The organism is Olleya sp. KKT75 (genome assembly GCF_055635485.1).
In genome coordinates this window covers 165,172-222,842 of sequence record NZ_CM145759.1, presented here as the reverse complement: position 1 = coordinate 222,842, position 57,671 = coordinate 165,172, and the positions used below count along the sequence as shown (strand labels likewise).

General features: G+C 31.7%; 58 protein-coding genes and 1 tRNA gene (2 of these 59 only partly in view). 42 read left to right on the top strand and 17 right to left on the bottom strand.

Annotated features, from left to right (window positions below; genetic code table 11):
* The 26 genes from ACZ2G2_RS01030 to ACZ2G2_RS00905 all read left to right on the top strand — a co-directional run.
* Window positions 1-1,612, top strand: partial view of an exopolysaccharide transport family protein gene (locus ACZ2G2_RS01030; protein WP_470393511.1) — the 3' portion only. Its footprint begins 839 nt before the window's first position; only the last 1,612 of its 2,451 coding nucleotides appear in the window; its start codon lies off the left edge, out of view; the stop codon is at window positions 1,610-1,612.
* Window positions 1,613-1,930: 318 nt separating this feature from the next.
* Window positions 1,931-2,809, top strand: coding sequence for an ABC transporter permease (locus ACZ2G2_RS01025; protein WP_470393510.1), 879 nt, complete (start codon window positions 1,931-1,933; stop codon window positions 2,807-2,809).
* Between the two features lie 18 nt (window positions 2,810-2,827).
* Window positions 2,828-3,943 carry a non-hydrolyzing UDP-N-acetylglucosamine 2-epimerase gene (gene wecB, locus ACZ2G2_RS01020; protein ID WP_470393509.1) on the top strand — a complete coding sequence of 372 codons (1,116 nt, stop codon included), beginning with the start codon at window positions 2,828-2,830 and terminating at the stop codon, window positions 3,941-3,943.
* Entirely contained in the window at window positions 3,937-5,241 is a 1,305-nt protein-coding gene (locus ACZ2G2_RS01015; RefSeq protein WP_470393507.1) for an ABC transporter ATP-binding protein, read from the top strand. The genes wecB and ACZ2G2_RS01015 overlap by 7 nt, the downstream gene beginning before the upstream one ends.
* An 80-nt stretch (window positions 5,242-5,321) precedes the next feature.
* Window positions 5,322-6,503 carry a glycosyltransferase gene (locus tag ACZ2G2_RS01010; RefSeq protein WP_470393505.1) on the top strand — a complete coding sequence of 394 codons (1,182 nt, stop codon included), beginning with the start codon at window positions 5,322-5,324 and terminating at the stop codon, window positions 6,501-6,503.
* Between the two features lie 4 nt (window positions 6,504-6,507).
* Window positions 6,508-7,431 (top strand): glycosyltransferase, encoded by a 924-nt coding sequence (locus ACZ2G2_RS01005; protein WP_470393503.1) that lies wholly within the window; start codon window positions 6,508-6,510, stop codon window positions 7,429-7,431.
* Window positions 7,428-8,267, top strand: a complete 840-nt coding sequence (locus ACZ2G2_RS01000; RefSeq protein WP_470393501.1) for a glycosyltransferase family 2 protein — start codon at window positions 7,428-7,430, stop codon at window positions 8,265-8,267. The genes ACZ2G2_RS01005 and ACZ2G2_RS01000 overlap by 4 nt, the downstream gene beginning before the upstream one ends.
* Window positions 8,268-8,271: 4 nt before the next feature.
* A complete protein-coding gene (locus tag ACZ2G2_RS00995) occupies window positions 8,272-9,186 on the top strand; it encodes a glycosyltransferase family 2 protein (RefSeq protein WP_470393499.1) in 915 nt (304 codons plus the stop codon).
* Between the two features lie 13 nt (window positions 9,187-9,199).
* The gene (locus ACZ2G2_RS00990) at window positions 9,200-10,450 is read left to right on the top strand and encodes a glycosyltransferase family protein (RefSeq protein ID WP_470393498.1); all 1,251 of its coding nucleotides are present in this window, start codon (window positions 9,200-9,202) and stop codon (window positions 10,448-10,450) included.
* A gap of 2 nt (window positions 10,451-10,452) precedes the next feature.
* Window positions 10,453-11,553, top strand: a complete 1,101-nt coding sequence (locus ACZ2G2_RS00985) for a glycosyltransferase family 2 protein (protein ID WP_470393496.1) — start codon at window positions 10,453-10,455, stop codon at window positions 11,551-11,553.
* 22 nt (window positions 11,554-11,575) lie between these two features.
* Window positions 11,576-12,223, top strand: a complete 648-nt coding sequence (locus ACZ2G2_RS00980) for a class I SAM-dependent methyltransferase (protein WP_470393494.1) — start codon at window positions 11,576-11,578, stop codon at window positions 12,221-12,223.
* 3 nt (window positions 12,224-12,226) lie between these two features.
* Window positions 12,227-13,228 carry an N-acetylneuraminate synthase family protein gene (locus ACZ2G2_RS00975; protein ID WP_470393492.1) on the top strand — a complete coding sequence of 334 codons (1,002 nt, stop codon included), beginning with the start codon at window positions 12,227-12,229 and terminating at the stop codon, window positions 13,226-13,228.
* A 1-nt stretch (window position 13,229) separates the two neighbouring features.
* Window positions 13,230-14,390, top strand: coding sequence for a UDP-N-acetylglucosamine 2-epimerase (neuC, locus tag ACZ2G2_RS00970; protein ID WP_470393490.1), 1,161 nt, complete (start codon window positions 13,230-13,232; stop codon window positions 14,388-14,390).
* 1 nt (window position 14,391) lies between these two features.
* Window positions 14,392-15,084 (top strand): acylneuraminate cytidylyltransferase family protein, encoded by a 693-nt coding sequence (locus ACZ2G2_RS00965; RefSeq protein WP_470393488.1) that lies wholly within the window; start codon window positions 14,392-14,394, stop codon window positions 15,082-15,084.
* Window positions 15,081-16,034 carry an NAD(P)-dependent oxidoreductase gene (locus tag ACZ2G2_RS00960; protein WP_470393487.1) on the top strand — a complete coding sequence of 318 codons (954 nt, stop codon included), beginning with the start codon at window positions 15,081-15,083 and terminating at the stop codon, window positions 16,032-16,034. The genes ACZ2G2_RS00965 and ACZ2G2_RS00960 overlap by 4 nt, the downstream gene beginning before the upstream one ends.
* Entirely contained in the window at window positions 16,022-17,416 is a 1,395-nt protein-coding gene (locus ACZ2G2_RS00955) for a hypothetical protein (protein WP_470393485.1), read from the top strand. The genes ACZ2G2_RS00960 and ACZ2G2_RS00955 overlap by 13 nt, the downstream gene beginning before the upstream one ends.
* The gene (locus ACZ2G2_RS00950; protein WP_470393483.1) at window positions 17,407-18,495 is read left to right on the top strand and encodes a glycosyltransferase family 4 protein; all 1,089 of its coding nucleotides are present in this window, start codon (window positions 17,407-17,409) and stop codon (window positions 18,493-18,495) included. Before ACZ2G2_RS00955 ends, ACZ2G2_RS00950 begins: the two co-directional genes overlap by 10 nt.
* 1 nt (window position 18,496) lies before the next feature.
* Window positions 18,497-19,639: a glycosyltransferase family 4 protein gene (locus tag ACZ2G2_RS00945; protein WP_470393481.1), complete on the top strand. Its 1,143-nt coding sequence runs from the start codon at window positions 18,497-18,499 to the stop codon at window positions 19,637-19,639.
* Between the two features lie 6 nt (window positions 19,640-19,645).
* Window positions 19,646-21,178 carry a glycosyltransferase family 2 protein gene (locus tag ACZ2G2_RS00940; RefSeq protein WP_101202957.1) on the top strand — a complete coding sequence of 511 codons (1,533 nt, stop codon included), beginning with the start codon at window positions 19,646-19,648 and terminating at the stop codon, window positions 21,176-21,178.
* Window positions 21,179-21,181: 3 nt separating this feature from the next.
* Entirely contained in the window at window positions 21,182-22,174 is a 993-nt protein-coding gene (locus tag ACZ2G2_RS00935; RefSeq protein ID WP_470393479.1) for a glycosyltransferase family 2 protein, read from the top strand.
* The gene (locus tag ACZ2G2_RS00930) at window positions 22,174-23,292 is read left to right on the top strand and encodes a glycosyltransferase (protein ID WP_470393477.1); all 1,119 of its coding nucleotides are present in this window, start codon (window positions 22,174-22,176) and stop codon (window positions 23,290-23,292) included. The genes ACZ2G2_RS00935 and ACZ2G2_RS00930 overlap by 1 nt, the downstream gene beginning before the upstream one ends.
* A 1-nt stretch (window position 23,293) precedes the next feature.
* Entirely contained in the window at window positions 23,294-24,361 is a 1,068-nt protein-coding gene (locus ACZ2G2_RS00925) for a glycosyltransferase (protein ID WP_470393475.1), read from the top strand.
* A 14-nt stretch (window positions 24,362-24,375) separates the two neighbouring features.
* Window positions 24,376-25,359 carry a glucosamine inositolphosphorylceramide transferase family protein gene (locus ACZ2G2_RS00920; protein WP_470393473.1) on the top strand — a complete coding sequence of 328 codons (984 nt, stop codon included), beginning with the start codon at window positions 24,376-24,378 and terminating at the stop codon, window positions 25,357-25,359.
* A 77-nt stretch (window positions 25,360-25,436) separates the two neighbouring features.
* Window positions 25,437-26,792, top strand: coding sequence for an O-antigen ligase family protein (locus tag ACZ2G2_RS00915; RefSeq protein WP_470393471.1), 1,356 nt, complete (start codon window positions 25,437-25,439; stop codon window positions 26,790-26,792).
* Window positions 26,746-27,756: a glycosyltransferase family 4 protein gene (locus tag ACZ2G2_RS00910; protein WP_470393469.1), complete on the top strand. Its 1,011-nt coding sequence runs from the start codon at window positions 26,746-26,748 to the stop codon at window positions 27,754-27,756. Before ACZ2G2_RS00915 ends, ACZ2G2_RS00910 begins: the two co-directional genes overlap by 47 nt.
* A 60-nt stretch (window positions 27,757-27,816) precedes the next feature.
* Complete coding sequence (locus ACZ2G2_RS00905; protein WP_470393467.1) at window positions 27,817-29,211, top strand: sugar transferase; 1,395 nt, start codon at window positions 27,817-27,819, stop codon at window positions 29,209-29,211.
* 13 nt (window positions 29,212-29,224) lie between these two features.
* On the opposite strand, the gene ACZ2G2_RS00900 is transcribed toward ACZ2G2_RS00905, so the two are convergent.
* Together ACZ2G2_RS00900 and ACZ2G2_RS00895 are read right to left on the bottom strand one after the other, a co-directional pair.
* Window positions 29,225-30,403, bottom strand: a complete 1,179-nt coding sequence (locus ACZ2G2_RS00900) for a lipoprotein N-acyltransferase Lnb domain-containing protein (protein WP_470393465.1) — start codon at window positions 30,401-30,403, stop codon at window positions 29,225-29,227.
* 14 nt (window positions 30,404-30,417) lie between these two features.
* On the bottom strand, window positions 30,418-31,488 hold the full coding sequence (locus ACZ2G2_RS00895) for a putative type IX sorting system protein PorV2 (protein ID WP_470394892.1): 1,071 nt from the start codon (window positions 31,486-31,488) through the stop codon (window positions 30,418-30,420).
* A 122-nt stretch (window positions 31,489-31,610) separates the two neighbouring features.
* Between ACZ2G2_RS00895 and ACZ2G2_RS00890 the strand changes: the two genes are divergently transcribed.
* Window positions 31,611-32,360: a CDP-alcohol phosphatidyltransferase family protein gene (locus ACZ2G2_RS00890; RefSeq protein WP_470393463.1), complete on the top strand. Its 750-nt coding sequence runs from the start codon at window positions 31,611-31,613 to the stop codon at window positions 32,358-32,360.
* Between the two features lie 25 nt (window positions 32,361-32,385).
* Window positions 32,386-33,213 carry a TerC family protein gene (locus ACZ2G2_RS00885; protein WP_470393461.1) on the top strand — a complete coding sequence of 276 codons (828 nt, stop codon included), beginning with the start codon at window positions 32,386-32,388 and terminating at the stop codon, window positions 33,211-33,213.
* Here the strand turns inward: ACZ2G2_RS00885 and ACZ2G2_RS00880 are convergent.
* From ACZ2G2_RS00880 to ACZ2G2_RS00855, 6 genes are all read right to left on the bottom strand, one after another.
* Window positions 33,210-33,386 (bottom strand): type II toxin-antitoxin system antitoxin, encoded by a 177-nt coding sequence (locus ACZ2G2_RS00880; protein WP_090839345.1) that lies wholly within the window; start codon window positions 33,384-33,386, stop codon window positions 33,210-33,212. The genes ACZ2G2_RS00885 and ACZ2G2_RS00880 overlap by 4 nt on opposite strands.
* A gap of 44 nt (window positions 33,387-33,430) precedes the next feature.
* Entirely contained in the window at window positions 33,431-34,291 is an 861-nt protein-coding gene (locus ACZ2G2_RS00875; RefSeq protein ID WP_090839348.1) for an SPFH domain-containing protein, read from the bottom strand.
* Window positions 34,292-34,462: 171 nt separating this feature from the next.
* Window positions 34,463-35,203, bottom strand: a complete 741-nt coding sequence (lptB, locus tag ACZ2G2_RS00870; RefSeq protein ID WP_090839350.1) for an LPS export ABC transporter ATP-binding protein — start codon at window positions 35,201-35,203, stop codon at window positions 34,463-34,465.
* A 75-nt stretch (window positions 35,204-35,278) separates the two neighbouring features.
* Window positions 35,279-35,641, bottom strand: a complete 363-nt coding sequence (locus ACZ2G2_RS00865; protein WP_470393459.1) for a carboxymuconolactone decarboxylase family protein — start codon at window positions 35,639-35,641, stop codon at window positions 35,279-35,281.
* Window positions 35,625-36,467 (bottom strand): twin-arginine translocase subunit TatC, encoded by an 843-nt coding sequence (tatC, locus tag ACZ2G2_RS00860; protein WP_470393457.1) that lies wholly within the window; start codon window positions 36,465-36,467, stop codon window positions 35,625-35,627. The genes ACZ2G2_RS00865 and tatC overlap by 17 nt, the downstream gene beginning before the upstream one ends.
* Entirely contained in the window at window positions 36,467-37,432 is a 966-nt protein-coding gene (locus ACZ2G2_RS00855) for a KpsF/GutQ family sugar-phosphate isomerase (RefSeq protein ID WP_090839359.1), read from the bottom strand. The genes tatC and ACZ2G2_RS00855 overlap by 1 nt, the downstream gene beginning before the upstream one ends.
* Window positions 37,433-37,631: 199 nt before the next feature.
* On the opposite strand from ACZ2G2_RS00855, the gene ACZ2G2_RS00850 reads away from it, so the two are divergent.
* Window positions 37,632-39,824 (top strand): RecQ family ATP-dependent DNA helicase, encoded by a 2,193-nt coding sequence (locus ACZ2G2_RS00850; RefSeq protein ID WP_470393454.1) that lies wholly within the window; start codon window positions 37,632-37,634, stop codon window positions 39,822-39,824.
* Window positions 39,825-39,864: 40 nt separating this feature from the next.
* Here the strand turns inward: ACZ2G2_RS00850 and ACZ2G2_RS00845 are convergent, their stop codons facing one another.
* Window positions 39,865-40,314: a hypothetical protein gene (locus ACZ2G2_RS00845; RefSeq protein ID WP_090839365.1), complete on the bottom strand. Its 450-nt coding sequence runs from the start codon at window positions 40,312-40,314 to the stop codon at window positions 39,865-39,867.
* 128 nt (window positions 40,315-40,442) lie between these two features.
* On the opposite strand from ACZ2G2_RS00845, the gene ACZ2G2_RS00840 reads away from it, so the two are divergent.
* Together ACZ2G2_RS00840 and ACZ2G2_RS00835 are read left to right on the top strand one after the other, a co-directional pair.
* Window positions 40,443-41,375 carry a peptidylprolyl isomerase gene (locus tag ACZ2G2_RS00840; protein WP_101202944.1) on the top strand — a complete coding sequence of 311 codons (933 nt, stop codon included), beginning with the start codon at window positions 40,443-40,445 and terminating at the stop codon, window positions 41,373-41,375.
* Between the two features lie 105 nt (window positions 41,376-41,480).
* Window positions 41,481-42,023, top strand: a complete 543-nt coding sequence (locus ACZ2G2_RS00835; protein ID WP_470393452.1) for a YfiT family bacillithiol transferase — start codon at window positions 41,481-41,483, stop codon at window positions 42,021-42,023.
* A gap of 3 nt (window positions 42,024-42,026) precedes the next feature.
* Here the strand turns inward: ACZ2G2_RS00835 and ACZ2G2_RS00830 are convergent, their stop codons facing one another.
* Window positions 42,027-42,431 carry an OsmC family protein gene (locus ACZ2G2_RS00830; protein WP_101202942.1) on the bottom strand — a complete coding sequence of 135 codons (405 nt, stop codon included), beginning with the start codon at window positions 42,429-42,431 and terminating at the stop codon, window positions 42,027-42,029.
* A 218-nt stretch (window positions 42,432-42,649) separates the two neighbouring features.
* On the opposite strand from ACZ2G2_RS00830, the gene ACZ2G2_RS00825 reads away from it, so the two are divergent.
* From ACZ2G2_RS00825 to ACZ2G2_RS00815, 3 genes are read left to right on the top strand one after another with little or no spacing between them, the layout of a single operon-like run.
* Window positions 42,650-42,985 (top strand): tRNA-binding protein, encoded by a 336-nt coding sequence (locus tag ACZ2G2_RS00825; RefSeq protein ID WP_470393450.1) that lies wholly within the window; start codon window positions 42,650-42,652, stop codon window positions 42,983-42,985.
* A 3-nt stretch (window positions 42,986-42,988) separates the two neighbouring features.
* On the top strand, window positions 42,989-43,891 hold the full coding sequence (locus ACZ2G2_RS00820) for a bile acid:sodium symporter family protein (protein WP_470393448.1): 903 nt from the start codon (window positions 42,989-42,991) through the stop codon (window positions 43,889-43,891).
* Between the two features lie 4 nt (window positions 43,892-43,895).
* Entirely contained in the window at window positions 43,896-44,924 is a 1,029-nt protein-coding gene (locus ACZ2G2_RS00815; protein ID WP_470393447.1) for a 1-acyl-sn-glycerol-3-phosphate acyltransferase, read from the top strand.
* A 52-nt stretch (window positions 44,925-44,976) separates the two neighbouring features.
* Here ACZ2G2_RS00815 and ACZ2G2_RS00810 read toward each other — a convergent pair whose 3' ends face one another.
* Window positions 44,977-45,393 (bottom strand): PUR family DNA/RNA-binding protein, encoded by a 417-nt coding sequence (locus ACZ2G2_RS00810; protein WP_101202939.1) that lies wholly within the window; start codon window positions 45,391-45,393, stop codon window positions 44,977-44,979.
* Window positions 45,394-45,477: 84 nt separating this feature from the next.
* Window positions 45,478-47,220 carry an ABC transporter ATP-binding protein gene (locus ACZ2G2_RS00805; RefSeq protein WP_101202938.1) on the bottom strand — a complete coding sequence of 581 codons (1,743 nt, stop codon included), beginning with the start codon at window positions 47,218-47,220 and terminating at the stop codon, window positions 45,478-45,480.
* Window positions 47,221-47,366: 146 nt separating this feature from the next.
* Between ACZ2G2_RS00805 and ACZ2G2_RS00800 the strand changes: the two genes are divergently transcribed.
* The 5 genes from ACZ2G2_RS00800 to ACZ2G2_RS00780 all read left to right on the top strand — a co-directional run bounded on the left by ACZ2G2_RS00800 (window position 47,367) and on the right by ACZ2G2_RS00780 (window position 51,003).
* Window positions 47,367-48,470, top strand: a complete 1,104-nt coding sequence (locus ACZ2G2_RS00800; RefSeq protein WP_470393445.1) for a Glu/Leu/Phe/Val family dehydrogenase — start codon at window positions 47,367-47,369, stop codon at window positions 48,468-48,470.
* Between the two features lie 110 nt (window positions 48,471-48,580).
* On the top strand, window positions 48,581-49,525 hold the full coding sequence (gene nusB, locus ACZ2G2_RS00795) for a transcription antitermination factor NusB (RefSeq protein WP_232782582.1): 945 nt from the start codon (window positions 48,581-48,583) through the stop codon (window positions 49,523-49,525).
* Between the two features lie 87 nt (window positions 49,526-49,612).
* On the top strand, window positions 49,613-50,110 hold the full coding sequence (locus ACZ2G2_RS00790; RefSeq protein ID WP_090839390.1) for a DUF1573 domain-containing protein: 498 nt from the start codon (window positions 49,613-49,615) through the stop codon (window positions 50,108-50,110).
* Entirely contained in the window at window positions 50,110-50,406 is a 297-nt protein-coding gene (yajC, locus tag ACZ2G2_RS00785; RefSeq protein ID WP_281847476.1) for a preprotein translocase subunit YajC, read from the top strand. The genes ACZ2G2_RS00790 and yajC overlap by 1 nt, the downstream gene beginning before the upstream one ends.
* Window positions 50,407-50,921: 515 nt before the next feature.
* A tRNA-Tyr gene (locus ACZ2G2_RS00780) sits at window positions 50,922-51,003 on the top strand.
* A gap of 353 nt (window positions 51,004-51,356) precedes the next feature.
* On the opposite strand, the gene ACZ2G2_RS00775 is transcribed toward ACZ2G2_RS00780, so the two are convergent.
* The 4 genes from ACZ2G2_RS00775 to pepT form a co-directional block, all read right to left on the bottom strand.
* Complete coding sequence (locus ACZ2G2_RS00775) at window positions 51,357-51,752, bottom strand: hypothetical protein (RefSeq protein ID WP_090839395.1); 396 nt, start codon at window positions 51,750-51,752, stop codon at window positions 51,357-51,359.
* 111 nt (window positions 51,753-51,863) lie between these two features.
* Window positions 51,864-52,235, bottom strand: coding sequence for an SET domain-containing protein-lysine N-methyltransferase (locus tag ACZ2G2_RS00770; RefSeq protein ID WP_470393442.1), 372 nt, complete (start codon window positions 52,233-52,235; stop codon window positions 51,864-51,866).
* Between the two features lie 82 nt (window positions 52,236-52,317).
* Complete coding sequence (locus ACZ2G2_RS00765) at window positions 52,318-53,400, bottom strand: L-dopachrome tautomerase-related protein (RefSeq protein ID WP_470393441.1); 1,083 nt, start codon at window positions 53,398-53,400, stop codon at window positions 52,318-52,320.
* Between the two features lie 2 nt (window positions 53,401-53,402).
* A complete protein-coding gene (gene pepT, locus ACZ2G2_RS00760) occupies window positions 53,403-54,644 on the bottom strand; it encodes a peptidase T (protein WP_090839400.1) in 1,242 nt (413 codons plus the stop codon).
* Window positions 54,645-54,795: 151 nt separating this feature from the next.
* On the opposite strand from pepT, the gene ACZ2G2_RS00755 reads away from it, so the two are divergent.
* Window positions 54,796-55,827 (top strand): quinone-dependent dihydroorotate dehydrogenase, encoded by a 1,032-nt coding sequence (locus ACZ2G2_RS00755; protein WP_470393439.1) that lies wholly within the window; start codon window positions 54,796-54,798, stop codon window positions 55,825-55,827.
* Here the strand turns inward: ACZ2G2_RS00755 and ACZ2G2_RS00750 are convergent.
* Complete coding sequence (locus ACZ2G2_RS00750; RefSeq protein ID WP_470393437.1) at window positions 55,813-56,742, bottom strand: T9SS type A sorting domain-containing protein; 930 nt, start codon at window positions 56,740-56,742, stop codon at window positions 55,813-55,815. The genes ACZ2G2_RS00755 and ACZ2G2_RS00750 overlap by 15 nt on opposite strands.
* Window positions 56,743-56,786: 44 nt before the next feature.
* Here ACZ2G2_RS00750 and ACZ2G2_RS00745 point away from each other — a divergent pair, with 44 nt between their 5' ends.
* Both ACZ2G2_RS00745 and ACZ2G2_RS00740 read left to right on the top strand, forming a co-directional pair.
* The gene (locus tag ACZ2G2_RS00745) at window positions 56,787-57,413 is read left to right on the top strand and encodes a LysE family translocator (RefSeq protein WP_470393435.1); all 627 of its coding nucleotides are present in this window, start codon (window positions 56,787-56,789) and stop codon (window positions 57,411-57,413) included.
* A gap of 30 nt (window positions 57,414-57,443) precedes the next feature.
* Window positions 57,444-57,671, top strand: partial view of a hydroxymethylglutaryl-CoA lyase gene (locus tag ACZ2G2_RS00740; RefSeq protein WP_090839406.1) — the 5' portion only. It continues 636 nt past the right edge of the window; 228 of the gene's 864 nt are visible here — the first part of the coding sequence; its start codon is at window positions 57,444-57,446; its stop codon lies off the right edge, out of view.

Genomic DNA, 57,671 nt, shown 5'->3' with positions numbered 1-57,671 from the left:
ATATGCTATTAATACGGTTGCTTTTATTGACAAGCAATTAGCGCGTGTTAAAGGACAACTTAATAGAAAAGCAGATTCGTTAAACGATTTTAAGCGTAGTAATAAGATTTTTAATCTTGAAAACGAAAGTGAACTACTATCTGGTAAAATTGAAGAGTATAATGGACAGAAAGAAATTTTAAGTCAAAAACTAATGTCTTATGATTTGCTTAAAAATTATGTAACCACAAGTCAAGATTTTACTAGCTTTCCTGCACCAGCATTACAAGGTATTGATGATCCTAACATACAATCTAGTATCTCAAAAATTGTTAGTTTATCCATTCAAAAATCTACATTAGAATCTTCGGTACGTGATAACGTGTCTGTGTTTGGAGATTTAAATAATCAAATTGCATCACTTAAAAGTGTGATGTTAGAAAATATTGCTTCGGTAAAAACCAATATTGGGTACCAATTACAATCTATTAATTCTAGGATTTATAGCACGGAGAGTAAGTTTTCAACATTACCAGAAAATCAGCAAAAGTTAGAATCTATAGAACGCGAATACCTGTTAAGTCAAAGCACCTATAATTTGTATTTAGCAAAACGTGGGGAGGCAGATTTAATCAAGGCCTCTAATATTTCGGATATTATTTTAATAGAGCCAGCTAAAGATATTGGTCAAGGTCGTAATGCGGTTAACCTTAATATTAGGTACATATTTGCAGTATTGGCAGCGTTACTACCTATTTTATTTATCGCGTTTATTATTACTTTTTTTGATAATAAAATACATGCTCCTAAAGATTTAGAGAAGCTTGCCAGAATACCAGTATTGGGTGTTGTTGGTAAAAATGATTCTGTTAATAATTTAGCAGTATTCAACAAACCTAAATCAGCAGTAGCAGAAGCCTTTAGAGCTGTACGTTCTAGTCTGCAGTTTATTTATAAAAAGCATGATTTAGAAGGCACTAAAACGGTAATGGTAACCTCTTCAGTCAGTGGAGAAGGTAAAACCTTTTGTTCTATTAATATTGCATCTGTTTTCGCTTTAAGCGGAAAGAAAACCGTGTTGGTAGGATTAGATTTGCGTAAACCTAAAATATTTGGCGACTTTGAGATTAACAACCAGATTGGAGCAGTTAACTATTTGATAGGTCAAAAACCGTTGGATGACATTATTCAAAAAACCAAAGTAGACCATTTAGATGTGATTACGTCAGGTCCAATTCCGCCAAATCCTTCAGAGTTATTAATTGGCGAACAAATGGATCGTTTTATAGCAGAGCTAAAAGCTAGGTACGATTATATTGTGTTGGATACACCACCTGTAGGGTTAGTGGCTGATGCTTTAGAGTTGATTGAGTATGCAGATGCCTCTTTATATGTGGTAAGACAAGACTATACAAAAAAGGAAATGCTATCCTTAATTAATAGTAAGCATAATAAAGGCGAAGTTAAAAACATCAGTTTCCTATATAATTTTTACGATCAAAAAGGAAAGTATGGGTATGGTTACGGATATGGCTACGGTTATGGCTATGGCGCTTATGGTAATGGATATCATGAAGATAATGAAAAGCCAAAGTCATTGTTTGCACGTGTTAAAGGTATTTTTATAAAGTAATTACGGGTGTAACAGTGTTTATCAAATCACCTGCTAGCTGTTATATTTTTTTTAGTTTTCACAGAAATTAAGCATAATGGCTAATAGTTTGGCTTAAATGATTTAAAATGAAATATTTGCATGGTGTTTTTTTAAATACAATTGTGTTTATGAAGCTTTAGGTTATGCTAAACACAGTAGTTTTAATAATTTACCTCAAGATGGAACTAAGCTGAGAGCGTCTTAAAATTATTTTTATCCACAAAACGCTTCTTTTATGCGACAAAATACCAAAAAAATCGTTTATTTGTATTTTAACAGAAATTAACACTAGATTATTTGGACACCAAAGTAGACCCTCAAGACTGGTTGTATACCATTTCTCCTAAAAGGAAGCTGATAGATCTTAATTTTAAAGAAATTTGGCGCTATCGCGACTTGTTATTTCTATTTGTAAAGCGTGATATTATTACGGTTTACAAGCAAACCATATTAGGCCCTTTATGGTTTTTTATCCAACCCTTATTTACCTCTGTAATATTTACGCTAATCTTTAATAATTTAGCTTCAATTCCTACAGGTAATGGCGTGCCTCCATTTTTGTTTAATCTAGCAGGTATTACTTCTTGGAACTATTTTAGTACTTGTTTAACTGGTACAAGTAATACGTTTAAAGCTAATCAAGGCATTTTTGGTAAAGTATATTTCCCTAGAGTTATTACGCCTTTATCAGTTGTGTTTTCAAACCTATTAAAATTCGGAATTCAATTACTGGTATTTGTACTATTTTACATCTACTATGTCTTTTTTACGGATCAAGTCGTATTAGTCAGACCACAATTAGCAATGGTATTATTACCTTGTTTAGTTCTTTTTATGGGATTATTTGGATTGGGATTTGGAATGTTGCTATCATCATTAACTACAAAATATCGCGATTTAACGTTTTTAGTAAGCTTTGGAGTGCAATTATTAATGTACGGATCAGCAGTAATGTATCCATTGTCTTATTTTAAAGCGCGTGTTCCCGAATATGCTTGGCTTGTAGAGTATAATCCAATGACCACAATTATAGAATTATTTAGGTATATGACTTTAGGAATTGGACAATTTTCTTGGGCTAATTTTATATATGCAGGTGTTATCAGTGTGGTAATTTTCTTGATAGGCCTGATTATTTTTAATAAAACAGAAAAGACTTTTATAGATACGGTTTAGACTAACCATTTTAAAAATATGAACGAGAATAAAAATGTTTTAATTTGTATAGGAACTAGACCTGAAGCTATAAAAATGGCTCCAGTATATTTTCAGTTTTTGAAGTCAGATTATAATACTAAGCTTTGTGTAACTGCACAGCACAGAGGTCTTTTAGATCAGGTATTAGATTTTTTTAAAATGAAACCAGATTTTGATTTAGATTTAATGACGCCTAATCAAACGCTAAATAAATTAAGTTCAAGAATTCTAGAAGGTATTGATAAAATATTTACAGAAAACAAAATAGATCTTGTTTTAGTACATGGCGACACTACAACCTCTAGTGTTATTGCTTTAGCAGCATTTAATCGAAAAATTAAAGTTGCACATGTAGAAGCAGGATTAAGAACTTATAATAAGCAATCTCCATTTCCAGAAGAAATGAATAGACAACTAACAGGTAGGTTGGCAGATTTTCATTTTGCTCCAGGAGAAACTGCAAGTTTGAATCTTAAAAAGGAGGGAGTAGCATCAAATAATATTTTAGTTACTGGAAATACTGTTATAGATGCCTTGAAAACCACAAGTGCTATTTTAGATCAAGGTTTTAATAATACTGTTATTCAAAATTTAAAAGAAAAAGTAAATTTTAATAAAAAAATAATCCTTGTTACAGGACATAGAAGAGAAAATTTTGGTGAAGGTTTTGAGTCTATTTGTAATGCTTTAGTCAGAATAGCAAAAGAAAATGATGTGGAACTTATTTTTCCTGTGCATCTCAATCCAAACGTTCAAGAAGTGGTTTATAAACGGCTTTCTAATTTACCAAATGTGCATTTAATAGCGCCTTTAGATTATCCAACGTTTATTTGGATTATGAAGAAATCTCACCTTATTATTTCAGATTCTGGAGGCGTGCAAGAAGAAGCGCCAACTTTTGGAGTACCAGTTTTAGTGACAAGAACCGTTACAGAACGTCAAGAAGGTGTTACAGCAGGTTGTTCTTTTTTAGTAGGGACCAATGAGGTTTTAATAGTTGAGAAAACAAATGAGCTTTTGTCTAAGTCTAAAGCTAATAAAAGCATAAATCCATATGGAGAAGGTGATGCTTCAAGAAAGATTGTTGATTTTTTTAAGAGTAGAACATGGTAGATAGTCAAGATATAATTTTAAAGGCCCAAAACATCTCTAAGCAATACCGTTTAGGGCTTGTTGGAACAGGTACTATAAGTCATGATTTAAATCGTTGGTGGAATCGTATTAGAGGTAAAGAAGATCCGTATTTAAAAGTAGGCGAAAGTAATGATCGTAGCACTAAAGGTTCTAGTGAATATGTATGGGCGCTTAAGGATATTAATTTTGAAGTTAAACGTGGTGAAGTTTTAGGTATTATAGGTAAAAATGGAGCAGGAAAGTCAACGCTTTTAAAAATACTATCTAAAGTAACAGGTCCAACTACGGGAGAAATAAAAACAAGAGGACGTATAGCGTCGTTACTTGAAGTTGGTACAGGGTTTCATGGCGAGATGACTGGACGAGAAAATATTTTCCTTAATGGTGCTATTTTAGGAATGACCAAAAAGGAAATTACAGCTAAAATAGATGAGATCATTGATTTTTCGGGGTGTCAACGGTATATAGATACACCTGTAAAACGTTATAGTTCTGGGATGACCGTGCGTTTAGCATTTGCTGTAGCAGCCTTTTTAGAACCAGAAATTTTGGTGATAGATGAGGTTTTGGCAGTCGGAGATGCTGAGTTTCAGAAAAAAGCTATTGGTAAAATGCAGGATATCTCAAGAGGAGAAGGTCGGACGGTTTTATTTGTTAGTCATGATATGGCAGCAATACAAAATTTATGTACTGAATTATTAGTGTTGGAAAATGGTAAGACTATTTTTCAAGGTAAGGTAGTTGAAGGTATAGATTTGTATTTAAAACGTAATAAAATTGTAGATAATAATAGTTTACTGACTATTAAAAACCGCAAAGGAGATAAAACATCTTTATTTAAAAGTGTTTCTTTTACTAGCGAGTATAAAGGCAAAATTTATTCAAATACTGATAAAATTTATTCAGGAAGTAAAGTTTATATAGATGTAGAGTTGAAAAATAATATAAAAACAAAAAGAGAAATTTATGTAGCTATGGACTTTACAGATTCAAGAAACATACCTGTAATGAATGTTAGTAATGAATTTACAAAAAACAAACTCTATGCTGTTGGTGATTTTTCTGTTGTAAGGTTTGAAATTCCAAATTTTAATTTAAGAGCTATGGAATATTCTATATCATTATGGGGAGGAGAAATTGGAACTGCTGGTTTTGATTCTTTAGAGAATGAAGTGAAATTTGAAGTGATTGAAACTGATTTTTACGGAACTGGATATGTGCCTAGAGCTAACCAACATGGTTATTTTTTATTACATAATAGTTCTATGAATATTTAGAATTATTATAAAATAGTTATTTAATTATCCAAAAAACCTAGAATAATATTCTATAAATAAATTAGAGTTTTACTGAAATTATGAAGTTAAAAAAAAACATTTTAATCATCTGTTGGTCAATAGATATAGAAAAAGGTATCGGTACTTTTTTTTGGGAACAAGCAGGCTTATTAGTCGATGATTATAATGTAAAATTATGTGTATTCAAAAGGAATGTAATTGGAAGAAAAAAATATTATTTTGGAAAAAGTGACATAACTTATAAAAAAGAATTTACACCTAATAATATAGAATTAGTTACTTTTCAATATCCATATGTCGAAAAACTTTCAAAATCTAAAAACCTAGAAATTTATGATGATTATGTAATACGTTCGTTTGATGAGTATTATAATAATATAGACTTAATTCATGCGCAATGTGTCTTTAATGCTGGTATTGAAGCCTTGTTTCTATATAATAAATTTAAAATACCCTATTTAGTTACAGAGCATAATCAATTTAGTTTAAGACATAAAAGTATAGAGCAACAACAATTAATTAGTGAAGTTCTAGAGAGTAGTAAAGATATTTTAGTTGTTAGTGATGATAAATCTAGACAATTTATTGCTAATGGTTTTTTTTATAATTACAAGAATGTTGGTAATTTAGTTAATTCAAAGTTTTTTAACAGAGAAGGAAGTGTAAATATAAATGAGGTTTTTAAGTTAATTACCGTTGGTGCATATCATCCAATAAAAAATCAAAATTTTATTTTAAAAGCTTTGAGTATAGTGGATCAGAAAATATTAAAGCCCATTACATTTAATTGGATCGGTTTTTCTGGATGGGGATTGGATAAAAAAAAGGAAGTAGAAAATTTAATTATAAGTTATAATTTAAAAAATATAGATATTGAATTAGAACCTTCATTAAGTAGAGAAGAAGTTGCAAACAGATTAAAGCAATCGAATCTTTTTTTATTTAGTAGTTTAAGTGAAGGTATGCCTGTTTCTGTGTTAGAAGCATTAGCATGTGGAGTGCCCGTTTGCTCAACAAATTGCGGAGGAGTTGATGAAGTTATTGATAGTAGTAACGGATTAATAGTTAAAATAAAGGATTATCAATCTATGGCCAATTATATTATGAAGTTAATTAATAGAGAAATAGAAATTGATAGGAACAAAATTTCCGCAGAATTATTAAGTAGGTTTGGAGAAAAACCTTTCAAAAATAGAATATCACACATTTATAATAATTTGTTAGAAACAAAATTTAAGTAATTTAATGAGAGTTACGGTCTGCATGATTAACTATAATCAAGAAAATTTTATTAAAGAAGCTATTGAAAGTGTCTTAGTGCAAGAATGTGACTTTACTTTTGAATTATTAATTTCGGATGATTGTTCTACTGATAAATCAAAGAGCATTATAAAAAGTATTATCAAAAATCATCCTAAAGGAAATATTATAAATTTAATTGAAAGAGAAAAAAACTTAGGTATGACTACTAATTTTTTTGAATCTTTAAAACTTTGTAAAGGGGAATATATTGCACTTTGTGATAGTGATGATTTTTGGAGTGATAGATTTAAACTTCAAAAACAAATAAATTTTTTAAATAGTAATAAAAATTTTGTTATTAGTTTCCATGACGTCACTTTATTTGATGAAAATAGCCAAAAAATTAAACAACAATATATTTTAGATGTAGCTAAAAGAGATTATAATAGTCAAGAATTAATCTGTGGTGCTTTTTTAATGCCTGTAACGATGTGTTTTAGGAATGTTATAACAGAAATACCTTACGAAGCTTACAGAGTAACTAATTGGGATGTATTTTTAATTAGTTTATTGGGTGCATTTGGGGAAGCAAAATTTATGATTGATATTTTGCCTTCAGGATATAGATTACATCATAATAATATTAGTGGCACGCTTACTGAAATAAAGAAAGATTACCAACGGGAAGTGGTTTTTTATCAATTATTTAGATATCATTCTAGAAAAAAGAATAAAAAAGAATCAGAAATTTTTTACATAAAATACAGGCAGTCTGTTTTAAGAATTATAAAAAATAAAATAGAGAATACTTTTTATCTAGAGTCAACAAAGTTATACTTGGAGTTTTTGAGAAAAAGTATAGGGAATGGTTTTTGGAGAGGAGCCGCTTATCAAACAATGGATATTTTTAAATTTATAAAAAAATGATATTAGATAACAAACCTTTAATATCATTTGTAATACCTTGTTATAATGATTCCGAATATATAGAACAAGCAGTCGACTCTGCATTGAATCAAACTTACTCCAATATAGAAGTTATTGTTGTAGATGATGGGTCTAATAAAGAGACAAAATCAATATTAAAATCAATAGAACCTAAAATTACAATATTAATAACGCAAGAAAATAAAGGACAAAGTGCAGCCAGAAATGTTGGAATTAATAAGTCTAAAGGAGAATTTATTGTTGTATTAGATAGTGATGATTATTTTGAGCCAACGTTTTGCGAAATAGCAATTAATATAATAATTAGTAATAAGGACATTAAATTATTGACTTGTTTTGTTAATATATTAAAAATTGATGGTAGTATTTCTTTTTTTAAACCAAGAGGAGGAAGTGTTGCAAATTTCTTAACTACTAATAGTGCGTTAGGCTCTCTTATGTTTAGAAAAGTAGATTGGAACACGTCTAAAGGCTACGATGAGTCTATGCGAAGTGGTTTTGAGGATTGGGATTTTTATCTTAGACTCCTAAAAAAAGGAGGCGAAACTTATGTCATAGAAGAACGCTTATTTAACTATAGAAGGCGAGTAAAATCTACAACAACTAAAGCTAATAAAGTAAAATATGATTTAACGAAGTTTATTCAGTTGAAAAATAAAGATGTTATTGTAGAGCATATAGAAACATATATAGATGAGGTTTACATGAAAATAGAATTAGAGGAGAAGAGCAAGATAAAACAACAAAATAAAATAGATTTTAAGCTAGGTAAAGCTATATTAAGACCTTTGAGATTTTTTAAATCATTTTTTTAATATCATGCAGCCAACAGTCACTATCATAATAGCAACTTACAATAGAGCACATTTTATTTTAGAGATGCTTAATACTATAAGTAAACAAACCTTTGAGTCTTGGGAATGTATTATTATAGATGATGGAGGAACAGATAATACTGAAACAGTTATTTCTAATTTACTTAAAGAGGATAGCCGATTTAAATATTATAAGAGAGCAAATAAGTACAAAAAAGGATTGTGTGGTAGTCGTAATTACGGATTAGATATAGCTAAAGGGGATTTTATTATTTTTTTTGATGATGATGATTTGGTTCATCCTAAAAATATTGAAATAGCTCATCAGGTTATTATTAATAATGACATAGATTTTTGTCATTATCAAAAGCAGTCTTTTGTATCAGAAATACCAAAGGTTATAGATTTAGAAGTTGAGGTTAAATTTAATATAAGTGTAACTAATATTGAAGATGTAGTTACAGGTGAAATAGGTTTAGCTTCCTGCACGGTTTTGTGGAAAAAAGAATGTTTCAAAACTATTCGTTTTAACGAGGACTTACAGTATGCAGAAGAATGGGAGTGTTATTTAAAAATTATTAGCTTAGGTTTTAATGGTATTATTATTAACAATGTTTTATATTATAATAGAAAGCATGTCAATTCTAATACAGGTGAATTTTGGAATAATAATCCTAAAAGAATAGAGTCGAAAAAAGAAGCTATTTATTTGGTAATTAATAATTTAGAGGCAAAACGATTACTATCTAATAATATAAAGATCTTCTTACTAAATACATCAATAGGATTTAGAGATGCAAATTATTTTATAAAAATAGTTTCTATAATTAATATATCTTCTAAAAAATTGGTTTTTATGATGATTAAGTATTATTTGTTTCCTTTTTGGCAGTTTAAGGAAAGATTAAAGAAAATGTAAAAACAAAAGTTTAATGGTATTTAAAAAGAAAATTTTAATAATTGCAGAATCTATAGATGTTAATACAACCAGTGGAGCAAAGGTTAATGTTGGATTAATAAATGCTTTAGTCAAATGTAAACACGAAGTAACCGTACTTCATTATACGCGAAACAAAATTGAAATTCCTTTAGTTAAATGCATAGCTATAAGAGAGATTAAATTAAGTAAAAATTATATATTAAGTAGAACTCAACGTGTTTTTCAAAGAGTAACAAAAATAAATGTCTCTAAAAAATTAGAAAATATTTTTGGACATTCATATACGTTTATTAATGATGCTAATAGTATTAAAAAGTTTATAAATAGATACTATAATAATCATGATTTAATAATTACACTTAGTCAGGGAGCTAGCTTTAGACCGCATCGTGCGATGCTAAATTTACCAAAACTGCATAGTAAATGGATGGCTTATGTTCATGATCCTTATCCATTTCATTATTACCCTAAGCCTTATGAATGGGTTGAGGCAGGATATAAACAAAAAGAGGATTTTTTTAGAAAAGTTTCTGAAAGTGCTAAATATTCGGGGTTTCCAAGTTTGTTATTAAAAGAATGGATGGGCCAGTTTTTTCCTAATTTTTTAAATACGGGAGTAGTTATCCCACACCAATATATAAATTATATATCTACAAAAAATAAGTTTCCTAAATATTTTTCTGAAAATAAATTCACACTTTTACACTCAGGTAATTTAATGATGCCTCGTAATCCAGTAGGCTTAATCGAGGGATTTAAATTATTCCTTGAAAAGAATCCGAATGCTAAAGCAGATGTGCAATTATTAATGTTAGGAAACGCTAGTTATTTTGAAGAAATATTGAGTGATTATATGCAAAGTATTGATGCGTTATATGTTAGTGATGGATACGTGCCTTTTGATGAGGTTTATAAATTGCAACAGAACGTATCGGTTAATATTATTTTAGAAGCCAAATCCGATATTAGCCCATTTCTGCCGGGCAAATTTCCACATTGTGTAAAAGCTAACAAACCTATTCTATATTTAGGACCTGGAAAAAGCGAAACTCTGAGGTTATTAGGTTCTGATTATAAATACGCAGCAGAAATTGATAAACAATATGTTATTGCAAATCATATTGAAGAATTATATTATAATTGGAAAAACAAAAAAGCTGAACAGTTTTTGGATAGACCAGATTTAGATAAGTATTTGTCTTACGTGTATTTAGACGAAGTAATTAATAATTTGGAAAAATAAAGATGAAGATAGATTTTACAATAATTTATGCTTTTAGAAACCGCGATGCAACTCGCGTAAAATACTCTCTATTATCTTTAAAAGAACAAAAAGGTGTTAATTTTGAAGTAATATTTGTAGACTATGGAAGTATAGATTTATACTCAAATCCAATACAACAATTAATTAGTGAATTTGAATTTGTAACCTATCATTATGTTGGACATCAAGGTTTGTTATGGAATAAAAGTAAAGCTGTTAATTATGGTATTAATAAAGCAACTACAGAATATATTTTTATAGCAGATGTGGACGTTATTTTTTCTCCTGTTTTTTCAATAACTATTAAAGACTTATTAGTTGATAACCAGTTCTCTTTATTTAAAATTGGATATTTACCAGAAACGGTAACCCCAAAAGATATTGAGGAATCAAGTTTTGACACCTTAGTACCAAAACATTATGGAGATACTTTTGGAGTTGGTTTATTTACAAAAACAAAGTTAAATGAGGTTGGAGGTTTAGATGAGTTTTTTCATTTTTATGGTTCAGAAGACGAAGATTTAAACAGTAGATTAATAGCTTCAGATTGTAGGTTAAATCGTTGTGATGAAGAAGTTTTACTTCATCAATGGCATGAAAGGTACCCACAAAAATATAATGAAACACTTACAGTTGCACCGCGATTAACAAATGTTCAACGCTTAAATCAAAGGCATTTTTTAAGAAATAAAGAATTAAGAGTTATTAAAAATCATCAAAGACTTTTAGGTAATTACTATTATAAAGACGATTTTAATACCTTAAAAAAAGTAACACAAACCATTGTAATAGACAATGTTAAAGCAAAGGTGATACACTTGTTAAATGTCGAATTACCTTTGGTTACAGATGAAATTGTTAAAATAATTATAGAAGAATCTAATTATTATAATTCTTTAAAGTATACTATTAAAAAACTATTAAAGAAGCAATCGCAAAGCTATTTGTCTCTAAAAGAAGTTAATGACTTAATTTTAGAAAACATTGTGTTTAATTATAGAGATTATAATTATTTTTATGGTGTGTCAGAAAACTTAAAACAAATTACATTTACTATAGATTTAAAAAATCACAATAAATAAGCGTTAGAAATTATAAATAAATATGAAAAATGAAATTGAAATTTTTGAGGACAGATCTGTATTTGGAATAACAAAACTTAATAAATATTTTCCTAAAGTTTCTAACAGTATTGTAAGTGATATTGGTGCAGGTTATGGTCATATGGAAAAGCCTATAACAGAAATTGGAGGTGTATGGCAACCTTTCGATTATATTAAAAAAATGCCTTTTTCAATTATATGGGATCTTAATAATCCAGCACCAAATAATAAAAAAGCAGGAATAGTTATATTGCTTGAGGTTTTAGAGCATTTACCAAATCCATTACTTGCTTTACAGAATATATCTAATCATATGGAAACAGGGGGATACCTTATACTTACAACTCCTAATCCACGAAGTAGTAAAAATATTATTAATTTAATCCTTAAAGGAACATTATATGCTTTTCAAGAAAAACATTTAAAAGAATATCACGTGTTTACACCTTGGGAGCATATCGTTAAGGATTTTTTGAAAACTGCAGGTTTTGAAATTATAGAATATGCTATTGTTGATACTGTTTATCAGAAAAGGAAATATGATAATTATAAAGACAGACTTAAGCGCCTCATGGAGGTTCTTTTTGAGAAAAAAAACGTTAAGTCAATTGGTATGAGTTATGGTTTGGTTGCTAAAAAAATAAAATAATTTATGACATTAATTATTGCAGAAATAGCACAAGCCCACGATGGCAGTTTAGGTATGGCACATGCGTATATCGATGCTGTTGCTAAAACAGGATGTAACGCCATAAAATTTCAAACCCATTTAGCAGAGGCAGAAAGTAGTATTCACGAACCATTTAGAGTTAAGTTTTCTAAGCAAGATGACACAAGAATGGCGTATTGGCAGCGCATGGAGTTTACTTTAGAGCAGTGGCAAGAAATAAAAACACATTGTGATGCAGTTGGATTAGAATTTATTAGTTCTCCTTTTAGTAACGCGGCTGTAGATTTATTGGAAAAAGTTGGTGTTAAGCGCTATAAGGTTGGCTCAGGAGAGGTTAATAATTTTGTGTTGCTTGAAAAAATTGCACAAACAGGTAAACCTGTTATCCTTTCGTCAGGAATGAGCTCATTAGAAGAGTTAGATAAAACAATAGCTTTTTTGAAAACTAGAAAAGTAGATTATTCTATTTTGCAGTGTACAACCGCATACCCGACAACAGCAAAACAGTTTGGGTTAAATGTGATTTCGGAATTAAAAGAAAGATACAATGTTACTATCGGTTTTTCAGACCATTCGTCCTCTATTGAAGCTTGTATAGCAGCTACAGCTCTTGGTGCCGAAATATTAGAGTTTCATGTGGTGTTTAACAAAGAGATGTTTGGTCCGGATGCTAAAGCGTCTTTAACATTGGATGAGACTAGTAGTTTGGTAAAAGCTGTTCATAATATTTCAATTGCGCTTCAAAACCCTATAGATAAGTCTGATAATTCAGATTTTGAAAAGTTAAAGTCCATTTTTGAAAAATCTTTAGCCATTAATAAAAATTTAAAAGCAGGAGATACCATTAGTTTTTCTGACTTAGAGACCAAAAAACCTAAAGGATTTGGTATATTGGCTAGTGAATATGAAAAAGTAATAGGCAGAAAATTAAATAGAGATATGTCTCAATGGGAATTTTTAAATGAAGAAGATTTAACGGATTAATATGTCAATAAAAAAAATATGTGTTGTAGTTACAGCACGTCCATCTTACAGTAGAATAAAAACAGCTTTAACAGCTATTAAAAATCATCCAAATTTAGAGCTACAATTAGTTATTGCAGGGTCCGCTTTGTTAGGACGTTATGGAAACGCTGTTGAGGTTATAGAAAAAGATGGGTTTACAATTGTTGAGAAAGTATTTATGGTTTTGGAGGGAGAAAATCCAACCTCTATGGCTAAAACAACTGGTTTAGGCGTTATGGAATTGGCAAATGTGTTTTACCGTTTAAAACCCGATGCAGTAATTACAATTGCTGACAGATTTGAGACTATTGCAACAAGTATAGCTGCATCGTATCAAAATATTCCATTAATTCATATACAAGGTGGTGAGGTAACAGGAAATATTGACGAAAAAGTACGTCATGCAAACACAAAGCTAGCAGATTTACATTTGGTAGCTTCTGAAGATGCGAAACAACGTGTATTGAAAATGGGAGAAGATCCTAATATGGTTTTTAATACAGGGTGTCCGTCTATTGATTTGGCCAATCAAATAAAAAGTAATTCAGCATTAGATTTTGATCCTATTTTAAAATATGGAGGTGTTGGTGCTGAAGTTAATTGGCAAGAAGAAGGTTATATTGTGGTAATGCAACACCCGGTTACTACAGAATATGCATCCGCGCGAAAAGATGTTGAAGCTACTTTAAATGCTGTACATGAGCTAAATATACCAACGTTTTGGTTTTGGCCAAATGTTGATGCGGGTTCAGACGGAACTTCGGGAGGGATTAGAGCATTCAGAGAAAATAGCAAGCCAAAAAACATCCATTTTTTTAAAAATATGGAGCCTAATGACTTTTTAAAATTATTAGTAAATAGCAAATGCTTGATAGGTAACTCTAGTGTAGGTGTTAGAGAGTGTTCGTATTTGGCAGTACCGGTAGTAAATATTGGAACACGACAACATAAAAGACAGCGCGGTAATAATATAATTGATGTATCTTACAATAAGGACGCTATAAAAAAGGCAATATTAGAGCGTATATCAAATACGACTATTACTTCAGAATCTATTTATGGTGACGGAGATGCTGGAACTAAGATTGCAGAGGTCTTGGCTAATGTGTCTTTAGGTTTTCATAAAACAATAACTTATTAATATGCGTATTCTTGGTATTATTCCTGCTAGGGGAGGCTCTAAAGGGGTTTCTAGAAAAAATGTCAGGTTGGTAGATGGGCAGCCACTTATCTCTTACACTATACAAAAGGCGAAGGAGTCCAAATTATTGACTGATATATTTGTATCTACGGATTGTGATGAGATTATTGCAGTCGCAAATAAGTACCAATGCCAAAGTTTAAAAAGAAGTAGAGATAATGCTAAGGATACTTCAAAAATTGAAGACGCTATTATTGAGGTATTGACATCTTTAAAGACAAAATATGACCTTATTGTGCTGCTTCAACCTACAGCTCCGATAAGAGAAAGTGAAGATATTGATAATGTAATTCAGATGTTTTTAGAAGATACTAATTTGGAATGTGTAGTTTCTGTAATTGCATTAGAAGATATCCATCCTGCAAGAATGTATCATGTTAACGACAACAAAATAATGTCCTCTTTAGATGAAAAATCAGAAAGTAAAAGAAGACAAGATTTAAAGCCAGTATTTTTAAGAAATGGAGCAATTTATGCAGTGAAAAGAACTACTTTTCTTAAAGAGAAAAAAATAATACTACCTAGTAAAAAAGCATATGTTATGCCTGAATCTAAATGGGCTAATGTTGATACGGAACGTGATTTATTAATTACTGAAGTGCTAATAAAAGAATGGAAAAAAGGTGTGTTATGAGTGCTTTAAAAACAATTATATCTGGGATAGGTGCACTTTCTTTAGAAAATGAGATAGCTTTAGGTGAAATATCATCATTTGAGTATCAAAAAATAGCTACAGATTTAGAACTAAAAAAAGCATTGCAAGATTGTGATGTTTTTTGGTTTAGATTAAATCACAAATTAACAAACACTATTTTAAATAAAGTGAGATGTAAGTATATTTTGTGTGCAGCCACAGGGCTAGACCATATAGATTTAGAAGCATGTGCCTCAAATAATATAAAGGTTATTAGTTTAAAAGGAGAATTTGAGTTTTTAAAAGAGGTGAGAGCAACAGCAGAACATACATTGAGCTTGTTGTTAACACTGATAAGAAAATCTAAAAATGCTTTTCAACATACGGAGGGAGGAGATTGGAATCGATATTTGTTTAAAGGGACCGAACTGTATAAAAAGAAGGTAGGTGTGTTAGGTCTAGGTCGGTTAGGCAAAATTATGGCTGATTATTATGCTGTTTTAGGTATGGAGGTGTTTTATTATGACACTGCAAATCAACCAGAATATAGTGTTAAATATAATAAAGTAAATACTATGGAAGCTCTTCTGTCTATTGTAGATGTTCTTTCTATACATCTACCATATAATAAAAACACTCATTTTATATTAAATAAAAATAATCTTTATTTGTTAAAAGAAACATCTGTAATTGTAAATACGGCTCGTGGCGGTTTAGTAAATGAAAATGATCTATTAAAATTGTTAACAGAAAAAAAAATAGATGGATATGCAACAGATGTGTTATGGGGTGAGCCAGACATTAAAAATCATCCATTAATTACTTATGCTAGATTAAATGATAATGTAATTATTACTCCACATATTGGAGGGAATACATTTGAATCTATCGAGAAAACAGAAACATTTATTCTAGATAAATTAATCAAAATCATAAAATGGAAAAGATAGGGGTTGTAATTGCCGATGGCGTTGGATATAGAAATTTTATTATGAGTGAATTTATTCATGAATTAATAAATAAATATGATGAAGTTATTATTTATTCTGGATTGATTGAGGAGGTTTATGATAAAGAATTATTGGAAAAAGTGTCTTTTTATGAATTGGATATTTACAAAGAATCCATAGTTTCTTGGTTTTTTAGAAAACTGAAAGAAGTGGCTCATATGCGTAAACATATTTCTTTTTTTGGTATTAAAACAAGTTATAATAATGGAAAAGTATCCAAGATTAAATCAAAAAGACATTTTTTAATAAAGATTATATACGCCATAACTAACGTTTTTTATTCTGAAGCAAATATTAAGTTTTATGAAAAAAGACAGTTTAAAAGTTTTAAAAACGAAAAGACTTATAAAAAATATTTAACTACATTAACTAAAACAAATCCAGACAGTTTGTTTTTCACACATCAAAGACCTTATAATCTAGCGCCACTATTAGCAGCTTCTAAAGTGTTGAATATTAAAACTTCAAGTTTTATATTTAGTTGGGATAATTTGGCGTCAAAAGGACGGATGTTAGGTGAGTTTGATGGATATATGGTTTGGAGTGATTTAATGAAAAAAGAATTATTGCATTTTTATCCAAATACAATAGAAGAAAATGTACACGTTATGGGGACACCGCAATTTGAGCCCTATGTTATGGAAAAGTATGATGTTTCAAAAGAAGAATTATTTAAGAGCTTAGGATTAGATTTAAGTAAGAAGACTGTTTATTATAGTTGTGGTGATGTGTCGACGAGTCAACTTGATCCATTTTATATAGAGAAAATAGCACGATTTATTGAAAATAAAAATATAATAGACGTAAATTTTGTTGTAAGAACATCTCCAGCAGAAGATGAATCACGTTTTATTGAAATAAAGAAGAAATACCATAATATCGTATGGAATTTTCCTAATTGGGAATTAACTAGGACTAATCATACAGAAACATGGTCTCAGAGAGTTCCTAGTGTTGATGACATTATAACACTAAAAGGCTTATTAAAATATTCAGATGTTAACATAAATATGTGTTCTACTATGTCATTGGATATCATGTTATTTGATAAACCTGTTATTAATGCTGTTTACGGTAATAAAGAAAATGGATTGTATAACGATCAAAAATACCTAAACTATGTTCATTTTGATAAAGTTGTTAAGTCAAAAGCAGTAATAGTTGTAAGAAATGATGATGATTTTATTGAGGCCATAAATAATTCTTTATCAAATCCATCGGAATTCCAAAAAGAAAGAGCAAATATTTTGGACATCCAAATTGGAGTACCGCTGAAAGGCACTAGTAAACGTATGGCTGAAACACTGTTGGAATGGTCGTAAAACAACACATAGCGGTGATCTGTAATTATAAATTACTTGAAAATCGTGTTGGAGGTATGGATTATTTTTTCTGGACCTTTAATAAAAAATGTTTAGAGCAAAATATAAAAGTAGATTGGTTTTTTCCAAATACAGCAACACATGGAGATTATAGCACGTTTAATAGTATTATTGCTGAGAGTGTATCTATAGAAAATAATTTTATTAATCATATACATAGTAACACTGTAAATTATACCCATGTTATTACTCATTTTGTTGAATTGTGTACGCCGTTCTTCAAAATTGTAAAAAAGAAATTAAACACCAAAATTATTGCGGTAGATCATAATCCAAGACCTTTAAAGGGGTACCCATTAATTAAAAGAATTAAAAAGAAAATAAAAGGGCGTTTGTATGCCAAATATACAGATCAATTTATAGGAGTTTCGGACTATACAAGTGCGGCCATTTTAAATGATTTTGGAGGCTTTTTAAAACCAAAAATAAAAACAATTTATAATGGTGTTTTAATAAAAGACATTGTGCCAAAAACGAAAGAAAGAGCAAAAAGGAATCCTAAGTTTTTAGTTGTGTCTCATTTACGATTTTCAAAAGGGATTCAAGATTTAATTCTAGCAGTAAGTGCATTGCCGGCTATTTTGAAAGACAATCTTTGTATCGATATTTTTGGAGATGGACCTTATAAAAAAGCACTTCATGATTTAGTCATTTTTTATAATCTAGAACACGTATTTAGCTTTAAAGGAAGTAGTGCAACATTAGGTACAACATATCAACATTATGATTATATGATTCAGCCAACGCACATGGAGTGTTTTAGCTTATCTATTTTAGAAAGTTTAGCAGCTAATATTCCAGTTATTACAACACCAGTTGGCGGTAATGAGGAAGTAGTAATACATAACAAGAACGGTTTTATTTTTAAAACTAAAGATATAATTGCTTTAACAACTCTTTTACAGTGCATTATTACTGGTGAAAAGGAAATTAGAGAAAATACAAGAACATTAATCGAGGAGCATTTTTCTATTGGCAAAATGGTAGAGAAGCATTTAGAATTAATAAATATTACATAACGTGAAAATAGCATTTTTAACACCAGAATATCCACATGAGCGTATCGGTCATTCTGGCGGTATTGGTACTAGTATAAAACATCTTGCTGTTGCTTTACAAAAACAAGGTCATGAGGTGTCTTTGCTTATTTATGGTCAGGAAGAAGATGCTGTTTTTGAAGCTGATAATATTCAATTTTATAAAATTAAGAACCCTAAATTAAAAGGGTTGTCATGGCTTTTAACTCGTAAAAAAATTCAAAAACTTATAAATACTTTATACAAATTAGGTAAAATAGATATTGTTGAGGCAACAGATTGGACCGGAATTACTTCATTTATAAGACCATCTTGTCCTATTGTTATTAGGCTGCATGGTTCAGATACTTATTTCTGTCATTTAGATCACAGAAAGGTTAAAGCGGTAAATAAATACCACGAGAAAAAAGGCTTAAAAAATGTTGATGGAATTATTTCGGTTAGTCAGTTTACAGGAGTATTAACCAATAAACTATTTGGTTTACATCGTGATTTCACGGTTATTCATAACGGTATTAATCTCGAATTATTTATACCTAAAAAAAATACTAATACTGATCAAACCATATTATATTTCGGAACATTAATAAGAAAAAAAGGGCTTCTAGAATTACCTTATATTTTTAATCTAGTAAATAAAAAATATCCTGAAGCAAAATTAGTTTTAGTAGGCAAAGATAGTCCAGATATAAAAACACAATCAAAATCGACTTGGCAATTAATGCAGCCTTTGTTTACGGAATCGGCTTTGAAACAAGTAATGTATATTGGGGCAGTACCTTATGCAGATATGAGACGCCACATTCAGGTTGCTACACTTTGTGTGTTTCCGACATTTGCGGAAGCACTTCCAGTATCTTGGTTGGAAGCAATGGCATTAGAAAAACCAATAGTCGCCTCAAATGTGGGTTGGGCTAAAGAGATAGTTGATGATGGTAAAGATGGATTTTTAGTCCATCCAAAGGAGCACGAGGCTTATGCTAACAAAATTAGTGCTATTTTGAAGGACGCCAGATTAAAAGAGACTTTAGCTAAAGCAGCTAGAGCAAAAATAATTTCAAAATTTAGTTCAACGCTTATTGCGGAGCAATCTGTTCAATTTTACAGTAAGTTTATAAAAGAATAATTTTAAATGAATTTTACAGAATATATAGCTTCTAATGGAAGTGTTATTTTATATGTTGGTAACCCTGATGTGTTACAACTTGATGATTTGGCTAAAGGTGAAGGTGATATTTGGCATAGTAGCTTAGATCAAGGTTTTGCTAATATATTTCCAGATATAGTTTATCAAACGGTAACTTACTTTTGGTACGCTAGTGATTTTAATAACTTAGATAAAGCAGTGAGTTGGAGAGTAAATCCAAGTCAATTTGCAATAAGAAAGGACACATGGAATGCTTTGGGTGGTTTTGATAATGATTATGGTAACCTCCAAACAGCAGCTTTAGATTTTGCATTTAATGGGTTACGTTATCAAGGTGCTGTACCGCTGTATATAAAAGGTTTATTTCCCGATGTAATGGAAGATATTACCATATCTAAAAAAGAAGTTTACACATTTTATTTTAAGAGTTTTAAGCGCTCACACGCTATTTATATGTTGTTTAGAAAAGGGTTTTGGAAACCTAGTGAGTTAAGGGCTTATCATTATGCTAAGCAATTTAAATTGAATCCAAGAAAAAATGTGGTTGCGCCCAGACAGCTTAATGCTATAACAGGTAAACCAACAGTTAGTTACATTATACCCACAATGTTGCGACAAGATTTTACTTTAAACCTATTAAACGATTTAGAACATCAAACCTATAAGCCTAGTGAAGTTATTGTTGTTGATGCTACACCAGAGGTATCTAGGGATTATACTTTATATAACGAAAACAACTATTCATTTAAAGTGGTTTTTAAATGGCAAACAAGTAAAGGAAGTTGTCGCGCACGAAATGAAGCTATAGATTTATGTACTAGTGATTATATTGTTTTTGGAGATGATGATGTCAGATTACAACCAGAGTTTATAGAGAACCATATTAGATTATTGCAAACGTACAATGCGGAGGCTTGTAACGGACTAGATATAAGGGCGGATCACCAGAAACAAACTTTGCAGGATTTAGATGTTAAATTAAAAGCTTTTGATGCAGAACGCTGGAAGGTTGGAGCAGCACAATCTTTTAGTAATGCAAATTCTTGTGTTTCTAAACGTGTAGTTGACACGCTTATTGGTAACGATATTAATTATGATGGCGGTTATGGTGAGGATAGTGATTTTGGGTTAGCAATTACTAAACTTGGCGTGACCGTTTTACACAACCCTTTTTCAGTTAATTTACATTTAAAACCACCAATTGGTGGCTATCGCTTTTGGGGTAGTCAGGCAAAAGTAGTAGGTAAAAAACGGAAACAACAGCCTTGGGAATTAGATACGCCAATCAAGAAGATATTACCAAAACCAAGTCCAACAATTATGTATCAACTCCACAAACATTTTACGGTGCGACAACGTAGAGAATATAAAATTAAGTATTTTGTTTTTTATTTTACGAAAGCCAAACTTATCGAATGGCCCATTCGTTTAGTGAAATTACCACTACGGTTACTACAGTTTAATAAATCTGTGTTTTATGCCAAAAAACTAATAGCCTTAGGGACTCGAACAAAATAAAAAATGAAATTTTCGTTAATCATTTGCACTTACATGCGTCCAGAACCACTTTTAAAGCTATTAAAGTCGGTTAGGGAACAAACGTTATATCCAAATACTATTATAATTGTGGATGGCTCACTGGATACTAAAACAGAGCTTGTATTGGTTGATAATACATTTAGCAATCTGTATTATCATAAAGTTGATGAATCTAATCGTGGACTAACAAAACAGCGTAACTTTGGGATAAATTTAGTAGATGATAAGACAGAGGTAATCTGTTTTCTTGACGATGATACCATTTTAAAACCAAATTACTTTGAAGTCCTATTAAATACTTATGCAGAAAAACCTGATGCATTGGCAATAGGTGGCTATATTGTAAATGAAGTAAGTTGGCAAAAACAAACAACAAACAATGATGTTAATTACTTTTATTTTGATGGGTGGCAACGTAAGGAACCTCTGCGTTTTAAAATAAGACACTTGTTTGGTGTGTTGCCGGATGTGCCTCCTGGTTTTATGCCTAGTTTTTCAAATGGAAGATCGGTTAGTTTTTTACCACCTTCCGGAAAAGTATATCCTGTTGAACAAATTATGGGAGGTGTTTCGTCTTATAAAAAGGAAGTGTTTGATATTTTAAATTTTTCAACTTATTTTGAAGGTTATGGGTTATATGAAGATGCTGATTTTTCTTTGCGTTTAGCTAAACAAGGCACACTTTATATAAATACAGCAGCACAACTAGAACATTTTCATGAAGCATCTGGCAGACCAAATAAATTCCATTATGGTAAAATGGTTATTAGAAACGGTTGGTATGTTTGGCGTGTAAAATATGATAATCCAACCTTAAAAGCGAGGTTTAAATGGCATTTAACCGCTATATTACTAACTAAGGTAAGATTACTTAATGTTATTACAACAGCTAATAGAAAGGAAGCGTTTACTGAAAGCTTAGGTAGAATTGTAGGCTGGTTCTCTTTATTTTTCAATCCTCCAAAACATAAATAATGCGTTTTTTAATAATAAGTCATGTCTTACACAAATCAAATGGCCTAAAATGGTATGCTTACGCACCCTATGTGCGCGAGATGAATTTGTGGTTGAATCATGTGGATGAGGTTGAGATTGTTGCTCCGGTAACTAGTATGTCCCTTTCCGAGATAGACATAGCTTATAGTCATGATCATATTACATTAACTCAGATACCTGCAATAGCCTTTATTAATATTAGTCTTGGAATAAAGTCATTATTGGCATTGCCATATATTTTTTTAAAACTTTGGAAAGCTTGTAAGCGTGCAGATCATATTCATTTAAGATGTCCTGGTAATATAGGGTTATTAGGGAGTTTGATACAGTTTTTTTTTCCAAATAAGGTGAAAACTGCAAAATATGCAGGTAATTGGGATCCAAATGCAAAACAGCCTTTAAGTTATCGTCTTCAAAAAACGATTTTGAGTAATACAAAATACACAAAAAAGATGACTGCTCTAGTATATGGTGAGTGGCCCAATCAAACTAAAAACATTAAATCATTTTTTACAGCAACTTATAGAAATCAAGATCGGGTAGTACCTGTTATTCGTGATTATACAAAAGCGTTAGATTTTGTGTTTGTAGGGAGCCTGGTATCTGGTAAACGTCCGTTATTAGCTATTCAAATTGTGGAGCAATTATTAAGTCGAGGTGTTACATGTAATTTGCAATTATTTGGAGATGGTGTTTTAAAATCGAAATTGCAACAGTATATAGATGATAAACAGCTAGAGGACTCTATTGTTCTGCATGGTAATAAAACTAGTGAAACAGTAAAAATAGCGTTACAATCTGCTCATTTTACAATACTAGCTTCTAAGTCCGAAGGTTGGCCCAAAGCCTTGGCAGAAGCTATGTTTTTTGGCGTCATACCTATTGCAACGTCTATATCTTGTGTGCCAAATATGTTAGACTATGGTAAACGAGGTATACTCATAGCGCCTAATTTAGAAGAGGCGGTATCCAAAATAGTACTAGCTTTAGAATCTAAACAAGCATTAGTGTCGGTGTCTAGATTGGCGTCGGATTGGTCACAACATTATACTTTAGATGTATTTGAAAGTGAAATTAAAAAACTATTAAAGTCTTAAGATGAGAGTATTGCAACTTATAGATAGTCTAGAAGCAGGAGGTGCAGAGCGGGTGGCTGTTAATTATGCAAATGGTCTGATTAGTCAAGTAGACGGTAGTTATTTGTGTGTGACTAGAGCAGAAGGTCTTTTAAAAGCTAGTGTAAACAAGGCGGTTGGTTATTTGTTTTTAAATAAAAAAGCAACAATAGATGTTTCGGCGATTTGGCGATTGTATCGTTTTATAAAAAAAGAAAACATAACAGTAATACACGCACATTCGTCGTCTTATTTTTTAGCTACGCTGATTACTATTTTAAATCCTAAATTAAAATTGGTGTGGCATGATCACTATGGTAAAAGTGAATTTTTAGAGCAACGTCCTAAACGTATTCTGCAATACTGCTCTAAATATTTTGATCACATATTTAGTGTCAATTCCAAATTAAAAGATTGGGCATCATCACAATTAAAAGCAAAAACAGTTAGTTATTTACCTAATTATGCTGTGGTTGGAGATACAGTATTGTCTACACGATTAAAAGGTACAGAAGGCAAGCGTATTGTTTGTTTGGCAAATTTAAGACCGCAAAAGGATCATATAAATTTACTTAAAGCATTTAAATTAGTAGCTAAAAATAATCCAGAATGGACCTTGCATTTGGTAGGTAAAGATTTTGAGGATGATTATTCTAAGCAAGTGTTTGAATATATTAAAAGCGAAACATTGGAGGATCATGTCTTTTTTTATGGGAGTTGTGCAGATGTTTCTGCAATACTTTTAGCTTGCGATATTGGGGTTTTATCATCTCAGTCAGAAGGCTTACCTTTGGCTTTATTAGAATATGGTTTGGCTAATTTAGCTGTAGTATGTACTAATGTTGGCGAGTGCTCAGCGGTAGTAGAAAATGATATTTCTGGTTTTATTGTAAGACATGGTGATTCCGTTATTTTATCCTCTAAGTTAATTGAGTTAGTTAAATCAGATATGTTAAAAAAAACGTTCAGTACGAAACTTGTTTATAAAGTGAATAAATATTATTCGGAATCTTCAATATTATTCAAGCTGTTTAATGTTTACAATTCATAACGATTAGATTAATTATGAAAAAATTACTATTTCTTTTAATAGCTCTATTTTTAGTTTTATACTTTTTTAATAGTAGATATCCTTTTTGGACAAATAGGGCAGGAGGTTGGACAGTAGGTTTTAATACTGTTAATTCTATTGACCGAAAAATGAAGGTTTCAGATTCTAATTTTGTTACTAGTAAGTCTTTAAATACTTTGAATACCAAAGAACAATCTATATTTCTTGCCGACCCTTTTTATATTATAGAAAAAGATACTACCTATTTATTCGTGGAAAATTTATTATCGACTAGTACCGATGCACGTATTGATGTTTTTACTTCTTCAGATAATATTAATTTTGATTATAAAGGGATTGCATTAGATGAGGATTTTCATTTGTCATACCCACAAGTTTTTAAGTATGATAATCAGTTTTATATGATACCAGAAACTAAACAAGCAGATAATGTTCTGCTATATTCCACTGAGAATTTTCCTTTTGATTGGAAGGTTATTGATACTTTGATAAAAAATGTTAATTATAAAGATCCAACGATTTTAATTAAAAATGAAAAATTTTATTTATTTACAGTAGATGATGATTTGGAGTTGTATGTTTATACTTCTAATGATGTAAATGGACCGTGGCTAATTAATAAAAATCACACTAAAATAAAAGGGAATGAGTCTAGACCCGGAGGTCGTGTATTCGAATATGATAATAAAATTTATTTACCTATGCAAAACTTGTCAGAAGGTTACGGTACAGGTGTTTCTTTGTATTCTATAGTCATTACTGGTGACAGGATAGATTTAATAAAAACTCATCCCATGTTTTTGTCTAAAGAGAAAAAAATAGATGTTTTTAATAAAGGGATGCATCATGTCGATATACAAATGATAAATGGTAGTTTTTTAGTTTTTTATGACGGTCAGAGTAAAGCTATGGAAAGGGATTTTAATTGGAAACGCACAATAAAATATAATTTAATTGATTTTAATTTGTGGCAATAGAATTTTGAGTTGATTTGAATTAGTAGGTTTGAAAATTAAATATTCTTTATTTTAAAAAGTTAAGTGATATAATTTTAATGCAAAAAAAATATATAAAATTAATAGGGTTGCATGTTTTATTAGGCGCATTGGTTTATTTCTCAAAATCATTTGGAGACTTTTATTTTATATGTGTTTTTGCTTATTTTTTTATTAGAATAATTAGTGCTAAACCGCAAGTAAAAGCTTTTGAAATTATTAGAGCTTGTTCCTACGTATTAGGGGTTGAGGTTATCTTACGTATGACAGATAGTGGTCCTTTTTATGAAGCTAGTAAGTATCTTGTGATACTATTTTCCGTTATGGGCTTGTTTTATAATGGTTTTAATAAAAAAGCGACGTCTTATTTATTGTATATCGTGCTTTTAATTCCTGCGGTGTATGTGTCGTTGTACCTTTTGGATATTGGAGTAAATATCAAGAAAGCAATAGCTTTTAATTTGAGTGGGCCTGTTTGTTTGGGTATCTCAGCTTTATTTTGTTATAGTGTTCGCGTTACTAAAAAACAGTTAGAGTCTATTGTTAATTGTATTATTTTCCCTTTAGTTACTACCTTAACTTATGTGATAATGTATAACCCCGATGTATCTGTAATATCTACAAGTACTGGATCTAATTTTGAGGCATCTGGAGGGTTTGGTCCAAACCAAGTTGCTACAGTTTTAAGCTTAGGTTTTTTTTTATTGACGGTTCGTTTTTTTTATTTTAGTAAAACTAAGGTATTACGATATTTAGATTTATTGCTTATTTTATTGTTTGCTTTTAGAGCTATTGTTACGTTTAGTCGTGGAGGTGTATTGACTGCTATAATAATGATTGGTGCTTTTGTATTTGTATTGTATCGCAGTACTGACAGGCTCAATAAAAACAGGATGTTATTGTCTGTTTTTATTTTTTTATGTGTGGGAATCGCGACATGGGCTATTTCTGCAAGTCAGACTAATGGATTGATTGAGAAACGTTATGCAAATCAGAATGCTTTAGGGCAGGTAAAGCAAGATATGACAACGGGAAGAAAATTTTTATTTGAAACAGAATTTGAAGAGTTTATTGCAAATCCTTTTTTAGGCGTTGGTGTTGGTCGCGTAATGGATTTAAGGTTTCAGAAAACGGGTGTTCATTTAGCTTCTCATAATGAAATGAGTCGTCTTTTGTCCGAGCATGGGCTATTTGGTCTTCTAGCCTTTTCTATACTATTAATTGTGCCATTATTGTTTAGAATAGGAAACCGTAGTAATGTGTTATTCTTTTCTTTTTATTTATTTTGGCTACTAACTATTAACCATTCGGCCATGCGTATTGCTGCGCCAGCTTTTATTTATGCATTAAGTTTATTACATATTATTGATGACAAACCTAGTTTACATAGGAAACAAATTAACCAACACGGGTAAAACAGCCACGACTATTGATACTTTAGGCAAGGGTTTGGAAGACGCTGGTTTTAAAGTGTCTTATGCGTCTAGTTATACCAATATTGTATTCCGGTTTATAGATATGCTTTGGACGGTTTTTAAGCATCGTAAAGCCACGGATTACGTATTGATTGATACCTATAGCACATTAAACTTTTATTATGCTTATGGGGTCAGTCAGCTATGTCGTATGTTAAAACTAAAGTACATTCCTATTTTACATGGCGGTAATTTGTCTAATAGATTGAAAAATAATCCAAAATTAAGTGCTTCTATATTTAACAATGCCTACGTAAATAGTGCGCCTTCTAATTTTTTAAAGATTCAGTTTAAAAACCATGGTTTTACTAATGTTACAGTAATTCCTAATAGTATTGCCATCCAACAGTATCCGTTTAAACAGCGTACAATTGATCACGTCCGTTTGCTTTGGGTGCGTTCTTTTTCAGAATTATATAATCCTAAATTAGCTGTTTCCATTTTACATGCCCTAAAATTAAAGGGTGTTGATGCTACGCTTTGCATGATTGGACCAGATAATGATGGTAGCTTAAATACAACACAAGCCTATGCTAAAAGCTTGGGGGTGTCTGTGGATTTTCCTGGTAAATTAAGTAAAGCAGACTGGATAGCACGTGCAAAGGATTATAATGTGTTTATTAATACGACTAATTTTGATAATACTCCTGTTAGTGTTATTGAAGCAATGGCATTAGGATTACCAATAGTTTCTACTAATGTTGGCGGTTTACCTTATTTAATAGCGGATTCTAAAAATGGCGTATTGGTTGCTCCAGAAGCTATAGATGCTTTTGTTACTGCTATTTTAGATTATAAAGACAAGCCTGAATTTTCACAGTCTGTTGTAAAACAAGCTAGATCCACTGCAGAATCTTTTGATTGGGAGGTTGTAAAACAACAGTGGTTGCTTACTTTAAAGTAAAAGACTTGCATTAATCCAATTACTTGTTATATTTGAATCAATTCTTCCAACTAAACAACAATGACTGATACTAGTGGTATTCACTTTGAAATTTCTGAACGTAAGATTCTACTGCGTTTATTTGATTTACTTTTTATAGGATTATCGTTATTTGCAGTTAGTACGTTTTTTGATTTTGATTACTTTAGAGTTTACGAGGATAACTGGACATCGCTTGTAGTATTAGCTATATATATTACCGTATTTGGTACAGTATTAGAATTGTATGATTTACAAAAATCAAGTCGGTTAGATACGGTTTTAGGGACCGTGTTATTAACCACATCTGTAACGGTCCTCTTTTATTTATTAACGCCTTTCTATACACCATCTTTACCAGAAAATAGATTGCAGATTCTGTATTTTTATTTAGCAATTCTATTTGGATTGTATTTTTGGAGATGGGCTTATATTACGTTTATTTCTTCTCCTAGATTTTTTAAAAAAGTACTTTTGGTTGGAGAAATTTCTAATATTAAAACCATTGTAGATGCATTTGCGAGTGCCGACCCTAATTATAAAATAATGGGGTTTATTAATTGTGAAACAGAAAAAAAACACGCTATTAAGTATACAGGGTTAAAAGAATATGCGCCTGATGAGATACATCAAATAATTAAAGATGAGAGTATTTCTGAAGTGGTTATAGCTAGTTATAATTCTGAAAATATCACGTCTTCAATTTATACAGATTTAATAACATTATTAGAAAAAGGGTTCCCAATAAAAGAGTACACGCAAGTGTATGAGGACATTACGTTTAGAGTGCCTGTGCAGTTTGTCGGGAAGGATTTTTATAAGTATTTTCCGTTTAGCCGAAACAATAAAAACAAGTTATATTTAACGGCGCGACGTATTTTTGATATCATATTATCTTGTGTTGGAATACTCTTAGGTACGGTATTTTTACCTTTAATTTTAATTGGTAATTTGATTGGTAATAGAGGTGGGTTGTTTTATTCACAGCATCGTGTTGGTCAAAACGGTATTCCGTTTAAGATTTATAAATTTAGAACCATGGTTAAAAATGCCGAACAGGGAGGTGCTGTTTGGGCGACTAAAAATGATAGTCGTATAACCAGTTTTGGTAAATTTTTACGAACTTCTAGATTGGATGAAATTCCACAGTTTGTAAATATTCTAAAAGGCGATATGAGTTTAATAGGACCACGTCCTGAACGCCCTTATTTTGTAGAAGAATTATCTCAAGTCATTCCTTTTTATGAAACGCGGCATATTGTAAAACCAGGATTGACCGGTTGGGCGCAAGTTAAAGCACGTTATGGTTCTAGTATTGATGATAGTTTGTTAAAACTACAGTATGATTTATACTATATCAAACACCGTAGTTTTTTACTTGATATTAATATCATTGTTAAAACGTTAAGTACTGTAATTTTCTTTAGAGGACAATAGGCAATCTAAAGCCTTATTGTAAACGATTTGCCTTGTAATATTTTAATAGATATGCATATCTAATAGCTAATGCGATTAATAAAGGTAGTAATGCAGGAGCAAAGCGTTGTACACCAATAGTCCAATGCATTACCATTAGGCATAACATTAAAATAGAAAACTTAATATAGGCAATAAACCAGTTTTTAGGCACTGCTTTTAAAAGTTGAGGTATACAGAAGACACTTAGTGGAAATGCCCATAAGATGTTGTAATTATAAGCAGTAGCAGTATGATCTGTTGCAAACCAAAGTAAAAACAATAACACACCAATAACACCTGTTGTAATAAATAGTGTTAGGTCTAAACCTTTAGATCTGGTCTTGTTTTTATTATCTGTATACGTTATAAAAACAATAATACCAGCTATAATGGTAAGCACTAATAATGGGCTTGTTATAAACGTACTTGTCTTATTACTATTAGTCCCTTTTTGAGTGTAAATAGTTTTAGAGTTAAGGACTACCGGTTGTTTGGTGTCTTTTAAAGTTGCTGTTTCAAAATTTTGATTAACATACTCTGGTAAAAATAGTTGTTCTCTTTGTGTTGCTGTGCGGTCTATAATAGAACCTAAGGCGATATCTATTCCAAAGCTTCCCCAAGTATTCCAATGTAAATTACTGTCTATTAATTGTCTAAACGTTTGTTTTTGGTAGTCTTTTGGTAAGTTGTAGGTAAAATTATTGTCATAAGTAACTTCAACTGCATCTCTTATTTTTGTAGCACAATTATCATAGAAAAAATCATATAAATAGGCCCCTTGATTTTTTTTGTAATTGGTTTCTAAGTAATTATTTAAGGCTTGTTTTTGCGCAAATGTTAAGCGTAACTCTTGTTCTTTAACCGTACGGTCTTCTCTAATATACAAGGCTACAAACCTATTGTAATCTGATTTACCTTGTAGGTAGTTTAGTTTTCCTCTTGCAAAATTTAAGTAGAAATTAGGCGCATCAAAATCGTAACGACCAAAGTCATACGTGATATCAGAAAACCTAGATTTAACTCTAATAGCATTGTGCCCAAAAGCATCATTTAAATTATGTCCTGGTCCAATAGTAATAACACTAATAGTAGCATCTTGAGACAATGGAAGGCTTTGAGAAAACCCTATTGTTATTGTAAATAAAAAGAAAAATTGTAAAGCTAATTTCATGCAACAAAGATAACTTATCTAAAAACACTAAAGTCAAGTTTTAACGAAAACACATTTGAATAAAGTGCAACACTTTGGTCTCCAATATCCGTAAATGCATAATCTACTTGGATGCCTTTATATTTATAGCCAACACCAAAACTGGGCTGAAAGGTTAAATCTTCAGAGTTGTCTATTTGTAATTCGTTTTGAAAATTACCTACACCTGTTCTTAAATAAATCATATCTAGGTATCCAAATTCAAATCCTAGCGCAGGATTTATACTTGCAAAAGAGGTTGATATTACATCGTTATTTTGTTCGAACCTAACATTTAAGTCTAATTCGGCTTCCAATGTATAGTCGTAATGGAAACGGTATAATTTGGCAATCCCAATTTGTAGTTTTGGTATCGTAATTTCGGTAGTTTCAGGCAGTTCTTGGTTTTGACCTTCTACTGCATTTTGTACTTTGGCAAATTCGTCTTCATTTATAGTCCACGCATTAAAAGTTGTCGTTATATCACGTGCCATAATACCAAACTTCCAATTGTTGTCGCTCTGAAACTGTATGGCAGCATCTAAACCAAATCCCCAACTAGAAGCAAAGTCTCCGATAATACGTCTAATAATTTTAGCATTGACACCATAACTTAACCCCTCAATAGGTAAATCTCGAGCGTAAGAAAATGTTAAGCCATAATCTGCTGTAGAAAATAAACTAATACGATCGTAGTTAACATTACCTTGTTCGTCAATAAGTTGTGTAGTGTCTAAAATGTCATCGACTGCAAATCTAATTAACGAGATTCCGAAAGCGCTCCTATCATCTAAAGGCATGGCAAAAGCAGCATAGTCGTAATTAGCAATATTTGCAAAATAACTAGAGTGCATTAAGGCTAATTGATTGTCTTCTAAATTGATAAGTCCTGCAGGGTTCCAGTAACCAGAATTAACATCGTTAGTTCTAGCCACGGTAGCGCTACTCATTCCTAAAGCAGCTGCATCCACACCAATATTCATAAATTCGTTTGAATATTTACGTGTTGTTTGAGCAACGGTAAGTGTTGTGCTTAGGACTAAAAAAGCTAGTAAATGGACTTTCAATTTCAATTTTTTTTACAAAGATGCTATAATTTTTCTATATATTAAACTTCAAAATTAATAGTATATTGCTTAGTGTTTGGAATAGACCAAAATACTTTGTTATTTTTACAAAAAACTAACTGATGAACATCAAAGCTTTTATACCTAATTTTATTACGCTTCTAAATTTATTATGCGGAAGTATTGCAGTAATTTTTGCCATAAACAATCATTTTGTTTTTGCTGCCTTTTTTGTGTTTTTAGGTATTTTCTTTGATTTTTTTGATGGTCTTTTAGCACGTAAATTAAACGTACAAAGTGAGCTTGGACTACAGTTAGATAGTCTTGCAGATATGGTGACTAGTGGATTAGTCCCAGGTTTAGTGCTTTTTAAATTATTAGAATTAGCGAGTAATAGTAAAGCCATTACACCAATAGATTCTTGGTCAGAATCTATGGAGTGGACGGGCTATCATTTTAATTTATTGCCATTTATAGGGTTATTTGTAACCTTAGCATCTGCATACAGATTGGCGCGTTTTAATATTGACGAAGACCAACAGAGTTACTTTAAAGGCTTACCAACACCAGCTAATGCATTACTAATTTTGTCATTACCTTTAATTTTAGAGTTTCAGAATAATGATTTGATTAATAGTATTATACTTAATAAGTGGTTTTTAATAGCCTTGACAATATTAAGTTGTTATATATTGAACTCGCCAGTAAAGTTATTTGCTTTAAAATTTAAAAACTGGAGTTTTAAACCGAACGCTGTCCGTTATATCTTTATTATTTTAAGCATTGTGCTTTTAATAGTATTACATTTTGCTGCTATACCGGTAGTTATTTTACTTTACATATTACTATCCTTATTTAATAATATCAATTAAATTTTCTTAATCAACTAATTACATCATGTTACAAATTGTTTTTACATTATTAATGCTTGTCTTATTGCAAGCAGTTTTAGGTTTTGATAACCTTTTATATATCTCTTTAGAATCTAAAAAAGCACCAGAAGCTGATCAAAAACGTGTTAGAAAAGTGGGTATTTTAATAGCTATTGTACTGCGTATTATTTTATTGTTTGTACTAGTATCTATTATTGACTTTTTTAAAGAACCTTTTTCTTTTATGACAGGGGAGTTTGGGAGTGTTGCTAGTTTTGCTTTTAACGGGCATAGTTTAATTGTACTTGCTGGAGGTGGTTTTATTATCTATACGGCTATTAAAGAAATATGGCACATGATTGGTGCACACGATTTAGAGGTGGATATTGAAGGTGATGGTAAACGTGGTAAATCTGCAAATGCTGTGGTAACTAGTATAGTTATTATGAATCTAGTATTCTCTTTTGACTCTATTTTAGCAGCTATAGGATTAACTAGCGAAATTGAAAACGCAACAACCGCGTTTATTGTTATGGCAATTGCGATTGTAATTAGTGGGTTGTTAATGTTGTTTTTAGCCGATAGAATCTCAGTGTTTTTAGCTAAAAACCGTATGTATGAAGTCTTAGGTTTATTTATCTTATTTATAGTTGGAATCATGTTAGTAACAGAAGGTGGGCATTTGGCACACTTAAAGTTATTTGGAAACCCAATTGAGTCTATGAGTAAGACAACCTTTTACTTTGTATTGGTTATTTTAATTATTGTGGACGTTGTGCAAGGGCGTTATCAAAAGAAGATTTTAGCAGAAAATGCCTCAAGGAATAAAGTAAAAGATACTAACGATATTTAATCGTTAGTATCAGGTGTTCTTTTTTTAGGGCTGCGTTTTGCTTTTTTTAGGCTCTCGTTTAGCATCCATTCAATTTGACCATTAGTGCTGCGGAACTCATCCGCAGCCCATTTTTCTATGGCTTTCATCATGTCTTCATTTATACGTAATGCAAAAGCTTTTTTCTTAGCCATTTATAGTATTAGTTAAAGTGTTGTGATTAATGCAAATGTATTGCTTATTGGTTTAAAGTCCCTGTATTTAATACTGGAGATGCATCTTTATCTCCACAAAGGATAACCATTAGGTTACTAACCATGGCAGCTTTACGATCGTCATCTAACTCTACAATATTCTTTTTACCTAGTTCTTCTAAAGCCATTTCGACCATGCTTACAGCACCTTCTACAATTTTATGACGTGCTGCAACTATAGCGGTTGCTTGCTGTCTTTTAAGCATTGCACTAGCTATTTCCTGTGCGTATGCTAAATATCCAATTCTTGCTTCTAATACTTCGATTCCTGCAATAGATAAACGTTCGTCAATTTCTTTTTCAAGCGCTTCACTAACTTCATTTACACTTGAGCGTAAGGTGATATCTTCAACATGACCTTCATCTGCAAAATTATCATAAGGATACATACTAGCTAGTTTTCTTACGGCTGCATCGGTTTGCACTTTTACAAAGTTTTCGTAATTATCTACATCAAAGGATGCTTTGTAAGTATTAGTGACGCGCCATACTAAGATTGTACTAATCATAATTGGGTTTCCTAGCTTGTCGTTTACTTTTAAACGTTCGCTATCAAAATTACTAGCACGTAAAGAAATTGCTTTTTTATTGTATAAAGGATTCACCCAAAACAGACCATTAGATTTTATACTTCCAACGTACTTACCGAATAAAAGTAATACTCTAGAGTTGTTAGGATTTACTAATACAAATCCTTTAAATAATATAATAGCTGCAACTAAACCAAATATGTATAACGGGTTTTTGGTTGTAATTATTAGGTAGATGCTAGTGACTATTAATGCAATAGTTATGGCTAGTATTAAATAGCCATTTAATGGTTTGATTTCTTTTTCTTGATTCATAGTTAGTGATTTAGTATGATATTATTTTGATATCATAAAGATATATAAAATTTACATACGAATCCTATTTAATTTTAAAATAAAAACAAATGTTAGATTTAGAGCAAAAGAAAACAGCTACACTCTTTAGTTAAGAGTATAGCTGTTTGTGTTGTATTTATGAGATTAAATTTAGTCTCTAATTTTTTTCTTACGTAGTTCAAAGTTTTGACCCAAGTATACTTTACGTACCATTTCATCATTAGCAAGTTCTTCTGGTTCTCCTGCTTTAAGGATACTTCCTTCAAACATAAGATATGTACGGTCCGTAATAGCTAACGTTTCTTGTACATTGTGATCTGTAATTAATATACCAATGTTTTTTTTGGTTAACTGTGCTACAATACGTTGTATGTCCTCTACAGCAACAGGATCTACTCCTGCAAAGGGTTCGTCTAATAATATAAAACTAGGATTAGTGGCTAATGCACGTGCAATTTCTGTACGACGACGCTCTCCTCCAGATAATAAATCACCTCTACTTTTACGGATGTGACCTAAACTAAACTCCTCAATTAAAGACTCCATGCGGTGCAATTGTTCTTTTTTTGTAAGCTTAGTCATTTGTAACACGCTTAGAATATTATCTTCAATACTTAGTTTTCTAAACACAGATGCTTCTTGCGCTAAATATCCAATTCCGTTTTGAGCACGCTTGTACATAGGGTAATTAGTAATGTTGGTGTCGTCTAAGTAGATATTTCCAGCATTAGGTTTTACCAAACCAACCGTCATGTAAAACGACGTTGTTTTTCCAGCACCATTAGGACCTAAAAGCCCAACAATTTCACCTTGACTAACCTCAAGCGATACGTCTTTTACTACTTTACGTCCATTATAGGACTTCATTAAATGTTCGGCTCTAAGCTTCATTTGGTGTGTTTAATTGTGCTAAAAATAAGCATTTCAGTATAACTTGTAAAATAGGCGCTTTATTTTATATAAAGTTTAACCTTGCTTTGTTGTATCTTGTGCTTCTAAAGCCTCCCAATACTCATAAGCACGACGTAAGTGTGGTATCACAATAGTACCACCAACTAAAGTTGCAATACTTAACGTTTCCATAACTTGCTCTTTAGATAAACCATGGTTGTAACTAGACTCTAAATGGTATTTTATACAGTCATCACATCGTAATACTGTAGAGGCTACTAAACCTAATAACTCTTTAGTTTTAACATCCAAAGCGCCTTCAGAAAAAGCATTGGTGTCTAAATTAAAAATACGTTTGATTATTTTATTATTATCGCCTAGAATTTTATCATTCATTTTTTCGCGATAGTCGTTAAATTCTTTAACTGGTTCTGACATTTTTTTCTTTTTTGTTTTCTTTTTTTTCGTTTTTCACTACAACTCTAGAGATATGGATACTAACTTCATATAAGATTAGTACAGGGATCGCTACAATAATTTGACTTGCTACATCTGGAGGCGTAATTACAGCCGACAAAATTAATACAATAACCAATGCAAATTTTCGGTATTTTTTTAAAAATTCAGGAGTAACCAAACCAACTTTTGTAAGAAAGTAGATTAATATAGGTAATTCAAATATTATTCCAGAAGCTAATACAGATGCTCTGATTAATCCAATATAAGACGAAATGTCAATCTCATTAGACACTTCCGCACTAACACTATATGTTCCTAAAAAGTTAATAGAGAGTGGTGTTATAATATAATATCCAAATAGGACACCCATAAAAAACAACAAGGAAGATATAATAATAAATCCTGTTGAAGTTCTTCTTTCTTTAGAGGTTAATCCCGGGCTTATAAATTTCCATAATTGATAGATCACATACGGGAAAGCTACAATAAAACCAGCGTAAATGGAGGTCCAGATATGTATGGAAAATTGCCCTGCCATTTCACGGTTTTGAATAATAAATGGGAAGGAATCTGCACAAAAACTAATGTCTTCAATTCCAAAAAACTGAGACATTTCACACAAACCTTGGTAGGTTGGAAACGTCATTTTTTGAGGTGCAAATAAAACGCTGTCAAACATAAATGTTGGAAAGCAAAAGGCCACCAAACCACAAAGTACAACAGCAGAAACGATTCTAATTAAATGCCATCTTAAATCCTCAAGATGATCTAAGAAAGACATCTCGTTTACATTTTTTTTCGCCATTATAAAATACCTTCTCTAATTAAATCGTGGATATGTACCACACCAGCGTATTTGCCTTCTTTTTCTACTAATATTTGAGAGATACCGTACGTTTCTAAAACCTCCATAGCATCAATAGCCATAGCATCTTCTTCGATACGTTTTGGGTTAGCACTCATAATATCTTTAGCAGTTAAATCTGTAAAATTATCTACTTTACTTAACATACGACGTAAGTCACCGTCTGTAATAATGCCAACAATAGCATTGTTTTCTGTAACAGCAGTAACACCTAACATTTTTTCGGAAATTTCAATAATTACCTGTTTAATATTGGTGTCTAAAGTAACTTCTGGTTTTTGGTTTACAGAAGAAATGTCTTCAACTCTTAAATATAATTTTTTTCCTAAAGCACCACCTGGATGATACTTGGCAAAATCTTTACTTGAAAACCCTCTTAATTCTAATAAGCTTACCGCCAAAGCATCACCTAAGACTAATTGTGCAGTTGTACTTGTTGTTGGGGCTAAATTATTTGGACACGCTTCTTTTTGTACAAACGCATTTAAGATATAGTCTGCTTGTTGTCCTAAAAACGAATCTTTATTACCAGTAATGGCAATCATTTTGTTTTTAGCATTTTTAATTAATGGCACTAAGACTTTAATTTCTGGTGTGTTTCCACTTTTAGAAATACAGATTACCACATCATCTTGTAGTATCAATCCTAAATCGCCATGGATGGCATCCGCAGCATGCATAAATACAGCGGGTGTGCCGGTAGAATTTAAAGTTGCTACAATTTTTGTAGCTATAATAGCACTTTTACCAATACCTGTAATAATAACACGACCTTTAGAATTATAGATTAATTCTACAGCGTCCGCAAAGTCGTTATCAATTAAAGTAGAGAGGTTTAGTATTGACTCCCCTTCTAATTTAATTGTTTCTTTTGCGCTACTAATAATAGATGCTTTTGTTTTCAATGTATTTAATTTTTTTGGTTTATAAAGATTTTACTATCTTTAGTTTTATTCTAAAAAAGCGACAAAGCTTTAATATAATAATATTGGCAACAAATTTAGCGAAAAAATTGGGAGGGGAATTCAATTTTTAGCAACATTTTATTTGTTAGTCATATGTAAGTAAGTGTAAATAATTAATTTAATACGTAAGTTATAACTAGTGAAAAGCGATTTGCATTCTGCATTAAAAAAATACTTTGGGTTTGACGAGTTTAAAGGACTTCAAGAACAGGTTATACAAAGTATTACAAAACAAGAAAATACATTTGTGATAATGCCAACTGGTGGTGGTAAAAGTTTATGCTACCAATTGCCAGCGTTGATGCAAGAAGGGACTGCTATTGTAGTGTCTCCTTTAATTGCATTAATGAAAAATCAAGTAGATGCCATTCGTGGTATATCTAATGAGCATGGTGTTGCACATGTATTAAATTCATCTTTAAACAAGACAGAAGTAAAACAAGTTAAAGAGGATATTACTAACGGTATTACAAAACTATTATATGTAGCACCAGAATCGCTGACCAAAGAGGAAAACGTGGAGTTTTTACGCACTGTAAAAATCTCGTTTATGGCAGTAGATGAAGCGCATTGTATTAGTGAGTGGGGTCATGATTTTAGACCAGAGTACCGAAATTTAAGATCTATTATAAGACGTATAGGGGATAATATTCCTATTATTGGTTTAACAGCAACCGCAACACCTAAAGTGCAAGAGGATATCTTGAAAAACTTAGGGATGAATGACGCTAATACGTTTAAAGCTTCTTTTAATAGACCTAATTTATATTACGAAATACGTCCAAAAACAAAAACTGTAGATTCTGATATTATCCGTTTTGTAAAACAAAACGAAGGGAAGTCAGGGATTATTTATTGTTTGAGCAGAAAGCGCGTGGAAGAGTTAGCACAAGTATTGCAAGTTAATGGTATTAAAGCAGTACCGTATCATGCCGGATTGGATGCTAAAAAACGTTCTAACCATCAAGATATGTTTTTGATGGAAGATATTGACGTTGTTGTCGCTACCATTGCTTTTGGGATGGGAATAGACAAGCCAGATGTACGTTTTGTAATTCACCATGACATACCTAAAAGTATTGAAAGTTATTACCAAGAAACAGGTCGTGCAGGACGTGATGGAGGAGAAGGACATTGTTTAGCGTATTATGCATATAAGGATATAGAAAAACTAGAAAAGTTTATGTCTGGTAAACCTGTAGCGGAGCAAGAGATTGGTCAAGCGTTACTGCAAGAGGTTGTCGCTTTCGCGGAAACTTCAATATCACGACGTAAATTTATATTGCATTATTTTGGAGAAATGTTTGACAACGCCACTGGAGATGGTGGAGATATGGATGATAACATGCGTTTTCCAAAAGACAAACAAGAAGCACAAGACGATGTTAAATTGCTTTTAGAAATTGTTGATGCAACTAACGAAAAGTATAAAGCAAAAGAACTAGTAAATGTTATTACTGGAAAATCAAATGCTTTAATAGCATCACATAAAACGGATGCACAGCCCTTTTTTGGAAAAGGAAAAGCTAAAGATAAATCCTATTGGATGGCCTTAACACGTCAAATTTTAGTGACAGCTATGCTTAAAAAAGACATCGAAACTTACGGTGTTATTAAGTTAACAGATAAGGGAAGAGCGTTTATTACAAGCCCGTCATCTTTTATGATGACTAAAGATCATCAGTTTGGTGACGAGACTGATAATTCTATTATCACAGCACAAAGTGGTGCTGGTGCAGTTGTGGATGAGGCTTTAATGAAAATGCTAAAAGATTTAAGAAAATCTAATGCTAAAAAATTAGGTGTACCTCCTTTTGTAATATTTCAAGATCCTTCATTGGAGGATATGGCTTTAAAATACCCAATAACTGTTGCCGAATTATCCAATGTGCATGGTGTTGGAGAAGGGAAAGCTAAAAAGTACGGAAAAGATTTTGTTAGCTTAATTGCGCAATATGTGGAGGATAATGATATTATTAGACCCGATGATTTAGTTGTTAAATCTACAGGAAGTAACTCTGCTCTTAAATTATATATCATCCAAAATGTGGACAGAAAGTTACCATTAACAGATATCTCTTCTGCAAAAGGAATGGAAATGCCTGCTTTTATTAAAGAAATGGAAGCTATTGTATTTTCGGGAACAAAACTAAATATCGATTATTGGATAAATGATATTTTAGATGAAGACCAACAGGAAGAAATTCATGACTACTTTATGGAGTCAGAAACAGATAAAATAGATGTGGCAATAGATGAGTTTGATGGCGACTATGATGACGAAGAATTACGTCTGTATCGTATCAAATTTATTAGCGAAGTCGCTAATTAATATTACACATTACAGTACTAAAAGAGGAAAACGACAGTTGCTACTGTTCGTTTTCCTCTTTTATTTTTGCAATAGGTTTAAACACAAACGTGTTCTTTTTTATATTTAACGTGATACTTTTAATAGTAGATCGTTTTATTTTTTCGACAGTATCTTTTTCAATTTCAAAATCAATACGTGTTGCATTACCCTTAAAAATATCTACAGGATCAGATTCTATTTCGTCCATATCAGATTTTAAGCTCAAGTTATACCCTTCGCCATCCACTAACAATGTAGCGCCAGTTTTGGTTTTAGTATTTAAGCGCCCAATAACGTACGTTTGTAAATAATAGTAACCACCAAGCTCATTATAACCAGCATAAATAACATTTTGATCAGACACGCCAAGTGGGGCATCTTCACTATGTTTTAAAACGGTTTCGATATAATCAGCATCTTCAGCTTGACTTGTCTTATTTCCTCCAAAAATTTTACTAAATACACCCATAGTTTATTTTAATCTGTGTCAAATCTAATAAAATTTAAGAGAATAGGATTCGCTTAAAAAAAATGATATCAGATAACACATACCTTTTAACTTCTTTATATCTTTGCAGTTCATTAAAAAACAATGTAATGCAAGACGGTTTATACGCAAAATTTAATACGAATAAAGGCGAGATTTTAGTCGCTTTAGAATTTGAAAAAACGCCTGGAACAGTTGGTAACTTTGTTGCTTTAGCAGAAGGGAATATGGAAAATAAGGTTAAGCCTCAAGGTACGCCTTACTACGATGGATTAAAGTTTCATAGAGTTATAGATAATTTTATGATTCAAGGAGGATGTCCTCAAGGTTCTGGAACAGGAGATCCAGGGTATAAATTTGATGACGAATTTCATCCTGAATTAAAACATAGTGGGCCTGGAATATTAAGTATGGCCAATTCTGGACCAGGAACAAACGGAAGTCAATTTTTTATTACACATATTGCTACAGATTGGTTAGACGGTAATCATACTGTATTTGGTAATGTAGTAAAAGGACAAGATATAGTAGACGCTATCGCTCAAGGAGATCAAATTGATACTTTAGAGATTGTTAGAGTTGGTGCTGCTGCAGAAAGTTTTAATGCTATTGAAGCATTTAGAACATTTGAAGGTGCAAGAGAAAAGCGTATTGCTGAAGAGCGTGCAGAAAAAAGTGCTGAGTTAGATAAATTAGCTGCAGGTTTTGAAGAAACTGAAAGTGGTTTACGTTACCAAATCATCCAAAAAGGAGCTGGTAAAAAAGCAGAAAAAGGAAACCAAGTATCTGTGCACTATAAAGGACAATTAGCAGACGGAACTGTATTTGATAGTTCTTACAAACGTAACCAACCTTTAGATTTTCAAGTAGGAGTAGGTCAAGTTATTTCTGGTTGGGATGAAGGGATTCAATTATTAAACGTAGGTGATAAGGCGCGTTTTGTAATACCTTCAGACTTAGGATATGGAGCAAGAGGTGCAGGAGGAGCAATTCCACCTAACGCCGTACTTGTATTTGATGTAGAGCTTGTTGACGTTAAATAATAATAAGACAGTATAATATTTAGCACGTTTAAATACTATATTAAAACACTAATAAAACCTTAAAAGAGTCAAATCTTTTGAGGTTTTTTTATTTACTTTTACCTCATGACAGACCAGCAACTAGAAACATTAAAATACCCTATTGGTACATTTGATTGTCCATCAACTATTACAAAAGCCATGACAGAGGCTTGGATTTCTATTTTAGAACATTTTCCTAATAGATTAGAGCAATTAGTATCTGATTTATCGGATAAGCAATTAGATACACCATATCGTGTTAATGGTTGGACGGTTAGGCAAGTGGTACATCATGTTGCGGATAGCCATCATCATAGTTATATCCGTTTTAAATGGGCTATGACGGAAGATAATCCTGTGATTAAAGCATATAACGAAAACACATGGGCTGCACAGCATGATTACAATCAGCCTATCGAATTGTCATTATTACACATCAAAGCGGTACATGCTAAGTTGGTACATTATGTTAAAGGATTAAGTATAGAGCAGTTACAACGTACCTTTATACATCCTGAAAGTAATGAAACGGTTGCTTTAACTAAAAACTTAGGGATTTATGCATGGCATAGTAATCACCATTATGCGCATATACAAGAACTGATTAAACGCGAAGGTTGGATGTAACCGCTAATTGGGTGTTTTTATTATCGTACCATTTATAGCGCAACATTGACTTACAGTGTTGTAAATAGTGCCAAATTTTTCAATATTTTTTTTAAGTAAATTGATGTTTAAACTGTCATCATCACTATAAATTTTTAGCTTATAATTTATCTGGTCCATTCTAGGTGGTTTTTCTAAACGTGTCGCACCAACGGTTATTTCTGCTTTTGTGTACTCAAACTTCATTAATCCAGAAAAGCGCTCAACATTTTTAAGAATACACGCCGAAAAAGACCCCAAGAATAATTCTGCGGGGTTAGCTAATGTGTCAGCAGATGCTTTAGTTGTTCCAAAGTTAATATCAGATTGTTTAATCTGCATAGATGCATTGTTGTTTGCTTTGGATTGGGCTGTAATGGAATAGGTCATAATTTGTTTTTATTAACTATTTATATAGATGCTTTTTACAATCAGTTTTAGTTTTAAAAGACGGGTGTGTTTAAAGCGAAATATCATAAAAAACACCTTAATAAAGATACCAATTTCTTCAATTTGAAATTAAACTTTTGATATGATTTAAATCATGTCATTTTTAGTATTTCATTTTAAAATATTACATTGCAGTATAACCACAACCTAACTAAGTCATGAGTGATACTATTCAATTTGACGATTTTGCCAAAGTCGATTTACGTATTGGTACCATATTAGAAGTGAACGATTTTCCTGAAGCCAGAAATCCTGCGTATCAATTAACTATTGATTTTGGAGATTTAGGTATCAAGAAAACCAGTGCGCAAATAACAACTCTATATACAAAAGAAACCTTGCTTAATAGGCAAATTGTTGCTGTAGTAAATTTTCCTAGAAAACAAATTGCTAAATTCATGAGTGATTGTCTTGTAGTTGGAGCAGTAGATGGTAAGGATGTTATTTTACTTAATCCAGAAAGTAAAGTGCCAAATGGTGCTGCGGTATCATAGTTTATGGTAGAGGTCGATCACGCGCAAATCAACTTTGATTCTAATGGTCTTTTTATTTTAAATATTGCCTTAGCTATTGTCATGTTTGGTGTAGCTTTAGGTATAAATATTCAAGATTTTAAACAATTAATCAAGCAGCCTAAACCCATTCTTGTAGGTTTACTGTCTCAGTTTGTATTATTACCTTTAGTCACCTTTTTATTAGTCATTTTAATACAGCCAGAACCTAGTATTGCGTTAGGTATGTTTATGGTGGCAGCATGTCCTGGTGGTAATATTAGTAATTTTATAACCCACTTGTCTAAGGGTAATACCGCGCTGTCCATTAGTCTAACCGCTTTTGCGTCTGTATTAGCGTTGGTATTTACGCCCTTTAATTTTCAGTTGTTTGGTAATTTATATGCGCCGACAGCTACGATATTAAAGTCGGTAACCTTGCAGCCTATGGCTATATTTAAAATTATGGCATTAATTTTAGGGCTTCCGTTAATAGGAGGGATGTTATTAAATTACTATCGACCAAAATGGTCTAATCAGTTGTCTAAAGTTTTGAAGCCAGTATCTATCTTCATTTTTATTAGCATCATAGTTATTGCATTTTCAAAAAATATAACAGTATTTACTGATTTTATACATCACGTATTAGCGATCGGAATAAGTCATAATATTGTGGCTTTATTATTGGGCTTTTTGGTAGCGAAAGCTTTTAGGTTGTCATTTAAAAATCAAAAAACGTTAAGTATCGAAACCGGAATTCAAAACTCAGGGCTTGGATTGTTATTGGTCTTTACTTTTTTTGATGGCTTAGGCGGAATGGCAGTTTTGGTTGCCTTTTGGGGAATTTGGCATATTATTTCTGGGTTAATACTAGCGTCGTTTTGGACGAGATCAAATGAAAAAATATAAATTTTTGAAAAAATTGTGGTTGCATAGTGTTAGGTTGTATATCCAAATTGGATTGTTTTTTTATTATAAAAACATCAGTTTAATAGGAAAAGAAACAATACCCAAAGACCAGCCCGTATTATTTTTGGGTAATCACCAAAATGCACTATTAGATGCCTTGTTGATCGCTACTAAGTCTGGACGGTTTTGTTATTATTTAACGCGAGCAGCTGTTTTTAAAAAATCTCTGGTTAGTAAACTATTGCAAAGTCTTAATATGCTTCCAGTATATCGTGTCCGTGATGGATGGAGTACTATTGCTAAAAACAAATCAGTATTTAGTACTAGTGTAGGGTTATTGCATGACAATCAGGCTATAACTGTTTTTCCGGAAGGGAGTCATAGTTTGGTTAGACGTGTTAGACCGCTTAGTAAAGGATTTACTAGGATTGTACTAGAGTTAAGAGAAAAGCACCCTAATACCGCAGTTAATTTAATTCCAGTAGGGTTTAATTATCAAGAAGCTAAACAAATGGGAAGTTGTGTAACTCTTGTTTTTGGGCAACCTATAGTGTCTTCGGATTACAATCAATTAAATACAATAGAGGCTACTAAACAAATAAAGGCGGATGTGTTTGATGCAATGTCCAAGTTGACGACTCAGATTCCTGAAGAAAAGTATGATATCGTGTTACAAAAATTAACGGAACGTCAAGTTGATTTTACCGATCCTAAAACGGTCAACCGTTGCATTGCTTCTAATTTTGAAGAGTGTAGCAGTCAGCCTTTAAAAACAGGTGTTTTTAAAGGCGTTTTAAAGCCAGTGGTGTATGCAATATTGTGCTTACCAATACTTGTCTGGAAAAAAGTGCTAAAACCTAAAATTAAAGAAGAAGAATTTGAGTCAACCTTTAGGTTTGCGGTCTGTTTGACATTAGTGCCCTTTTGGATGCTTTTATTGTTTTGTATTACAATTAGTAGCTTTGGGTTAGTTTCGGGACTTGTTGGTTTAATATCAAGCTTACTATTATTCTTGGTTTATAATAAAGCATAAAAAAAGCCTTTTCTGTAATTAGAAAAGGTTTTTTTTATGCTTTTAGTATGGATTAGATATCATCAAAATCTACATCTGTAAATCTACTTTCTGCACCTGTTGTGTTTTCAGTAGTTTCAGTAACAGGAATGGCTTCTGTAGTTGCTTCTGGTTTTGGTGTATCGTATTCTCTTTTAAAATCTTTTTGGTGACGTTCGCTTATAACTTCATCTCCTTTTTCGTTGATGATATAATCTGTCATTTCCTTTAAGATTTCATTAAACTCGTTAAAATCTTCTTTGTATAAATAGATCTTATGTTTTTTATAATGAAATGATCCGTCGTCATTTGTAAACTTTTTACTTTCAGTAATCGTCAAATAGTAATCGTCTGCTTTTGTCGCTCTTACATCAAAAAAGTAAGTTCGTCTTCCGGCTCTTAAAACTTTCGAAAAAATCTCTTCCTTCTCCATCATCTCGTTATTATGCATAATACTAGTTTTGTGTTGTTAGTTAATTCTCTCTCAAAAATCAAGAAAAAAGTTGAATGTCACAACATTTTAATACAAATATTTTTACTTAGTTGTTTTTAAATACAACTCTTTATAATAACCATCTACGGTAATAAGCTGATTATGTGTTCCGGATTGTACTATCTGTCCATCGTCTAAAACAATTATTTGATCTGCATTTTTAGCAGAAGAAATCCTGTGACTAACAATTATGGTTGTTTTGTCTTTAGTAATCGTTTTTAGATTAGTTAAAATTTTCTCTTCAGTTTCTGTATCAACAGCTGATAAACAGTCGTCAAATAGCATGATTTCAGGTTTCTTGATGATTGCTCTAGCTATGGAAACGCGTTGTTTTTGTCCTCCTGATAAAGTAATACCACGTTCTCCTAAAACAGTGTTGTATTGTTTTTTAAACTTGACTATGTTTTTATGTACTTGTGCTAGTTTTGCAGCTTCAATAACCTCCTCATCTGTTGCGTTTTCTTTTCCAAACTTGATGTTATTATTAATACTGTCACTAAACAAAAAGGCGTCTTGTGGCACATAACCTGTGGCATCACGCAGGCTGTATAAATTTAAATCTTGGATTGGTGTATTGTCAATTAAAATTTCGCCTTTATTAACATCATATAGACGTCCAACTAAATCTAAAATAGTAGATTTTCCAGAACCGGTTTTACCAATAATAGCTAGCGTTTCTCCAGAGTTAACTTTAAAGCTAACATCTTTTAAGGCTTGTATATTAGTATCGTCATAAGTAAAGGATACATGTTTAAACTCAATATCACCTTTTATGTTAGACGCTGTTGGTGTGTTATTTTGTATTTCGGGTTCTGTCTTTAAAAACTCATTAATACGTTTTTGAGAAGCTTCTGCTTCCTGCACTATTGAGGTTACCCAACCTACAGTGGCTACTGGCCATGTTAGTAAGTTGACGTACATTATAAACTCAGAGATGGTCCCCAAGCTAATCTCGCCATTCATGTACTGTTTTCCACCAATATATATAACTAATACATTACTTAATCCAATTAGTAAAATCATCATTGGAAAAAATAAAGCTTGTATTTTGACTAGATTAAGTTGCTTTTCTTTGCTAGTTTCTGATAACTCATTAAAGTTAGCAGATGTCTGGGGCTCTATTCCGTAGGCTTTTATAACAGAAATTCCACTAAACGTTTCTTGAGAAAACGTTGATAATTTAGATAAATACTGTTGTACAACGGTACTACGCTTGTGTATTTCTGAGCTTATTTTGTAAATTATTATAGACAAAATAGGTAAAGGAATAATAGTATATAAGGTTAATAAAGGGGCTTGTTTAAACATAAAAACAAGCGCAACTATAAATAAAGTTAAGGTGTTTATACTATACATAATGGCAGGACCTGCGTACATGCGTACTTTTCCAACATCCTCGCTAATACGGTTCATTAAATCTCCCGTTCTGTTTTTCTTATAAAAGTTAAGAGACAGTTTTTGATATTGTTGATAGATTTCGTTTTTTAAATCAAACTCAATATATCGTGACACGTTAATAATTGTTTGACGCATCCAGAAGGTAAGTATACCAGATAAGACAGCAGAGCCTACTAAAAACAAGATGTATTTTAGTAATTTGGCTTTATACGTGACTTCACTAGTTTCAGGGTTTTGTAGTTGATCGTTGACTACATCTATAATTGAACCAATAAATTTTGGAACAAAAACAGTAAATAATTTAGAAACTATAGTAATTAAAACACCAATTATTATTTGTGTTTTATATTTGTAAAAATACTTGTTAAGATGTTGTAGTTCTTTCATTTAAATGACAACGTAGTTTTAGAAAGTTTTTAACAATTTCACATTTTAACATGCTAATTATTGTTTTAATATTAATTATAAGCTAATTTCGCGCATTGATTTTACAAATAATGTAATATCTATGTATTAAATTAAATGTTTACTAAATGGTTTCAGAATTAATCAATACCAATCAACTATCAAAAGCAGATCCTGTTTTTGGACAATTATCTTTCGATAATCACGAACAAGTCGTTTTTTGCAACGACAAAGATACAGGATTAAAAGCAATAATTGGAATACATAACACAGTTTTAGGACCTGCATTAGGAGGTACTAGAATGTGGCAATATGCTAATGAGTGGGAAGCACTTAATGATGTATTACGTTTATCTAGAGGGATGACTTTTAAGTCAGCTATTACAGGTTTAAACCTAGGTGGTGGAAAAGCTGTTATTATAGGTGATGCCAAAACACAAAAAACGCCAGAATTAATGAAGCGTTTTGGAGAGTTTGTGCATAGCTTAAGCGGAAGATACATTACTGCAGAAGATGTAGGAATGGAAACTGCAGATATGGATTTAGTTAGAGAAGTAACACCTTATGTTACTGGAATATCTGAAGACAAAGGTGGTGCAGGAAACCCATCTCCAATTACAGCATACGGTGTATTTATGGGAATGAAAGCTGCTGCTAAATATAAGTTTGGAACAGATGTTTTAGAAGATAAAACTGTAATTGTACAAGGGATTGGACATGTTGGTGAGTCTTTAGTAGAGCATTTAACAAACGATGGTGCTAAAGTAATTATTGATGATATTAACGAAGAGCGTCTTGCTGCAATAAGCAAAAAGTACGGGGCTTCAATTTATAAAGGAAGTAATGTATATGTAGAGGATGTAGATATCTACGCACCTTGTGCATTAGGCGCAACAATTAACGATAACACAATTAACTCAATCAGAGCTAAAGTTATTGCTGGAGCAGCAAACAACCAATTAGCAGACGAGATTAAGCATGGTCGTATATTACAAGAAAAAGGAATTGTTTACGCACCAGACTTTTTAATTAATGCTGGAGGAATTATTAATGTTTATGCTGAGTTAGAAAACTACGGTAAACAAGAAATAATGAGAAAGACAGAAAATATTTATAATACGACGTTGGAAATCTTGAATAACGCTGAAACTAATGATGTTACAACACATCAAGCAGCCTTAGATATAGCTTTAGGTAGAATTGAAGCTAGAAAAAAAGAAAATCAGCAATAGATATTACTAAAATAGACTATTTTTGCAGGGCGGAAGTGAAAACTTTCGCCCTTTTTAATTAATATAAAAAAGTATTTCAAACTAATTGAAATCTAAAGTTCTTTGTAAATATGCTAAGTAGAAGACATATCCGTGTTAAAGTAATGCAAGTATTGTACGCATTTAATGGTACAGAAAGTGATGATTTTTCAAAAGATCAAAAATTTTTATTATACAGTATAGATAACATGTATAGCCTTTATTTAATGATTTTGTCATTAATGATAGAGGTTAATAAAAAATCTAAAACCCAATTAGAGACCATTCAAAAGAAGCATTTAGCAACTCCAGAAGAAAAAAATCCCAACAAAAAATTTATAAACAATCAAGTATTACAGCTTATTGCTAATAACGAGGCTTTAAAAATAGCTTTCGCGAATAACAATATTAATAATTGGCAATTAGATAACGAGTATGTAGACGTTATTTATAAAGCAATTATTGCTAGTGACTTGTATAAGGAATACATGCAAACTAAAACCTCTACTTTTAAAGAAGACAGAGATTTTATTGTAGATGTGTTTAAGGATATTATTGCTCCAAACGAAAAACTATACGATTATATCGAAGATAAAAATTTAACGTGGTTAGATGATTTACCAACGGTTAATACTTCAATATTAAAATTGTTACGTAAAATCAAGGAGTCTTCTGACGAGCGTTTTTTAACGCCGCAATTATATAAGGATATCGAAGACAAACAATACGCGATTAACTTGTTTAAAAAAACATTGTTAAATCAAACTAAAATTGGTCAAGAGATTTCTGATAAAACTAAAAATTGGGATACAGAACGTATTGCAAGTTTGGATATGGTATTATTAAAAATGGCCATTTGCGAGCTTAAAGAGTTTCCATCTATACCAACTAAAGTCACAATTAACGAATATTTAGAGATTTCTAAAGAGTACTCTACACCAAAAAGTAGTATTTTTATCAATGGTATTTTAGATAAAATATTAAAAGAGTACCAAGAGGACGGAAAACTAAATAAAATTGGTCGAGGATTGATGTAGTAAAAAAATATTATTATTTTTGACAGACCAAATATTATCTAACGGAAGTCTAAACATTTAGACTTGAACAAATTTAAAATAAGTATTATGAAAAAAGTATTGATTCTATTAAGTGCAGTATGCTTAATCAGCTTAACATCATGTAAGCAAAATGCAGCAGCTAAAATTGACCCAAGCAATGTTACAGCAGCAGCAGAAAGAGACGCTAAATCTAACAAATTACCAGTAATTACTTTTGATAAAAAAGAGCATGACTTTGGTCAGATTGTATCAGGTACTCCTCAAGAAACAGTGTTTTCTTATACTAATACTGGAGAAGCACCTTTAGTAATTACAGATATTAAAAGTACTTGTGGATGTACAGTACCTCAAGATTGGTCAAGACAACCATTAGCAGTTGGAGAGTCTGATAAATTTACAGTTAAATTTAACGGTAAAGGAGCTAACAAAACATCTAAAGTAATTAACATTACTGCTAACACTTCTACAGGTAAAGAATCTGTAAAAATTACAGCATTTATTACTCCAGATCCTAATGCAGCTTCAAAAGGTGCAAATACTAACTTAGGACCGGTTATTCAATAATGGAGAGTCTTAGCGGAATTTTACCAATAGTAGCAATGATTGCTGTTGTGTATTTCTTAATGATTGCACCACAGATGAAACGTGCTAAAAAAGAAAAAGCATTTGCTGCGGAATTAAAACGTGGTGATAAAGTAATTACTAAAAGCGGTATGCACGGTAAAGTTGCAGAGCTTAACGATAAAGACAATAGTTGTGTTATAGAAACTATGTCTGGAAAGCTTAAGTTTGATCGTTCTGCCATTTCTATGGAAATGAGCGCAGCGTTAAACAAACCAGCTGCAGAGTTAAAAAAGTAAACATTACTTTAAAATATATTTAAAAGGCGACCATTTGGTCGCCTTTTTATGTTTAGTGAATTTTGGACTTATGATGCTGTAGTCCTTCTATTTTAATTATAATAAAGGCTGTTTTTTTAAGCCTATCGCTTGTTTTAACCCCTTTTTCTATGCTTCATTTATATAATTGACTACATAGTGTTGTATTTAAGTAGAGGAGGTCTTAAAAGTATAGTCTAACTAATTTGTAGCTTACCAATATTAATTCAATTTTTATCATTTTAGTTCGGGTTATCTTTATTGATTTTGATGTGTTTTTACAAATAGTATACTTTGCTAGCTTTTTTAGTTGGTTTTAGCACAGTTAGGAGTCAGAATTCAGGTGTATTTTACTACTATTATTAGGGTGAATGAAATAAATTAGAAAATAAAAGTGCTGTAACCACTTAATAATCAATCAAACAAAAAACATGTGATAAAAACAGTAGATTTTTGTTTGTTTAAACGTAAAACTTAAATATATTTGTGCCAGCTTAGGGGAGATACTCAAGCGGCCAACGAGGGCAGACTGTAAATCTGCTGACTACGTCTTCGCAGGTTCGAATCCTGCTCTCCCCACAGAAACAGTAAAAGCCTTCTTATTTAAGAAGGCTTTTTTTATGCATTAAATTTAGAGTTTGCTTTTGAGTTTTGTTTAGCTGAATTATAAAAGTGGTGTGATACATTACATCTTTTAATTTTTATTAGAAGCAGAAGCGTATTTATTTTAAATAGAAAAAGCCAAAACAAATCTGTTTTGGCTTTTTTTATTGTAAGCATGGTTTTATCAACGCACGCTAGCTTATGTTTGATGTATTAACGTAATAGTCTAATCTGAATATAATAGTAGCGTAAAGCTAGTAAAAACACACAGTTTTATCTATCTGTTTAGAGATAGAAAGTAAAGGCTAAAAAAAAACTAGAGCTTAGGCCTAGTTTTCAGTTAATACTTTTTTGAAATATTTTAAATCTAATATGTTCATGCTGTTATCAAGGTTTCTGATAAGCGAAATCACATATTTAAGACTTTCAATTTGATCTATTTCTACAGTTTCAACTTCAGCTTCTTCTGTTTCTTCAGTGTCTTCCTCAGTATCAGTATCTTCTTCAAGAGGAGAATCTTCTGGTATAGCTATTAAAAAAGAATCATTCTCTTCAATATGCTCGTAAGTATAACGAAGTACTTTTACAGCAAGAGGCACTTCTTTCTCTATAGCGTAAGTTCTTAATTCTTTAATGTCATCAATCAATGTATCTGAAGTAATACCTGTAGCATCTAGGTTTTTCAGAATACGGTCTATTAGCGTAATTGCTTTTTTATTTTCCAAAGGGCAAAATTATAATATGATTAGTTACTTCGAATTGCAAATTTAATTTTTTTTGTCCTTACGGGAAATCAATTGCAGATGTTTATTTCAATTATTTTTAATGGCTGTAAATCATTGGTGCTTTTTCCAATAGGGTTTACCATAACCACAAAAAATTTCGGATCCAGATTTTATACGTTTAGTTGCTATTATACAAACATTGCCATCATCATCTAATCCAATTTTGGCATTGTTTTTAAAAGGACTATTCGAGGTCCCTTTAGTGTCATTTGCATATTTAGCAAAACAGTCGGTATGCATGCTATCCATTATGCTTCCATCTAATAAATTAATAAAATAACGGTCGTGGTTTTGTTTTGCTCTTTTGTCTGCTTCAAGCGCATCAATTATTTCGCCTTTAAAAAGCGAAATAATCTCATGCTTGTATATGTCTATAACCGTAAATAAACCACTGCCAGCTTCAAGTATTTGCGAGGGGTGCACATAAAGATAATCTTCCTCTAAACCTTCAATGGTATTGTTTTGTGTGGTATCCGTTTTGATAATGATAGTCTTAAATAAGTAATTACTCTGTTATGGCTAATTTATTAACCTGAAATGTCATGGTTGGAATAGGTCCCGTAATGTCGTTAATACGTGAATTGGTATAGTACAAATCACCATTATAAATACTAAAAGTATCAGCCCAACGTACCATATCACCTTTGGCTATAGTTGTTGTTTTACCGTTTAAATCTCTTTTTAAAATGGCATTGTTTTCTAAATCGGCATAGTAAAGATTACCAAATTGGTCAAAAATCATTCCGTCAGGTGCAGCAGTTCTATCTACAACTTCTACAGCAGCTTCTATATCTTCCGTCGTACCATTAATTAAAACAGCTGTTGACACTGCGTATAACGTATATCCGGTTAATGCATGAAAATACAATGTATCATCTATTTGGTTTAAAGCAATACCGTCAGAATGTACGGTGTTTACCCATTGTTTACCATTTATAGTTAAATGATCCGTTTCGGCAATTGTAGAAAAATGATCCGTTAATACACGTTTAAATGTTCCGTTTTTTAAATTCAAAATTAATAAACCTGCGTGTCCCGAATCTGTAAAGTAAGCAACCTTATTTTTACGATCGATACGGACATCATTGATATATGAATCTTTAAAAAACACATCGTTTGGTAACGTGTACGTTTGTGTTAGACTATCATTTTCTAAATTGAAAACAAATAATTTTGGATTAGATAAAACACCTTTAAAAAACGGGTTTCTAGTATCTACTACAAATAATTCGTTTTGAGAAACAACAACAGATTGCACTGCAACAAAAGTAGTATCTGTTAAAGGGGTGTCAGGAGTCCAGCTATTCCAATTTTCATTTGGAAAAGGAATAGATTCGCCATTCACCACTTCTGTAACCGAATGTTTTACTGTCGGTCTCCATCTAGGAAAATTAACAAATACACGTCCCGCTTGACTTACAGAAACACCTGTAACTTGTTGACCAGTAAATTCTGCAACCTTTGTAATAGTTGCTAATTTTTCTGATGTAGTACTTGTTTCTGTTGTTACAGGATTAGTCTGTTTTGTCTCTTTTTTGCAAGCAATACAGCTTATAACCAAAGCCGATAATACTAATAGTTTTTTCATTATTATTTGTTTTTCTCTGCTGTAATTTCACAAATCTTACAAATTACTTCCGTTGCTTTAATCATACTTTCAACAGGAACATACTCATAACGACCATGAAAATTATGTCCTCCAGCAAAGATGTTTGGACAAGGTAAGCCCATATAGCTTAATTGTGATCCATCTGTACCACCACGAATTGCTTTGATAAGCGGTTTGATATTTAATTGCTTCATAGCTTCTTCTGCAATATCAACAATGTGCATTACAGGTTCCACTTTTTCTTTCATATTAAAATATTGATCCTTAATCTCGATAGTTACTACTTCTCTTTCATATTGTGCATTAAGCTCATCAGTTAGCTTTTGCATCATTTCTTTTCTAGCTTCAAAATGACCTAAATCGTGATCTCTAATTATGTATTCTAATACTGTTTCTTCAACTTCTCCAGATATAGAGTACAGGTGGAAAAAACCTTGGTAACCTTCCGTATGTTCCGGTGTTTCTAATCTTGGTAACGAGTTGATAAACTCTGTAGCGATGTACATGGAGTTGACCATTTTTCCTTTAGCATAACCAGGGTGCACAATTTTTCCTTTTACTTTTACAACCGCTCCTGCAGCATTAAAGTTTTCGTATTCTAATTCTCCAATTTGACTACCATCCATTGTGTAAGCCCAATCTGCACCAAATTTTTCAACATCAAATTTATGTGCACCACGACCAATTTCTTCATCAGGTGTAAAACCAACTCTAATTTTTCCGTGTTTGATTTGTGGATTAGCCACAAGATATTCCATTGCCGAAATAATCTCTGTAATTCCAGCCTTGTCATCTGCACCTAAAAGTGTTGTTCCGTCTGTAGTAATTAATGTTTGACCTTTGTATAATAGTAAGTCTTCAAAATAATCTGGAGACAACACAATATTTTCTTCTTTGTTTAAAATAATGTCTTCACCATCGTACTTATCAATAATTTGAGGTTTAACATTAGCACCTGTAAAATCAGGAGTCGTATCAAAATGCGAAATAAACCCAATAGTTGGTACGTCATGAGCAACATTACTAGGTAAAGTTGCCATTATATAAGCATGCTTATCTATAGTGACCTCTTCTAGACCAATAGCTTTTAGCTCTTCTACTAACGCATTGGCTAAATCCCATTGTTTAGCAGTACTTGGTGTAGTGTCACTTGCTGGATCAGACTCAGTATCCACAGTTACGTAACCTACAAATCTTTTAATTATATCTTCTTTTGAAATCATTTTGTTGTGATTTTATACGTTTTGTATTCCTTTGAAAGGTTAAGCTAAATTAAATTATTTAACCGTACGTCAAAGTTACGATTATTAAGTTTTTTAGCTTTTGAATTGCTCAATTTTTTAATTAGAATTACTTTTGTGCAAACCTATTACAATGTACAAATCCCTTTTAAGACCTTTCTTTTTTAGTTTCGATCCTGAAAAGATTCATCATTTCACGTTTTCATTAGTAAAAGTGACGTCTAAGATTCCTGGTATGGCATCGTTATATAGACGTTTATATACTATTGAAGACCCTAAGCTAGAACGTAAGCTTTTCGGTTTAACCTTTAAAAATCCAGTAGGATTAGCAGCCGGTTTTGATAAAAATGCGGTGTTGTATAACGAATTAGCAAACTTTGGTTTCGGTTTTATTGAAATAGGTACTGTGACTCCAAAAGGCCAAGCGGGTAATCCTAAAAAACGTCTCTTTAGATTAAAAGACGACCAAGGGATTATTAATAGAATGGGCTTTAATAACGAAGGTTTAGAACAAGCTATCGTTCAGCTTAAAAAAAATAAAGGAAAACTTATTATCGGTGGTAATATTGGAAAAAACACACAGACTAAACCTGAAGATTATACCAAAGATTATCTAGAGTGTTTTAACGGTTTACATCCCTACGTAGATTATTTTGTACTTAATGTAAGTTGCCCAAATGTGGGGAGTCATGCTAAGTTAAATGATAAGGATTATTTGTTAGAATTAATTGGTACTGTTCAAAAGGCTAATAAGACTTTTGCTAAACAGAAGCCCATCTTACTTAAAATAGCTCCAGATTTAAATGACATACAATTAGACGAAATTATTGAGCTAATTGCCGAGACTAATTTGGATGGTGTGATTGCAAGTAATACGTCTGTAGATCGTTCTAATTTAAAAGCTTCCGCAGAACGTTTAGCAGAAATAGGTAATGGAGGTGTAAGTGGACAACCGGTTAAAGAAAAATCAACAAAGGTTATCAAGTATCTAGCGGATAAAAGCAATAAAGCATTTCCTATTATTGGAGTAGGAGGTATCCACTCGGCACAAGATGCTTTAGACAAGATACATGCAGGTGCTGATTTGGTACAGATTTACACAGGGTTTATTTATGAAGGACCAAGCTTAATAAAAAAGATAAATAAAGCGCTATTGCAAGATTAACTTTTGAGTTTTAGAATGTCCATCTTTAGTGTTTATTTGAACTAGATATATTCCTTTGTTTAAATCGGAAAGATTCAATGTTATACTATTTTCGACAGTATTTATTTTAATAGATTTTACTTCACTACCTAGTATATCATAGACGGTTACCGTATCTATTTCTGATAGAGTATCACCTGATATAAAAATGTTTCCGTCGGATGGATTTGGAAAGAGTTTAACTTCATTGTTTATTTTTTTGTCTTCTAAACTTAGTAAGGTCAACTTATATTCAATAGTTAAAGTTCCAATCTTAATACCATTAAAAGGGTAACCATTAATCATAGAAATATCTGTAGGTGTATTTGGGCTATCAGACGAGTCGTAATTTATACCATCATCTGTTCCTGCATCGTAAGCAAAAACATCTATGACAATAGGAATATCTATACTGTTTAAAGGGATATCTGTAATGTCAAAACTATTAACTGCAATAAACCAATCTGGACTTGGTGCAATCATGGAAACTACAGTCAAATAATTATAAGGGTTACAAACTGTTATTTCAAAAGTAACAGTGCTAGTTGCATTATTTGGACTAAATGCATTTGTGTATAGTTGTTGCGCATCTCCATTGTTTATAGCTGTTTGGACCTCATTAGAAAAGGCTGTATTATCCCCTAATTCAGCAACATCCTTAATGCCCGCTGTAGCAAGTTGTCCAATTTCTAAAAACTGGTTTGGCGTATTATGGTTTACTAGCAGTAAATTAGACCAATGTGCATTAGTGGGTATTGATGAGTGGTCAATCTCATTCCAATTACTTTCAAACGTTACATCATAAATTGAAGCATTTATACCGCTATTTATACAAGAATCTTGTGCGGTTGCGTTTAAAACAAAACTTAAAATTAAAAGAAAGATGGACTTTTTCATATTTTAAATATATATTTATTGCTCAATAAATTTAAGCTATTCTTTTGGATTATAACCTTATTCTGTCTTTTATATTTGCTACTGTAGCCTTGTCCTTTTCTCCAGGTCCAGATAATATTTACGTATTAATGCAAAGTATTACTAACGGTCGTAAATATGGATTAGCCACGGTTTGTGGTTTAATTTCTGGTTGTTTATTGCATACCACGTTAGTTGCGTTTGGTGTGTCGGCAATAATTAAAGAAAGTGATACTTTGTTTTTTGCAATCAAAGCTTTAGGTGCTTTGTACTTATTATATTTAGCTTATAAAGTCTATAAAAGCGATGCTAAAGTCTCATTAGGTAGTGCGGCTGTCCCTAAAAAAAGCTTAGGACAATTATATAAGCAAGGGGTGATCATGAATGTTTTAAATCCTAAAGTCTCTATTTTCTTTCTGGCTTTTTTCCCAGCTTATTTATATAGTGATACCATAAGCACGGTGACACAGTTTTATGTTTTGGGATTGATTTTTATGGCGACTTCATTTATTGTATTTGCATTAATCGCAATTTTAGCCGGTTTTATTTCTGATTATTTAAAACAAAGTAAAAATATTGGGTTGGTTTTAAAGTGGTTACAGATTGTAGTCTTTATTGGGATTGCTATTTTTATATTCCTTTCAGAAAAATAACCTACTTTTATACAAGAATTTAAATCACAAATGTCAAACCAGGTTAAAGTTATAGAATGTCCAAGAGATGCCATGCAAGGCATTAAACAGTTTATACCTACAGCACAAAAAATACAATATATCCAATCTATACTTCGTGTGGGGTTTGATACTATTGACTTTGGTAGCTTTGTATCGCCTAAAGCTATTCCGCAAATGGTGGATACAGCAGAGGTTTTGTCAAAATTGGATTTAAGTCAAACTACTAGTAAATTATTA

Excerpts from the sequence above, each read along its gene's own strand:
- wecB (WP_470393509.1), top strand. The coding sequence starts at position 2,828 with ATGAACGAGAATAAAAATGTTTTAATTTGTATAGGAACTAGACCTGAA.
- ACZ2G2_RS01015 (WP_470393507.1), top strand. The coding sequence starts at position 3,937 with ATGGTAGATAGTCAAGATATAATTTTAAAGGCCCAAAACATCTCTAAG.
- ACZ2G2_RS01010 (WP_470393505.1), top strand. The coding sequence starts at position 5,322 with ATGAAGTTAAAAAAAAACATTTTAATCATCTGTTGGTCAATAGATATA.
- ACZ2G2_RS01005 (WP_470393503.1), top strand. The coding sequence starts at position 6,508 with ATGAGAGTTACGGTCTGCATGATTAACTATAATCAAGAAAATTTTATT.
- ACZ2G2_RS01000 (WP_470393501.1), top strand. The coding sequence starts at position 7,428 with ATGATATTAGATAACAAACCTTTAATATCATTTGTAATACCTTGTTAT.
- ACZ2G2_RS00995 (WP_470393499.1), top strand. The coding sequence starts at position 8,272 with ATGCAGCCAACAGTCACTATCATAATAGCAACTTACAATAGAGCACAT.
- ACZ2G2_RS00990 (WP_470393498.1), top strand. The coding sequence starts at position 9,200 with ATGGTATTTAAAAAGAAAATTTTAATAATTGCAGAATCTATAGATGTT.
- ACZ2G2_RS00985 (WP_470393496.1), top strand. The coding sequence starts at position 10,453 with ATGAAGATAGATTTTACAATAATTTATGCTTTTAGAAACCGCGATGCA.
- ACZ2G2_RS00980 (WP_470393494.1), top strand. The coding sequence starts at position 11,576 with ATGAAAAATGAAATTGAAATTTTTGAGGACAGATCTGTATTTGGAATA.
- ACZ2G2_RS00975 (WP_470393492.1), top strand. The coding sequence starts at position 12,227 with ATGACATTAATTATTGCAGAAATAGCACAAGCCCACGATGGCAGTTTA.
- neuC (WP_470393490.1), top strand. The coding sequence starts at position 13,230 with ATGTCAATAAAAAAAATATGTGTTGTAGTTACAGCACGTCCATCTTAC.
- ACZ2G2_RS00965 (WP_470393488.1), top strand. The coding sequence starts at position 14,392 with ATGCGTATTCTTGGTATTATTCCTGCTAGGGGAGGCTCTAAAGGGGTT.
- ACZ2G2_RS00960 (WP_470393487.1), top strand. The coding sequence starts at position 15,081 with ATGAGTGCTTTAAAAACAATTATATCTGGGATAGGTGCACTTTCTTTA.
- ACZ2G2_RS00955 (WP_470393485.1), top strand. The coding sequence starts at position 16,022 with ATGGAAAAGATAGGGGTTGTAATTGCCGATGGCGTTGGATATAGAAAT.
- ACZ2G2_RS00950 (WP_470393483.1), top strand. The coding sequence starts at position 17,407 with ATGGTCGTAAAACAACACATAGCGGTGATCTGTAATTATAAATTACTT.
- ACZ2G2_RS00940 (WP_101202957.1), top strand. The coding sequence starts at position 19,646 with ATGAATTTTACAGAATATATAGCTTCTAATGGAAGTGTTATTTTATAT.
- ACZ2G2_RS00935 (WP_470393479.1), top strand. The coding sequence starts at position 21,182 with ATGAAATTTTCGTTAATCATTTGCACTTACATGCGTCCAGAACCACTT.
- ACZ2G2_RS00930 (WP_470393477.1), top strand. The coding sequence starts at position 22,174 with ATGCGTTTTTTAATAATAAGTCATGTCTTACACAAATCAAATGGCCTA.
- ACZ2G2_RS00925 (WP_470393475.1), top strand. The coding sequence starts at position 23,294 with ATGAGAGTATTGCAACTTATAGATAGTCTAGAAGCAGGAGGTGCAGAG.
- ACZ2G2_RS00920 (WP_470393473.1), top strand. The coding sequence starts at position 24,376 with ATGAAAAAATTACTATTTCTTTTAATAGCTCTATTTTTAGTTTTATAC.
- ACZ2G2_RS00915 (WP_470393471.1), top strand. The coding sequence starts at position 25,437 with ATGCAAAAAAAATATATAAAATTAATAGGGTTGCATGTTTTATTAGGC.
- ACZ2G2_RS00910 (WP_470393469.1), top strand. The coding sequence starts at position 26,746 with ATGACAAACCTAGTTTACATAGGAAACAAATTAACCAACACGGGTAAA.
- ACZ2G2_RS00905 (WP_470393467.1), top strand. The coding sequence starts at position 27,817 with ATGACTGATACTAGTGGTATTCACTTTGAAATTTCTGAACGTAAGATT.
- ACZ2G2_RS00900 (WP_470393465.1), bottom strand. The coding sequence starts at position 30,403 with ATGAAATTAGCTTTACAATTTTTCTTTTTATTTACAATAACAATAGGG.
- ACZ2G2_RS00890 (WP_470393463.1), top strand. The coding sequence starts at position 31,611 with ATGAACATCAAAGCTTTTATACCTAATTTTATTACGCTTCTAAATTTA.
- ACZ2G2_RS00885 (WP_470393461.1), top strand. The coding sequence starts at position 32,386 with ATGTTACAAATTGTTTTTACATTATTAATGCTTGTCTTATTGCAAGCA.
- ACZ2G2_RS00880 (WP_090839345.1), bottom strand. The coding sequence starts at position 33,386 with ATGGCTAAGAAAAAAGCTTTTGCATTACGTATAAATGAAGACATGATG.
- ACZ2G2_RS00875 (WP_090839348.1), bottom strand. The coding sequence starts at position 34,291 with ATGAATCAAGAAAAAGAAATCAAACCATTAAATGGCTATTTAATACTA.
- lptB (WP_090839350.1), bottom strand. The coding sequence starts at position 35,203 with ATGAAGCTTAGAGCCGAACATTTAATGAAGTCCTATAATGGACGTAAA.
- ACZ2G2_RS00865 (WP_470393459.1), bottom strand. The coding sequence starts at position 35,641 with ATGTCAGAACCAGTTAAAGAATTTAACGACTATCGCGAAAAAATGAAT.
- tatC (WP_470393457.1), bottom strand. The coding sequence starts at position 36,467 with ATGGCGAAAAAAAATGTAAACGAGATGTCTTTCTTAGATCATCTTGAG.
- ACZ2G2_RS00845 (WP_090839365.1), bottom strand. The coding sequence starts at position 40,314 with ATGGGTGTATTTAGTAAAATTTTTGGAGGAAATAAGACAAGTCAAGCT.
- ACZ2G2_RS00840 (WP_101202944.1), top strand. The coding sequence starts at position 40,443 with ATGCAAGACGGTTTATACGCAAAATTTAATACGAATAAAGGCGAGATT.
- ACZ2G2_RS00835 (WP_470393452.1), top strand. The coding sequence starts at position 41,481 with ATGACAGACCAGCAACTAGAAACATTAAAATACCCTATTGGTACATTT.
- ACZ2G2_RS00830 (WP_101202942.1), bottom strand. The coding sequence starts at position 42,431 with ATGACCTATTCCATTACAGCCCAATCCAAAGCAAACAACAATGCATCT.
- ACZ2G2_RS00825 (WP_470393450.1), top strand. The coding sequence starts at position 42,650 with ATGAGTGATACTATTCAATTTGACGATTTTGCCAAAGTCGATTTACGT.
- ACZ2G2_RS00820 (WP_470393448.1), top strand. The coding sequence starts at position 42,989 with ATGGTAGAGGTCGATCACGCGCAAATCAACTTTGATTCTAATGGTCTT.
- ACZ2G2_RS00810 (WP_101202939.1), bottom strand. The coding sequence starts at position 45,393 with ATGCATAATAACGAGATGATGGAGAAGGAAGAGATTTTTTCGAAAGTT.
- ACZ2G2_RS00805 (WP_101202938.1), bottom strand. The coding sequence starts at position 47,220 with ATGAAAGAACTACAACATCTTAACAAGTATTTTTACAAATATAAAACA.
- ACZ2G2_RS00800 (WP_470393445.1), top strand. The coding sequence starts at position 47,367 with ATGGTTTCAGAATTAATCAATACCAATCAACTATCAAAAGCAGATCCT.
- nusB (WP_232782582.1), top strand. The coding sequence starts at position 48,581 with ATGCTAAGTAGAAGACATATCCGTGTTAAAGTAATGCAAGTATTGTAC.
- ACZ2G2_RS00790 (WP_090839390.1), top strand. The coding sequence starts at position 49,613 with ATGAAAAAAGTATTGATTCTATTAAGTGCAGTATGCTTAATCAGCTTA.
- yajC (WP_281847476.1), top strand. The coding sequence starts at position 50,110 with ATGGAGAGTCTTAGCGGAATTTTACCAATAGTAGCAATGATTGCTGTT.
- ACZ2G2_RS00765 (WP_470393441.1), bottom strand. The coding sequence starts at position 53,400 with ATGAAAAAACTATTAGTATTATCGGCTTTGGTTATAAGCTGTATTGCT.
- pepT (WP_090839400.1), bottom strand. The coding sequence starts at position 54,644 with ATGATTTCAAAAGAAGATATAATTAAAAGATTTGTAGGTTACGTAACT.
- ACZ2G2_RS00755 (WP_470393439.1), top strand. The coding sequence starts at position 54,796 with ATGTACAAATCCCTTTTAAGACCTTTCTTTTTTAGTTTCGATCCTGAA.
- ACZ2G2_RS00750 (WP_470393437.1), bottom strand. The coding sequence starts at position 56,742 with ATGAAAAAGTCCATCTTTCTTTTAATTTTAAGTTTTGTTTTAAACGCA.